A 57,671-nucleotide genomic window follows, 5' to 3' on the forward strand; every position below is an offset into this window, starting at 1 on the left:
CCTTGCGTCTGCCCCCAAAGGGGCAGACGCAAGGCCTGCCCCTACTGAAGTTGTGTTTGTTGTATTTTTAAAAATTATTAAAAAAGTATAATATAGTCTCTGGTAAACACAATAATATCCACATAAATGGCAAAAAATAACACATTCTGTGAAAGTTTTACCTCGACATGCATGAAGAAAACCTTCTAAAAGCGGTGGCATAGATGTTTTACTTTTAAGAGCACGAGATACAAAATCTCAATTATCACAACCATTTTTTTTAAATTAAAAGCTCTTAGTAAAAATGGAAAACAATCAAAACCGCGACAATCAGAACCAGAGTTCTGAGCAGCGCAACAATCCTCAGCAACAAGGCCAACCACAACGCCAAGACAGTGGCAGCAAGCAGCAAGAACAAAGGCAACAAGGTAACCAAGGACAGCAAGAGCAACGCCACCAAGGAAACCAAGGCCAAAATCAGCCCAACCAAGAACAATGGAGAGAAAGCGAGGGCGACCGCGAGCTGCGTGAGGAAAACGAACGCAATCAAAATCCCCCATCTTATACGGGGCGCTAATTTATTAGCGAAATATAGAATAGGGGTGACTTCGTAAAGTCACCCCTATTCTTATTTTAATTGCTCCTTCAATCTAAGGGTTTACCCTAAAAACTCGATACGCTACGTAAGTTTGCCCATACATATCGGTGGTCTTTATCGTAATGCGGTGTGTCCCGACCGATAATTTGGTTGGTAACTTTCCCGCCCAAATATGGGTTGAAATACTGGGTTTGTCCATCGTCCAACCCAAAACTTTGTCAAGTTTAGTACCCTTTACTTCGGCCTCTAGATAAGGACTGAGTTCGTGCATGGCTTGGTTGGCAGGGTCGCGGGTGGGGGTAAGTTGTAACGGTATCCAAGTAGGTTGCTGGTTGATTTGAAATTCGACTTTTGACCGCGCTGACCCCGCAAATACATTGACCAGTAGCGATAAGGTGTCGGATGCTGCTTGTGAGACTTCATCAGGCCAGTAAATGTTCATTTGATAGTTGGCAGGGCGACGGGCGGCTTTGAATTGGACAGAATATTTGTTGCCATCAAAAGTCACGATAGAATAGCCGTTGGGAGCGCCGTCGTTCATGGTAGCGTGCGGGATGCCTACTTCATCTTTGAGGCCGCACCACCAGCTTCCACTCACGGTAGTATTGACAAAATGATGATGTGGTACGGTGCCTTTCCAACCGTATTTTTCATCCAGAAACAATTGAATCGTAGTATGCGTATGGCCCGATACCGAAAAAGCATAGGGACGTTTTTGGATGATGTCGAAAAGGACGGTACGATTGTCACAAATTACCACTGGAATATGCATCATCAACACCACAAGCTTATTGTGAGGTACTAGAGAAAGGTAGTTTTTGACAAACGCGAGTTGCTCCTCCGTAAAATGGCCTTTGTATTTGCCATCGGGGCTGAAATATACATTTTTCAACCCAATAAAAACCACTTCTCCCTCTTCGAAAGCGTAGCTACTTGGGCCATAAAAACGCTCAAAAGTTTCGTCGCTGTATAGATTGTCGGTCGCACCTCGGTTGAAATCATGATTCCCGAAAATATTGTACCACGGAATGCCGATTTGTGAGATGCTTTGATTCATTTCGGCAAACAAATTTGGGTCGTCGGCCACAATATCACCCAAAGAAATCCCAAATCGTGCATTCGTTCCGATACACTCTTCTACTACATCGCGCGTCACATAATTGACTTCGGTGAGGCCGCGCGTTTGGGTGTCACTAAATAGCATTACCGAAAACTTTTTCTCGGGTTTTTGTGCCCAGAGAGGAAAGTCAATCGACATAGGTAAGCTACCGGTGGGCGCTACTCCGATGCTTTTGGTAGTAGGTGAGCCGTCAGGCTTATGTAAATAATAATGTTGAGGTAGATTATCGACATTGAGCGGAACACTATAGTCGGCTGGTTTGATTACAAAAAATCCTGCGTCATTGCTACTAGGTAGCACCCATTTTCCCGATTTATCGGTTTTGGCTACTTCTTTGCCGTTGGATACACACACATTAGCAATGCCTGGTTCGCCTTTATCTCTTTGTTTGTTTTTGTTGAGGTCGTGAAAAACTACCCCCGTAGCGATTTGTTGAGCAAAAACAGTGGTGGTTATAATCAGCAAAATCGAACAAATAATGTGTTTCATAATAATTGAGAAATTTACGAGTGGAATACCGTTTTTTATTTCTTCATTAACCAAATTTCTGTCACTTGAGAGCCGCGCTCACCTTCGCCACAATTCCAGACAAAAGTCACTTTCCCGTCGGCGGTGGCTTTTTGAGGAACCTCAAATTCAAAAATAGGTTGTTCGCCCGTTTGCAAGAAATCATGAACGACCGAACCGTCGTCGGTTGTGAGTTTCATGCGCGATTGGAAACGACCTGTATAAGAAATTTTGATTTTGTACGAAGCACGAGGGTCAAGCTCATCATAGGCGATTTTAAGAGGTAAGTTGTAGAGTGTTTTTACTTGCTTCATCCATACGCGCGGAGTTACTTGACCTTTAAAGCCCGTTGCTTTGATTTCGTCTACCCATTCTTCTCCTGCCAAACCGACTCCAAAACTTACGCGTGGAGAAAGCAAACTGCCGGGGTCTTTTTCCCAACTTACATCAGATACCACCCGATGCCAGCTTTCAGGCGAGCCAAAATGGTCGTAAAAACCGCCTACGCCTGGGTCGGTACGATGCAGTATTTCTTGTATTTTTTGTAATTGTTCTGAAGGCGATTTTAGCTTTTCGAGGTGGGCAATTTGGTCTAAAAGCCAGGGAGAGTCATTGAGTGGAATATCAATGTTATCTATAAAATTGCCCCGTCCACTCACTGCACCGTGTTTTTCAACCGTAAGTTGTGCGCCTATACTTTTAAAAAGAGAGTCGGCAAGATCAAAACATTTTTGGCGATAATCTGGCCAAATAGGGCTATTCCTTGCTTTTTGGAGAATTGATTTTGCTTCTTGTAAAGAGGCCGAAATATTGGTAGCAGATGCATTGCGTAGCGCATCGCGGGCTTGTTGCTCAAGTTCATTTTCATAGAGCAATCGGCGGCGGGTATAAGCATCGTAGTAAGCGCGGATTTGCCCCATCTGAAAACGTGGATTTTGAAGAAGAGAAAGGGGCGCGCTTTTTTCCATAGTTTGCCACTGTGTCAAAGTACGATAAATACCATCGTTGGTGACGAGTGGCCCTTTGAGGTTATTTTCAAGGGCAACAAGACCTTGCGCAACGGACTCTTGATAATTAGGACCGAAAAATAGCCGAGCATAGTCCCGTAAAGTCTCAATGACGGGTGTGTTGGGATTCCAATCTTGGTCGCTCCATACAAACTTATTCACATCGTCGTTGGTGCCTTCGGAGTAGCTGATACTGCCGTTTCCATATTGGTCAAGGGCATTATGAATGATTTTTTCATCGTGCGGACGCGGATTGATGCTTTCACGCCCTAGGGTCATCGAATACGCCAAATCCCAATGAGGAATGGGATATTGAGCGGTATAATTGTGGGTAATATCAGGATAATGACGTATCGGAATAGAGGGTTTGACTAAACGGCGAATCTCATGTACGGGGATTTTGACCCACGGGCCAAAAACCACGCCGCCAAACCAGGGGTAAGATTTGTTGACATGCCCAAAAAATGCATCAAACCATTTTTGGGTAGGTCTAAAAACCTGCGGCGATACCCAAATTTTGGCTTTGGGATGATATTTATGCAACACAGCCGCCACTTTTGTCAACCACGCAAACAAAACATCTGGTTCTAGTTCACCAGGATCTCCGCCTGGTACAAAAACGTGGTCGAGGCGAGAGACTGCACCAAATACCTCATGACGTTCTTGCAATTCTTTTTGGATAGAGTCTGGATGAGTGTAGTTGAGTCCCATGTTTGGATACCACATCCATACATCAAGCCCATATTCTTTACAAATACGTGCTTGTTCGGAGACCATCTGAAGAGAAGGCATGACCATGTGGCGGCTCGTGGGGTCGTCGTCGGAACGGGGTGGTACAATCTCAATACTATTGGCTCCAAAAAGAGCTAATTCGCGGATATATTGGTCAAACTGAGCCACCGTAAAAGCATCATACGCGTTGGTTTTGGGACGGTAGCCGAGCTGATGCCCTCTGATGCTATAGCGCGGGCTAGTGGCGATCGATACCTCCGTAGGAAGCAGAAGCTGTTGAGGGGTCATTTCTAGTTTGCGTAACAACCGACCTACGCCATACAAAATTCCTCGGGCATCTTTTCCTATAATCAAAACCGTTTTTTTATCCTTAATAACCACCAACTTAAAACCTTCTGCGCTGATAGTGGGTAATTGACGAACAGCTGCTTTGTAAATTTCAGGAAATGCGGATAAATCACTTTCGAGCGCAATACCGATACAGACTTGGCCTTGAGAAGGAAGTGTGGAAGTAACTGACAAGTTGAGGTTGCTTCTTTTTTTGACCTCTTGCTGGAGTATTTCAATGCTTCTTTTAGTGATTTCTTTGTCGCGAATCGGACAAAAAATCTGAGCAGACGACAAATCGAGCTTAGTGGCGTAGCTACTGAGGCTGCATATAAAAAGAAAACAGACTGCCAGATACAGTTTCGTCATTATTACTAAAGGTTTGGGTTCGGAATAGTGACTTAGGTAGTCGGATTTTACTTAAACTTGAGCGTTCGGGCTCTGATTTCAGGTATATCGTAGGCGGCATTGTCTTGTGGATAACCCACTTCTTTGGGAGAAGGCCCCACCCAAGAGGTTTTTTTGCCTGAGATAGTAATCGTGCCTGCGGGCGAAATCTCCACCACTGTATAAAGCGGGTCTTTGTAAGGAGCCGTGTATTTAATCCATTTGAAGTTTTTATCTACTTCATCACTGTATCTTACATGCCCATATTCTTCACCCAGCCATTTATAAGACATAGAATTGATGCACACATACCAGATACCATTGACAGCCTCAGCACGGTCATAGTGGATATGTCCATAAAAATTGGCGATAACTTTCGTTTTTTTGTTTTGGGCATTATGTGCTTCCAAAATACCTCTTACTTCTTCGGCATTATCGATGCCGTCTTTGCCGAGACCTTGATGCGAAAAAATCACAATAGGCCCTTTGGCTTTGGTGAGTTCGTCTTTGAGCCATGCTACCTGTGGCGGATTCATGTGTTCTTGATAGCCTTTTACATCAGGCGATTTTTTATCATTTCCGTCTAATACAATGAAATAGAAACCATTTTTTTCGAACGAATAATAAGAGGAAGACATATTGCGGCGAGCTAGGGCTTGTTGTAGGTTGTAGCCACCGTCCATTTCGTGATTGCCAATAACGTGATATTTAGGGCCAGAATAAGTATCCCAGATGTCGAAAGCGTAGGTATATTTAGGAGCTACAGTATTAAAATCGCCGAGTTCGATGATGAAATCTGGCTTGGCTGTTTTCATACTATCCATAAAAGCCGTAATACGCTCTTTGCCATCGTGCATAGTAGCGATATGAAGGTCAGTAAACATACCGATTTTTACCTTTTTCAATTTTTGGGCTAAGCTGCTGTGGCTCATACTCAAAAAGCATCCAAAAGAAACCAAAATACATTTGCTGATAAGGCTCAGATTACGGGGCATGGAGAAAAAATTTGGGTGAGTGTTCATAAAAAAGTTTTTATAAGTTGTGAGATCGACGAGCTTTTACTCAAATAGAAATAAATGTGAATGCAACTTATAAAATGTTTACTAATATTTAACAAATGTTTATATTATAGTTTTATGAAAATTTTTCTTTTGTATAAAAAATAAATAGGAACGAAGTTGATACCTACAAAAAACAAGGCATACATCAGACTAGCTAAGTTGGGGGCTATTCCGATGTTTATCAGAGAATTGACGGCGTGTTCGTTGAGGGAGTGTGTTCCAAATTTGAGCCGATAAAACAATAACGACAATATATCACCTAATACATAAGCCGCGATGGCATTGGCTCCAAAGATGATTCCAAAATGAGTGCCGTGGGTTTTGCCCAAAATATCAATCAAAAAATAAAGCGCACCTAGCAATAGCGAAGCAAAACCTGAGGTAACGAGTACAAAAGAACTTGTCCAAAGGTTTTCGTTTACCGGAAATCCCAAACCCCAGAAATAACCCGCTGCCGCAGAGAACACGCCCGCCGTCATAAGATAATTTACCTTTTCGTTGGGAGAAAAATGACTCTGTAACAATCGGCCTGCGAGCATACCCGTAATCCCTGACGCAATCGACGGGAAAGTACTTAAAATACTTTCAGGGTCCCAGGTGCCTTGCCACATTTTACCGGGCAGCCATTGGCTATCCACCCACGCTACGATGTTGACGCCGGGTTCGAGCATGACTTTGCCCACACCCGGTGTAGGAATGAGCGTGAGCGCGAGCCAATATCCGACCAAAATAGCCGCACAAATCCATGCTTGTTGTTTCCAATCGGTATTCAAAAATAAAATAGCGCAGCCCAAAAACACAAAAGCGATGCGATGTAGGGTACCTGTCCAGCGAATTTCGTCGAAATTAAAATCGGGTATGAGGTTTAGAAACATTCCTACTGCAAATATTTTGAGAGATCGAATCACAATTTTTTTGTACAACTCACCTTTTGGACTCCCGTCTGCTTTTCGTTTTTGGTAGGCAAATGAAATAGAAGCCCCTACCACAAATAAAAAAATAGGCGCTACCAAATCAGTAAAAGAGAGTCCATTCCACTTCGTATGGCGTAGTGTAAAAAAAACGTGCTCTTCACTACCCGGAAAATTGACCATGAGCATCGCCGCAATGGTAAATCCACGCAGTGCATCTAGCGAGATGAGTCGATTGGGTTGGGGAATCATTCTGAAAGAAAAGATTAGGTAAATGTTAAAAATAACCTCAAAAGCAGTGGTATTTTTAATACGGTGCCAAGTATTATAAAGGCTATCTAACACTTCAAATTATGCGCAATATTTTGTTCGTCGTCTGTATCTCTGTGACTTTGTGGATGTTGCATGCTTGCAAGACTACCGAAAGTGGTGCTTATGACCAAGCCTCTAAAATTGCGGTTTCTTGGGAGCTAGTCAGCAATTTTTCGGGGCCGACGGATGGATTTGAAGCAAAATTTTATTTAAAAAACAATAGTAACCTAACATTGGAAGAAACGGGGTGGGCATTGTTTTTTAATATGTCTCCTCGGCCTTTGGTGGCATATCCTACGGCGCAGCCTGCAAATTTGGAGCACATCAACGGCGATTGGTACAAAATGACGCCCAACAAAGGCTTTCGTTTGGCACCAGGAGATTCGATTGCGGTGGCATATCAGGGTACAGAAGGGATTATCAAAGAAACTGACGCACCTTTGGGATTGTATTTTGTGTTTTATGATAAAGAAGGAAAAGAAAGCCAAATTGTACAACTAGACCAGTGTACTGTAGTGCCTTTTGCGCGCCGCGACCAACTACTACGCGGGCCAAAAGACCAAGATTCGATTCAGACAAATTCGTTTCGCTACGCCGAAAATTTGAAGGTCAGTCTTCTACCAACAGAGCAGCTTTTGCCGGTGGTTCCTACTCCTGTCAAAACCACCAAAACAACGGGCGCATTCAGTCTTACCAGTACTACGGCGATTCATTATGAAAAAGGGCTAGAAAATGAAGCTAATTTGTTAGCACAACGCCTAAAAGAATTGACGGGGCAAGCCTTAACTACCAACAATGCTGCTCCCGCTGCTAACACTATCTCATTGCAAACTGGAAAAATCGCCGTCAATGGCAAAGAGAAAGAAGCTTATCATCTCAGCATTGACGACAAAGGTGTTTCTATTACGGGCAGTGATGCGGCAGGCGTTTTTTATGCCACACAGAGCCTGATTTCGATGATTCCTATCAGTGTTTTACAACAAAAAAATGCCCCAATTTCTTTACCTGCTCTCAAAATTGAGGATGCGCCACGCTTTCAGTTTCGGAGTATGCACCTAGACGTTAGCCGTAATTTCCAAACCAAAGAGACGATTCTCCGTACCCTTGACATCCTTTCTTTTTATAAGATTAATCACTTTTTGTTTTATACTACCGAAGATGAAGGCTGGCGTTTGGAGATAGAGTCATTGCCTGAGCTTACCAAAGTAGGAGCGCAGCGTGAGCATACGTCGAGTTATAAAACGTCGGTGTTGCATCCTGCTTATGGCTCTGGGCCAATCGCTTATGACAAAGGAAAGCATGGAAGTGGATATTATACCAAAGCGGATTTTATCGAAATTTTGAAATATGCCCATGCGCGTCATATCAAAGTGATTCCAGAAGTAAACTTTCCGGGACATGCACGGGCCGCTATCAAAGCTATGGAGGCGCGTTATGAGCGCTTGATGAAAGAAGGCAAAGAAAAAGAAGCCAATGAATATCGCTTAGCCGACCCCGACGATAAATCGGTGTATCTATCGGCACAAGCTTATAAAGACAATGTGGTAGATGTGACGCAAGAATCGGTATATCGCTTTTACGAAAAAGTAATGGACGATATGGCCAAGATGTACAAAGAGGCAGGCTTGACAATGGACGTAATTCATGCCGGAGGAGATGAAGTAGCCGAGGGCGCTTGGATGAAATCGCCTCGTGCCATTGAAATGATGAAAAAAGACCCCTCACTCAAAAATACGAGTCATTTTCAGGCTTATTTTTTCAGAAAACTATTGCCAAGGTTACAAAAACGTAACCTCACTGTACACGGCTGGGAAGAAGTCGCACTTACCAAAACCCCCGATGGTAAATACAAAGCCAATCCAGAGTTTGTAGGGCAAAACGTAATTCCTTATATCTGGAACAACGTCTTTGACCCCGATTTAGGCTATCGATTGGCCAATGCGGGCTATCCGGTGGTATTGTGTAATGTTACCAATTTTTACTTTGACTTGGCTTACAACAACGACCCCAAAGAGCCGGGGCTTTATTGGGCGGGTTTTGTGGATGCTCGCGACAATTACACCTTTGCTCCTTATGATATGTTTAAGACCACCTATACCAATTCCATGGGTAAGCCTATGGTCTTTACGAATGTGGAAAGGCTCAAACCAGAAGCACGTAAAAATATCATTGGTATTGAGGCGCAGCTATGGAGCGAAACGGTTAAAGGGCGCGATATGATGGAGTATTACACCTTGCCTAAGCTGATGGGTTTTGCCGAAAGTGCTTGGGCGGCCGAGAGGGCTTGGGAAAATATAGGCGAACGTAACGCCCGCGAAAAAGTCATCCAAACAAGTTGGAACCTATTTGCTAATACACTTGCTCAGAAAGAATTACCCCGATTGAGTTATCTCAATGGCGGTTATAATTACCGCATTCCGCTACCGGGGGCAGTCATCGACAATGGCGCGGTGATAGCCAATGTAGCTTATCCAGGTCTTATTATTAGATATACAACCGACGGCTCAGAACCGTCAGCTCAATCGCCTGTTTATCAAAGCCCTATTAAAGTAAGAGGGGCCGTAAAACTGCGGTGTTTTGATGCTGCTGGTAAAGGAAGCCGTACGGTGATGATTAATTTATAAACACATACATTAGAATGAAAATTGGGGTAGATTTAGGGGGCACCAAAATGAAAGCCGGAATCGAGTACAACGGTTCTATCATTCAGCAACATTCTACGTTGTTGCGGGAGAAGCACTCCCTATCAGCTACATTGAATCAGTTGATTGAACTCATTAAGCCATTTGCAAGTTCGGCCACGAGTATTGGGATTGGAGTACCATCGGTAGTTGATATCGAACGGGGAATTGTCTATAACGTAGCTAATATTCCGTCGTGGGAAAAGGTCGAATTGAGGGAAATTCTGGAAGAAGAATTTAATATACCCGTTTTTGTTAACAACGACGTCAATTGCTTCATTTTAGGAGAGCACCGCTATGGTGTGGCCCAAAACTTCAACTCGGTAGTAGGTATGACTATCGGAACCGGGCTAGGTTCGGGGATTATCATTGACAATCAGCTTTATGCTGGCAACAATTGTGGAGCAGGGGAGATAGGAATGCTTCCTTATCGTGACCACAATTTTGAATACTATGCTTGTAGCAATTTCTTTGATGCAGTTCATGGACTGAGTGCTTTAGACGCCAATCAAGCAGCGCTTCAGGGAGATAAAAAAGCCCTTAGTTTATGGGCTGAGTTTGGAGTTCATCTAGGATTTGCTATCAAAGCTGTGATGTATGTATATGACCCTGAGGCGATTGTGTTAGGGGGGTCTATCGCCAAAGCTTTTCCTTTTTTTGAAGCGGGAATGTATGAAGCATTAAATGATTTTGCATTTCCAGAGTCTATCAAACGCCTCAAAATCTTTCAGTCGCAGGATGATAACATCGCTTTGCTAGGAGCGGCGGCATTGGTACCACAAGAGTTTCAGACAGTAAGCGTATCTTTGAAACACTAAAAACAGACTTTCCAAGATTAAACTAAGCAAATAGTCACAATCTTGGAAAGTGTTCTGTTTGCTTACCCCAAAAGTAAATGATATAACGTATAGACTTTTAATTAGAAAAAGCCATAAGTTATATCCACCCTAGACACCTGTATTTTCAACCTTCTTCTTCATGAAAAGCAACACTTTCATCGTCATTCTTATTTTTATCATATTCTTCGTTATTTCATTTCTTAGCAATATTCTCGGGCCTATCATCCCCGATATTGTCGATAGTTTTGATTTAAGTATTGGATTGGCCGGTTTTTTGCCTTTTGCTTTTTTTGTGGCGTATGGCGTAGCTTCTATTCCTTCAGGGATTTTGGTTGAAAAATACCGTGAGAAGAAAGTGTTGTTTTGGGCATTTTTATTGGCTTTTGGAGGAGCTTTACTTTTTGCTTTGATTCCTACTTTTACGGTAGCGTTGGTGTCATTGTTTATTATTGGGATTGGGATGGCCATGCTACAAGTGGTCATCAATCCACTCTTGAGAGTGGCGGGAGGAGAAGCCAATTTTGCTTTTAATTCGGTCATGGCGCAGTTGTTTTTTGGAGGTGCTTCTTTTTTGAGCCCCATGTTATATAGCTATTTGGTGCTCAATGTACACTCTTCTGCGGTGCCCAATGCTCTGATTTCGACCCTCAATGGCATTGTACCTGCTGAATTGAAGTGGGTTTCGCTTTATTGGGTATTTGCGGTAGTAGCATTATTGATGGTGTTGATTGTGTGGTTGGTGAAGTTTCCAGAAGTGGAGCTAAAAGAAGATGAGAAAATCGATACCGACAATGCCTTCAAAGACTTGCTCAAAAACCGCTATGTATTCCTGTTTTTCATTGGTATTTTTTGCTACGTAGGTACGGAGCAAGGTATTGCTAATTGGACTTCTAAGTTTTTACAGACCTATCACAACATCGACCCCGCTACGGAAGGCGCTTCGGTAATTTCTTATTTTTGGGGTTTGCTCACAATCGGCTGCATTTTGGGGTTGATTTTGCTCAAAATCTTTGATAGCCGTCGCGTATTGATACTATTTACTGTAGGGGCGATTGTGTCGGTTTTGGCAGGGTTGTTTGGTTCCGTGGAAGTGGCTTTGTATGCCTTCCCGTTGAGTGGTTTTTGTGCTTCAGTGATGTGGTCGATTATTGTTTCATTGGCGCTCAATTCTGTACCATATCATCACGGAACTTTCTCTGGTATTCTTTGCAGTGGGATTGCGGGCGGAGCTATTGTACCTTTGATTATTGGCGGTTTGGCGGAGTTAGTAGGATTGCGTTTGGCAATGCTTTTTTTGATGGTTACTTTAGGATATATTTTAAGTATTGGGCTATGGGCCAAACCACTCGTTACCAATGCCACTATCAAAAATTGGAAAGAGTTGTTTGCGTAGCAAACAATATTTTCTTTCTTTAAAAATACATCCCGCTGTATGTACAAGATTATACTTCTCATCGACTTTGCCGAAGAATACAGCAAGGGCTTGCTGAAGGGGATTTCGAAGTATTCCAAAGAGCATGGTCCGTGGATTTTTTGTCGAATGCCACTTTTTCAACGCGAAACTATCGGGATAGATGGCATACTTGAATGGGCGTTGGAATGGGAGGCCGATGGTATTATTGGACAGCTTTATAATGATCCCAAAATCTCTAAAATCGTGGAAGCGGGAATTCCCGTAATTGCCCAAGATTTTAAGGAGCGTTTCAAAGAAATTCCTAACATCACCGGCGACCACGTGGAAGCAGGGCGAATGGGAGCAGAATATTTTTTGCGAAAAGGATTCAAAAACTTTGCTTTTTACGGCTTTCGCGACATTGTTTGGTCACGTGAGCGCGCCGAAGGTTTTGAAGAACGGGTCAAAAAAGCGGGTTATCAGGTGCATTATTTTGAGCATATCATGGCACGGTCGAGTGAACTATGGTATTACAAACCGAGCCCATTGAGTCAATGGCTTAAATCATTGCCGAAGCCGATTGCACTCATGACCTGCGACGACAACCAAGGACAACATATCACCGAGGCTTGTCGCCAATCCAACATTCGTATTCCAGAGCAAGTGGCGGTATTGGGGGTGGACAACGACGAAATGATTTGCGAGTTTTCGGACCCGCCGCTGTCAAGTATTGGGCAAGATACCGAAAAAGGGGGCTATGATGCTGCCAAGCTTTTGCACCACATGATTGAGCATGGGACGTCAGAGTTTTATGATATTTATGTAAAACCTACGCAAGTAATTACGCGCCAATCGACCGATATCTATGCTACCAACGACCATTACATCGCGTCTTCTTTGAAGTTTATTCATCAAAACATTGACAAAAATCTTCAAGTTGAAGATGTCGTAAAACAAGTGCCTTTGTCGCGACGAGCTTTGGAGCAGCGCTTTCAGCTGATTACGGGCTATCCTATTTATAAATACATCTTTAACCTACGTATCGAAAAATTTACCCAAAAACTCCTCGAAACCGACATGACTGTTTTTGAGATTGCACTTGACATGGGTCTTACTGATAGTAAAAATATCGCACGGCAGTTTCGGCAAATCAAAGGTTGTACACCTATCGAATATCGAAACCAGTATTTGGCAGGGAAGTGAGGGCAAGATTGTAGGATTCTATGGCTATCTTTGAAGATTCACTGACTCAAAAACCAATTTATGAACAAGTTAATCTTACCTTTTGTATTCGTACTTATTGCGTCTGTGTTGGTAAGCTACAAAGCTGACGACTCGGCTATTGATGGCAAAGCTTTTGCCAAACATATCAAAGTGCTCGCCTCCGATGCTTTTGAAGGACGTAAGCCTTTTAGTCCCGGAGAAGCCAAGACCATCGAATATCTCAAAACAGAGTTTGAAAAACTAGGGTTAAAACCTGGTAATGGCAAGAGTTATTTTCAGGATGTGCCTATGGTTGATATTGCTTCTACTCCTGCTGGGCCACTCATTATGAAAGGAAAAGACGGCGAAATATCGCTCAATTACCTTACTGATTATGTGGCTGCTACACGTCGTGTGCAAGACCAAGTAAAAATAGAAAATTCTGAAATGGTATTTGCGGGTTATGGCATCGTAGCTCCCGAATATGGTTGGAACGACTATGCGGGTTTGGATGTGAAAGGTAAAACCGTAGTTGTCTTGGTCAACGACCCCGGAATCGTAGATGATAAGCTTTTCAAAGGCAATACCATGACCTACTACGGGCGTTGGACTTACAAATTTGAGGAAGCGGCCCGCCAAGGAGCCACGGGAGTGTTGATTGTACATGACACAGGGCCAGCAAGTTATGGCTGGTCGGTAGTGCGTAGCGGTTGGTCAAAATCAAAGCTGTATTTGCAAGCCGAAGACGACAATCGCTCACGGGCTGCTATGGAAGGCTGGATGACGCTTGAGTCGGCCAAAAAACTATTTAAGTTGGCGGGGGTGTCGCCCGATATTATGCACAAAGCCAGTCAAGAAGGCTTTAAACCTGTACCGTTGAATGTAAAAACTTCATTGGTAATTAACAATACTTTCAAAAAATCTATCTCACACAATGTGATTGCGCTTCTTCCGGGTACAAGCCGCGCCAACGAATACGTGTTTTATACTGCTCATTGGGATCATCTTGGCAAAGGAGAGCCTATCAATGGTGATTCTATTTATAATGGCGCTGCCGACGATGCTTCGGGCACGGCTGCTTTGATGGAAATCGCTACGGCTTTTACCAAACTCAAAAAGAAACCCGCACGCTCAATTGTGTTTTTGGTAGTAACCGCCGAAGAGCAGGGACTCCTTGGTTCGGAGTATTATTGTACGCATCCGGTATTTCCACTAGACAAAACCATTGCCGACATCAATATGGATGTTTTACAGCCTTTTGGCCGTACCAAAGACGTGATTGTGGTGGGCAAGGGCCAATCAGATTTGGATGATTATATAGAAGCTGCTGCCAAAAAACAAGACCGTTTTACCCGTGGTGAGCCTAATCCCTCAGGTGGGTGGTATTTTCGCTCCGACCACTTCAATTTTGCCAAAGTAGGTGTGCCCTCTTTGTACATCGAAAACGGAGTCATTTCTCGTCAACATGGAGAAGACTGGGGAAAACAACAAAAGGAAGAATTTAATCTTTATCGCTATCATATGCCAACCGACGAATACAATGATAAGTGGGATTTGTCGGGGATTGTAGAAGACATGAAACTCCTCTACGAAGTTGGGTATCGTGTGGGTAATGAGAGTACTTATCCAGGGTGGAAAAGTGGCTCCGAATTTAAAGCTGCTCGTGACAAAATGTTGAAAAAATAATGATAAAAAACCTATTGCCTTCGCTATTGAGTATTGTATGTATTGCTCTAACGCAAGTTGGAATGGCACAGTCAACCACGTCGAAAGAATTTCCTGCCGAAATAGTAGATTTTAAACCTTATGACAACAATCCTCTATTTGGAGGAACGGGTAAGGCCGATACTTGGGACGAAAAAATCAGAGAACGGGGCTATATCTTGCGCGAGGGCAATACCTACCATCTTTGGTACACTGGTTATAAAAAAGAAAAAAACGCCGTGATGAAGTTGGGATACGCGACTTCCACAGATGGTATCACATGGACACGCTATGCTGCTAATCCTATCCATGATTTGGATTGGGTGGAAGATATGTCGGTCGTGAAGGTAAAAGGAACTTACTATATGTTTGCTGAAGGCAAAAACGATGTGGCGCATTTGCTTACTTCTACCGACCGTATTCATTGGCAAGAAAAAGGTCCTCTTGATGTGCGTCAGACCAACGGTAGCCCCATTTCGAAAGGAGCTTATGGAACGCCAGCGATATGGGTAGAAAACGGTACATGGTATTTGTATTATGAACGGGGAGATTTGGGAATATGGTTGGCGACCTCCAAAGACCTCAAAACTTGGACAAACGTACAAGACGAGCCTGTCATAAAAATGGGACCTGAAACCTATGACCAATATGCCGTAGCCATGAATCAGATTATCAAATACAAAGGTTTGTATTATGGATACTATCACGCATCGGCGTATAAAGATTGGCGTGAATGGTCGACCAATGTGGCGGTGTCTAAAGACTTGATTCATTGGAAAAAATACGAGAAAAACCCCATCATCGGCAACGATAAATCAAGCGGAATTTTGGTACATGATGGCAAACAATACCGTCTTTATACCCTCCACCCCGAAATGAACCTTTATTTTCCTAATCCCAAATAACACAGATCTTTCCTTCCTTTAATTATGAAACCCTTTTCTTTCTTCTTAATTGCGTTCATTTTCTTTTCGTTCTTTTCCAAATCCGATTGGGTATGGCTTTTTGACGGTACTTCTACCGACCAATGGATTTCGGCTAAAGCCGACCAATTTCCGAAGGAAGGCTGGGCGGTAAAAAATAAAGAGCTGGTAGTCAATCAGAAAAAGAACCCAAACGACCCAAAAGTAGTGCGCGGTGGTGATATCATCACCAAAAAAACATATTCGCAATTTGACTTAGAATTTGAATTTCAATTGACGCCTGGGGCAAATACTGGTCTGAAGTATTTTGTGAAAAAATACCCTAATGGTTCGATTTTGGGTTGTGAATATCAATTGATTGACGATACGGGCAACAAAGACATCGCAAATGACGCCAACGACAAACGCCGCACGGCGGGGCTATATGAACTTTTTGAGCCTAGTTCGAGGCAACTCAAGCCGATAGGCCAATGGAACAAAGGTCGGATTTTGGCCAAAGACAATAAAGTGACACATTGGCTCAACGGGGTGAAAGTCGTAGAATATACCATCGGTAGCTCAGCTTTTAAACAAGCCAAAGCAGCGAGCAAATTTAAAGACGTAGAAGATTTTGGAACTGCTCCTGGGTATATTTTACTGCAAGACCACGGAGATGAAGCGGCTTTCCGTAGCATCCGAATTAGAGAGTTTTAAGGGGTATCTTTATTTAAAAAGAGGAGAAAAAGAACGGTTCTACCTTCTTGATAACAAGGGTTCTTGCCTCTTGTGGAGGAGATTTTTAATGTAATCTTTCCACGAGTTATTTCACTAGCCTGAAGTAAAACCTGTGTTTTTCCTTAAACCATGAGCATTTTTAAGAAATAAACTAAACCAGAAATCAGTACAATCAAACCTTATCAGAAAACAAAGTACTTATGACTCAATCGAAAAATTACAAGTGGATTGTGGTAGGCTTGCTGTGGGTAGTGGCCTTGCTAAATTATTTGGATAGGCAGATGTTGTCTACCCTTAAGCCTGTGATGCAAATTGATATTGCTGAGTTACAAACGGCAGAAAATTTTGGCCGTTTGATGGCTATTTTCTTATGGATTTATGGATTTATGAGTCCTATTGCGGGTTTGATTGCGGATAAAACCAACAAAAAATGGTTGATTGTCATAAGCTTATTTATATGGTCGGGTGTGACGCTCATCATGGGCTATGCCCAAACTTTTGACCAATTATACTGGCTGCGAGCCATCATGGGAGTGAGTGAAGCCTTTTATATTCCAGCCGGACTATCTCTTATTGCTGATTTTCACACCTCCAAAACTCGCTCTCTTGCCGTGGGAGTTCATCTCTCGGGCTTGTATGTGGGCCAAGCATTAGGTGGTTTTGGCGCTACCATTGCTCAACAATTCTCGTGGAATGGTACCTTTTTATTTTTTGGATTGGTAGGGATGATTTATTCTTTTGTGTTGGTTTTCTTTTTGGATGTCCCAAAAAAAGAAGTTGTCAATACTACTTCTTCCCAGTCAGTAGGTTCTAGTGTGCCGATTTTTCAGGTGTTCAGTATTTTATTATCCAATGTTTCGTTTTGGATTATCTTGTTGATTTTCACTGTTCCGAGCCTTCCAGGATGGGGTGTGAAAAACTGGTTGCCTACGCTTTATTCCGAAAGTCTTGGCATCGAAATGGCTAAAGCGGGGCCGATTGCGACCATTACCAATGCCATGTCGTCGTTGGTAGGGGTGATTATCGGGGGGATTATTTCAGATAAATGGCTCGAAAAAAACATGCGCGGGCGGGTGTTTGTGAGTGCTTTGGGGCTAGGTCTTACCATTCCTGCTCTATTCTTGATTGCTTATGGTAGCTCATTGTTCCATATTGTATTGGCTACATTTTGTTTTGGTTTTGGGTTCGGAATGTTTGATACCAACAACATGCCTATTCTTTGCCAATTTGTAGATTCAAAATACCGTTCTACTGCCTACGGAACCATGAACCTCATGGGGATTTCGGCGGGGGCAATAGTCACTACTTTTTTGGGTAAATCTGTGGATGACGGCAATCTCAAACAAGATTTTGCCATTATGGCACTGGTAGTATTAGGAGCATTGATAATTCAGCTTTTGTTTTTACGACCTAAGGTTAAAAATTATTCGGATGTGTGATGATTTATTCATGCGAAGATTTTTGTGTTTAGAGATCCCTTTTCTATCTATCTCTATCCCCAAATTATAGTTTGGAGCGGTAATAGTAGGGGCAGGCCTCGCGTCTGCCCCTTTTTTTTGTGTTTGAAAATTAACGTTGGCAGCGTTTTGAACGCTGCCAACGTTAATTTTCACCCGTTGTTAAACATAAAAAGAGGCTACCAATCGGTAGCCTCTTTGGGTTAAGGAAGGGAAGAGTCGGTCAAATGCTAGGGATTGGTGGTCAATATCGCCGATTTTTGGGCAGATAAAAGGCCATCAGCTCCTACAATTTCTGCAAAAAATACGCGCGTACTTTTCTTGGTTTCTTGGGCCGTGATAGGCACGGCAAGTACATAATTGCGTAAGACAGGGTCATATTTTTGGGTGCCTGCTGGAACGGTGGCTATCAGGGTTTGTGCACCTGTTGCGGTGGCAGCCCAATACACTTTAAATTCTTTTACGGGGACTTCTGAAGTATATTCAATGTTGAAATTGGTCGTACTGCCAGCATTGGTGGTAAGACCCGTCACTACTGAAGTATTGGACGTAATAGTACGGGTAGTACCAATCCATACCACCGAAATCTGGGGTACTTTTCCTTTACTCGTGGTGAGTTCACTAATCAGGTCGGGTTCTTTGTAGCATCCTGCCAGCAAAAAGCCTGAGAGTGCTAACATGACAAACAAAATATTTTTTTTCATCTCTATTTACAGTTTAGAAAGTCAAACAAAAAAGGGTATTCGTTTATTTTTACTTAGTGTATATCCACATCCCAACGCTTGGCTGCTTGAGATTGGCTTCGGCGTTTTTAGCATTACGAGTAAGTTCCGACGAAGGATATTTCATGCGTTGGATACGGCGACCTGCCAAATCGGGGTTGATATTGAGTGGCATCGGAAAATCGAGATAGTTGTACTTTCTTACATCAGTCCAGATATCACCTATCAAAAACATCGCTTTGTATTTTTCGCGCATGATATGCAAAAGCGTAAGCTTAGAAGCTCCCACATTAACGCTTTCAGCGGCCAGATAAGTGGCGATGTTGGCGGCACTTACGCCTAGTTTTTGCATATTGGCACGCGCTATTTCTAAGTAAGCATTGTAAGCATCTGCGGTGCTACCTGTCGAAGAAATAGTGCCGTTGGCAGCCAGAAAACGAGCTTCTGCTTCGATGGCTTTTACTTCGGCATAGGTCATCATTACGATAGGAGAGTTGATGTTTGAATGCCAAGCTCTGGTAGTGAAATCTACGGTAGAGCCTGCCCCTGACCCCGGTACTACGCCCGAATAAGCGGTTTGTCCTGTTTTGAGAGTAACAACGATAGGAAGACGAGGATCAACCACGTTTTGAACTTTACCATTCATCAAATCTACAAAAGTGCTACCGTACGTTACCGAGAGGTTAGAAGTGCTATTGGCCAAGGCTACACGACTATACCAAGGGCTGAGGTTTTTGGAATTATAGGCAAACTGAAAATCGTCGGCGTTGCTTTTCATCGCATTTTGGAGGGCGGTCAAAGCGGTTTGTGCGGCGGTTTGGGCGTTTTGTCCCGATAAGTGCATGGCATAACGCGCCTTCAACGAATAGGCCAAACGTGTCCATTTAGAAGCATCACCGCCATAAATCATGTCATCGGTAGTAGGTTTTGTACCCGAATTTTTAGCCAATTCTACGATACTTTCATCCAATAGCTTTTGAATGGTCGTATAGATTGCCTGTTGATTATCGTAACTAGGCGAAAAGTTGCGTTGGTCAGCTTGGGTATAAGGAATGTTTTCCCAGTTGGTGGTCGCAATTCCCAAATTATAAGCCAACAGTACCTTTGCGATACCAACATAGACAGGGATGTCGCTTGATTGTCCTTTCTGAATAATGGTATTCAACTGCGGAATCACGTACAAATATAAGTTAGACCAGCCCGAGGCGTTTTCGGCTTCATAATAAGCATCGGTTCCGTTGGTGCCAAGGTTGCTACCGAGTTGTTGGGCATATTGGCAGGCCACATAGGCTTGTTGGTAGCTAGCTTCGCTTGTATAAAACTGAGCCGTTGGCAATAACTCCTGCACAGTAGCATCAGCTTTGAGGGTAGGGTCTACGTTGACATCTAAGAAACTCTGGCAGCCCGACAGCAACGTCATTCCTAATGCCACTAGAAGTGTATATAAATAGTGTATCTTTTTCATCCTAAATAAAAATTAATGATGGTGCTGAGATTTTAAAAATTGGCGTTTACTCCAAAAATAAAGCTACGGGTAGCAGGGTTGTTACGACCTACGAAACCGATGATGTTGGTTCCCGAACCAAATGACAACGCTTCAGGGTCATAACCACGGAATGGTGTATTGAGAAACAAATTGGTCGCCGTAAAGTTGAATCTAACCCCATTTTTGAATACCGATTTGCCAATGAGGCTTTTAGGTAAAGCATAGCCAACGTTTACGTTACGAAGCCGAATCCAAGAAGCATCTTGGATATTTAGATGCGACCAACCGTTGAAACGGGTAGAAGTAGACGGGTTGTAAAGCAAATCGTCGAGATACACTGCGCGGGTATTAGGGACATAGGTAGATTTGCCGTCGGCTCCTTTTTGCTCTACTACGCCATTAAATACGACTTGTTCGTAGCGACGCTCAGTAAATTTGAGAGAACCACTGCGGAGGGCGTTGCGTTCGCCTAAGTCAATCACATCGCCGCCGTGACGCCATTCGAGCAAGGCCGATACACTTAAGCCTTTATAGGTAAAAGTATTGGTAAGACCTCCAATCCAGTCGGGTAGGGCGTTACCGTATTGAGTGAGTGTGGTGCTTGTGACGGGGAAGCCTGTAGTGGCATTGATGAGGATTTGACCATCCGGGGCACGTTGATAATCATAGCCCCACAAGTCACCTACCTTGCTACCTTGGCGTACGCGTAGGCTTCCTACTACGTTGTCATAATAAGAAATCTCTTGAAGTTCGGCGGGCATTTCAATCACTTTGCCTGAGAGTTTCGACCAGTTGACAGAGGCATCCCATGTAAAATCCTTGGTATTGACGAGTTTAGCCGTAGCCAAAAGTTCTATGCCTTGGTTACGAATCAGGCCAATGTTGGTATAATAAAACGAATAACCTGAGACGTTGGAAACCGGAGCTCTTACGATTTGGTCTTTGCTATCCATGGTAAAATAGGTAGCATCGAGCATGAGACGATTGCGGAAAAACCGTAGCTCAGTACCGAATTCGATAGAGGTTGTACGCTCAGGTTTGAGGTTAGGGTCGGCGGTGGTAGTCCGGCGGAAATAACCCGGCACGCTGTTGCCGTAAGGGAAGTTGTCCGTAATTTCAAAGTAATTACCTGTTACGTAAGGGTCAGTACCTTTCCCAACTTGTGCCCACGATGCCCGTAGTTTACCGTAAGATAGTATATTGTTTTTGGGTAAATTTTCGGTAAAAATATAACCTGCGCTAAAAGATGGATAGAAAAACGAATTGCTTGCTTGGGGCAAAGTTGAGACGATGTCGTTTCGACCCGTGGCATTGAGGTAAAGAACGTCTTTGTAGTTGAGTTTGGCATCTGCAAAGAAGCTCACGATTCGGAAATGAGCTGGCGAATAAAAACGCTTCTGCTGATTGCGATAGCTCTCGACGGTATTGTTAAAAGGAGCTTTCCAACCTTCCCCTCTGATGTAGTAGCTGTCGGGGCGCTTGCTATCTACCACCGAGTTGCCGACCATCAAAGAACCATTCCAATTGCTATTAAAATCTTTGCGAGCAGTAAGATAGAGGTTAGAGTTTAGCTCCCGAAAGTTCAAAGATTCATTGACCAAAAATCCTTTTACTTGGATACCTACGTCGAAAGTACTATCTACTTGACGACTACGGGTTTCGTGGAAAGTGTCGTACGTAAGTTGGTATTTGGCTGAGAGCCAATCATTCACTTTATAGTTTAGGGAAATATCGCCAATATAACGATTGACCTTATCGATACGAGGGCTTTTTTCTACCAAATAACGAGGGTTGTCGGTGAAGCCGGGTAAGATGTTCTTTTGGGTGCCATCAGGATTTAGATAATCATTAACATCATAAGTGTTTGGCCAGTAACTCAAAGCACTAAAGATAGATTTGTCACCAGCTGGGGGACGTTTTCCGCCCGAATTGACGTAATTCAACGAAGCTGATACGGTGAAGTTTTTGGTAAGATTATAGCTACCTGCCACTTTGGCAGAAGTGCGTCCAAAATCAGTATTGGGTACGATACCCGTTTGATAGCTACGTCCTAGCGACACATAGATATTGCCTTTTGTATTACCTTTAGTGAGGGTAATATTGTTATTGTTGCTCAACCCCGTCCGATAAAACCCTCTAAAGTTATCATAGATTTGATCGGTAGTATTGTTAGGATCTAATACTGGCCCGAAAGACTGATAAGGTGTACGACCTGGTCCTAGCGGAATAAACTCACCCAAACGTCCTTGTAAAAAAGTGGTTTGAATCGCGGGCGATTTTCCCAATACGTCTGCTCCAATCGAAGAAGAAACCGAAATATTGAGCTTTCCAGATTTGCCACGTTTGGTAGTGATTACAATCGCACCGTTGGAGGCGCGTAGCCCATAAAGAGCAGTAGCCGAGGGGCCTTTTAAGATAGAGATATTCTCGATATCATCGGGGTTGATGTCGGCAGCGCGGTTGGTATTGGCAAATTGCTCAGCCGCTCCTGGTGAGTTGGTACCTGCACTAGGCAGGGGATTGCCAGCACTTGTGGTATTCGAGATAATGATGCCGTCAATCACAAAAAGAGGTTGGTTGTCGGCACTACCACTCAAAGAAGTGACGCCCCTTAAAATGATGTTTACACCTGAACCAGGCGCTCCACCCGAACCCGTAATAACGGCTCCTGCTACTTTTCCCTGTAATGCTCCTACGAGGTTTTGGCTTCCAGAGTTTTTGATTTCTTCTGCTTTTACAGATTGAATGGCGTAGCCAAGCGCTCTTTTTTCTTGAGTTTGCCCCAAAGCCGTTACCACTATTTCACCAAGGACATTTGCGCCAGGTACCATCACAATGTTGATAGTAGATTGGTCTTGTACGGTTATGGTTTGACTCTCCATTCCTACAAAACTAAAAATCAGCTCAGAGCCTTTGGTGGTAGAGATGCTATACTCTCCGTCGGCATTGGTGGTAGCTCCTATGGTTTTGCCTTTGACGACCACACTCACGCCCGGAAGGACAGTCCCATCCTCAGCGGATGTTACTTTGCCTTTGATAGTTAGGTTTTGCGCAATCCCTTCTAGCGAAAGGAGAAAACAAAGCAAAAAGCTTAGGTTTCGTAAACGTTGTTTCATGGTTTATGTGAATATTTGAAGTTATAATGTCGTAAAAGTAAGAATTTTGTCAAGACATGTGCATATTACTTAGAATAATCCCCCAATATATTCACCCAATTCAAGGGAGAAAATGACAAAAAACAGTAAAAATTAATAAGTTTTGTCCCCTATTTCTGAAATAGGAGATTGCAAGGAATTAAAAAAAGGGGGAAATAGATTTACCAAATTAGGGGAGGTTTTCTAAACTTGGAAAGTCTACTTTTTGGATGTTTAAGACATTCCAAGTTTCAGGCTTGGTAGATTGTTAAACTTGGAATGTCTGTTTTTTTTGTAGAATAAGACATTCCAAGTTCGAGGCTTGGTAGATTGTTAGACATAGAAAGTCTATAAAAAAATGCAACCTCCACAAGTTGTATTTACTTGGTGGAGGCTGCATGGAGAGGATACTTTTTAATTTATTGTTTCAATAACCACACGTCCGAAATTTTGGACTGCTTGCGCCAATTGAGGTGTGATTCTTCTGGTTCGTCAAATGTCACGTGAAGCTTGCCATCTTGCGTGAGCGAGAGAGGTACAATCCACTCTTTCACTGTTTCTGTGTCGCGGTTATACACTATCGGCTGCAAACGATGCCCATCTACTCGGAGTAATGCCTCTCCTGAGCCAACCACTCTGATGTTGTATCGTGCGCCGGGTTGAAGATTGTCATAGACGAGTTCGGGGCATTTTTGAAACAATTGAGAAGAAAGCCTTGCTCTACTGAAACCATTATCCCACCAAGCTACATCGGTGGCGTCGTCCGAAAACGTCCGTACACGTGTTCCTTTGGCTACACTCGATACATCGTCATAAAAACTTCCTTGGCCGGGATTTTCCCATGTGCTGATGATTTTAAGGCGCGCCAACTTCTCGTCGTCAGAAGTTATACTGTTGATTTTTTTGAATTCATCGGCCAGCCACCAACGATTGTTGAGAGGATAATCTACAAAATCAAGTACACAGCCGCGCTCATAGCCTTTGGCTTTGTGTTTTTCAACGCTGGTTTGAAGGCCAATGGAAGCGTACAAATCCGCACAAAGTTGCTCAATTTTTTGGCGAAGGTCGGGGGCAATATTCACCGCATCGGCTTTATTGACGGTAGCCAATGCAGCTTCCATTGTTTTGGAAATATCATTTTTGGAAATATTATTCAAAATCGCATTGGCTTGTTTTTCAAGAGATTGCTCATAAATCAACCGCCGACGCGTGTACGTGTCATAGTAAGCACGGAGGAGGAGCATTTGCCAACGCCAGTTGTTTTTGAGTGCTGGGTGGCTAGTTTCTAAATTTTTCCAGAAAGAGAAAGTAGTTTCGACTCCGCCGTTTTGGACAAGCGAACCTTTCCAGTTGTTTTCCAAAGCGGCTATACCGTCGGCTGCGGCTTCTGAGATATTTTTCCCAAAAAAGAAATTGGTATAATCGGTCAAAATCTCTCTGACTTCTAGCTGAGGATTCCAGCCTCTCATACTCCAAATGGCCTTGTTGATATCATCATGGCAACCGTCAGAATAGGACACAAAACCATCGGTAAAAGGCGCATACGTTTGATGAATTTCGGCAAAAGCATAAGGACGAGGATTGATAGCTTCGCGGCCTAGGGTGAGGGCGTAGGCTTGGTCCCAGCCTCGTACCGGAAATTCACAACGGACATTGTGGGTAATATCGGGATATTGGCGATGTTGGTATTTTTTAGGTAAACGAAAGCGTGTTTCGGGCATCGGAGGGCTACTTGGGCCAGATACCACCCCCTGAAGCCAATCGGGGTTGTTGTCGGCAAGATATTTATAAAAATAGTCGGTTTGTTCGACGCTGAATCCTTGTAACGAAATCCAGATTTTGGCTTTGGGATGGTATTTGACCAAGATTTGGTGCATGTCTTTCAAAAAAGGCAATACTTCACGGGGGTGATTGTCGCCGGGGTCACCACCAGGTACAAAAATATGGTCGAGGCGAGGACATTTACGGTAAAACTCTTCATGAAGGCGCAGCTCAGCGGCGCGTTTGTCGTGGTCGGTCAGTTCAAACGTGACGGGCGTCCACACCCAATAATCCATGTCGTAGCGTTGGCAAAGTTCCCCCATTTTGATACGCATTTCAGAAGCAGGAATTTTAAAATGAGGATTGGGTTTATCATCTTCGTGAAAAGGAATTCCTTCGACGGCGTTGGTTCCAAAAATGGCCAATTCCCTAAAATATTGGTCGTATTGGGCCACGCTCCAAGCATCGTAAGAGTTGGCAGTATGTCGGTATCCCAACTGATGCCCTCGGATAGGGTAAGTAGGCGCGGTAGCGATATCTAATTTGGTTTCTAATTGTGCCGTGCCAGCTAGCCACTGTAGTTTACGCAATACCCAACCCGTTCCAAACAACACCCCACGAGCATCGGCACCAATGATCCACAGCGTACTTTCTTTGGGGGTGATTTCACTGACGATGCGGAAACCTTCGGCTTTGTATTCTGCTCCGTTTTTGTCGTTTTTTGCAGGAATTGTTTTTCCCAACAACTCACGGTCGCTAGAGAGGACAAAAGCGATGGTTAAAGTATTGGTTTTGGGCCAAGCTGTACTGGTTTTGAGGGTAAGATTGGTGCGTTTAGCCACTTCTTCTATAAGCATCTGCGGAGCCGTTTCTTTCATAGGAGAAAGCACCGATGGAGATACCAATAGTGTAGCATTTTTAAGGCTAATGGGCTGGGCTATAGCTGCTAGGGTACTACATAATAGCACACCCAAAAAGGAGAGATTCAGTTTATAAAACATAAATTGGAAAGGATTGGTAAACCTTGGCAGCGTTTTGAACGCTGCCAACGTTGGTTTATCTTAATGAATCATAAAACTATTGTCTAAGTTGTAGCCTTTGACTCTCACGACGGGTTGGTAAACGTATTGGTGAACGCTGCCAACGTTGGTTTATCTTAATGAATCATAAAGCTATTGTCTAAGTTATAGTTTTTGACTCTCACAACGGGTTGGTAAACGTATTGGTAAACGATGGCAGCGTTCAAAACGCTGCCATCGTTAGTTTATCTTAAGGAATTACAAAACTATTGTCTAAGTTATAGCCTTTGACTCTTACAATGGGTTGGGAACCTGCTTCTTTTTTAGCACATTTTACAGTTACTGTTTTGGTTTCTCCGGGTAAAAGTGATACGTAGTTGTCGCTCCAGAAAATGGGCAAAATAGCGGCTCCTTTGGCCTGTTTGGCTAATTCTAGTTCAATAAAAAACGCCACTTTGTCCGAAGGATTAGAGAGTTTGACACTTATTTCATACTCGTCTTTTTGCTCTTTCACTGTTTTATCGGCTTGCACTTTCACTTTGGCAAGCGTATTTAAAGCGGTGAAATCTGCATATTGTTTTTGAGGTGTATAAAACCAAAAATATTGTTTCCAATCTAGTTCGTCGGTTTGAGTAGGGAGCCAATAAAAATTATCCGCTATTACTTCGCCTGCGTTGTTTTTGAATTTTAGAGCTAAAAAATACACCTGTTTTTGGCCTTGTAAAGCTAGTAATTGAAGCCATTTTTGGACAGTATTTTCGGCCAAATCAAATGATTGTTTTTGTTCAAAAATCACTTTGGAGTTTTGGTCTAACAGTTTTATCTCAGCCTCATAACCTTTGAGAGCAGCACGGGTGTCGTTGCTTACATGGATACTACGATGATAGTAATCATACATGATATTGATAGGCTGTGCGGCTTTTTTTGTACCATAATAAGCCCCCGTAGGCATCAGATAATAATCGTACAATTGCCAATAAAATTCAGGCCAGGGCGAATTGAGCATCCACTGTACTACGCCTGTCGCTACGGGGCGATTGATGACGTGCGCTTCAAACATCGGGCGGATAGCTTCGTAGTTCATCAACTGTGCCTTCATCGCCAACTCTTCCAAATTGGCAGGTGTGCCGTATTTGTTGTTGAGGGCTTTGAGGTATACGCCCATGGTATTGAAATCCTTCCGACCTGAGTGATAGTTCCACATCGAATTGTCGGGCGGCCACAAATCGGCCTCGGGAATCATCTTTTTGATACTTTCAATAGGCGGGATTTGAGGGCCAGGGCCTACTTCAGAATTGAAACCATAAGCACCACCCAATTTTTTGTCTTCATACCAATATACAGGGGGTACATATTCGTAGGGACCGTTCATCTTCATGCCCGACGAGCCTGTGAGGGTACTGACAAACGCTCCCGACGAAACCAAAAATTGGCGAGTAGGGTCGTATTTTTGGAGGGTTTCTTGGTATCTTTTTTCCAACGAAGGTTTGGGCATGGCATCGCTTCCTCCTGCCCAAGTGAAAATACTAGGGTGATTGCGAAGCCACTTAACTTGGTCGCGGAAGTAGTTAGATAGTAACGTTTCTTCTTCGGGAGTGAGTTTTACAGCGTACAAATCTACCCCTTCGTTGATAGGAAGGTTTTCATCGCCGGGTTTGATTTTTAATTCCATACCCAGATAATCGGGCCACTCCCACTGACAGCTCCAGCCCACCATAAGCAGGATACCATTTTCGTCGCAGAGATCATAAATATGATGATTGTTGCCCCAAATTCCTTCAAAACGAAGTGAATTTAGGTTCATTTCTTTGACGTACCTGATTTGGGCGGCATCTTTTTCGGGCATATATCTCAAAAACAAATCATCGACCCAGCCACCGCTTTTGATAAGCACATCGCGGCCATTGACTTTATAGCCTCTGACGCCTTTGTCGTTGAGGTAAGTTTCGATTTTGCGTACTCCAAATTTCGTGGTTTGCGTATCTTGGGTAGTACCTTGGTCGGTTACTTCTAATTGTAATTGATAAAGTGCGGGCTCTCCCAAGCCGTTTGGCCACCAAAGGCGCGGATTTTTGAGGTTGAGTTGAGCAAATTCTTCGGGTGTAAATTTCACTTCTTGGCGCTGATGCGGTGCAAGTTGTATTGTTTTTTTGAAGCTAATCTCTTCGATTTTTCCCGAAATTTCCACCGATTTGGCTTCATCGCCGTGATTTTCGACTTCAGTAGTAATCGTAAGGGACGCTTTTGTGAGGTCTTTGGTGTCTACGTCAGGTGCTACAAAAGGTGCATGAAGAGAAACTTTTCCGGAGCGTTTGAGGCGAATATCGCGGTAAATCCCCATAAAATGATCGGGTGGAGTAGGAGCCCAGTCCACGTATCCCATGTAAAAGTCACGTACTTTGGGCGGGAAAATTTCCACCAACAAGGTGTTTTCTCCACTTTTGGCGGCTTTTGTAATGTCTAACTCAAATTGACGAAATGCCCCAAAAAGGGTATCTTGTGTAGCAATTGGCTGACCATTTACCCAAAAATTAGCGCGATAGTTGATACCTTCTATCAGTAGTTGAATTTGTTCTTTTTGAGCTTCAAAACTTTCTAAGGTGAACGTATTGCGAAACCACCAAGTATTTTCGAAGCGGGCACGTGGTATTTTTTCGAGGTTTTTACCTACAAATACATCCTTGTATTCACCTGCGTCTACAAGGGCTCCTAAAACAGTGGTAGGCAAAGTAGCTTTGTACCATTTTTCGCCCGAGCCGATAGTTTCAGATAAAGTTTTGGCATCGCCCGTTACTTCTTTGGAAGACGCAATCATCCATCCTTCGCGTAGGGGATGGTCTTCGATTTTGAGTTTTGAGCCGCAGCTCGAAAGCGCAGCTACTATTAGTATAAAAAAAGAAAGTTTTAAAGTCGTATTAATCATAATTGATGGTGTAGGTGTGACCCCAAGTAAGAAATATATTCGTGGCTAAATCAGTCAAGCCTCGCTTTGTATTTTTTTGATTGCTTTTGCAAATGCCTCCATGTCTTCTTTGTCTCCTAGCATAGCATGTTGTAAAATCCAAACGGCCTCTTCACTACAAGCTCGCTCTGCTACGGGGCAGTATACCTGCGTATAATCTACATCGTCTGGAATGGCATAACACATGAAGTTTTTGTTTTGGAACAAAGGTTGCTTGTATAAAGGATGAGGATAGCCTCTAAAACAAGGAACTCCCTCGGCGGCAAGTCGTTCTACAAATTCAATTTTGCTCAGGTTGTTAAAATACGTTTTATCATATTTGAAGATATAAATATGATAACAATGAACGGTCTCACCTAGTCCGCGTTGGAGAGGCGTGATACCTTCTATTTGGGTAAGCAATTGGTTGAGATAAAGTCCATTCTCGTTTCTAGTGAGAGTTTGAGCTTCTAGGCGTTTGAGTTGCGCCGAAAGCAGTACGGCCTGCATTTGCGTAATTCGATAGTTGCAGCCGGGATTGTAATGGTCGTACCATTGTCCACCTTCGATGCGCCCCACATTGCGAAGGGAGTGCATCATAGCATAAAGCTCGTCATCGTCGGTGACTACGATACCACCTTCGCCGGCGGTGAGGTTTTTGGAAGACTGAAAACTAAAGCTTCCTACATCGCCAATCGAACCTAGCTTTTTGCCTTTGTATTCGGCACCGTGGGCGTGAGCGGCATCTTCTATGACTCTCAGACTATGACGTTTGGCAATATCCATGATAGCGTCCATATCACAGGCTTGCCCCCCAAAATGCACCGGAATAATGGCCTTCGTGCGAGGAGTGATAGCTGCTTCTATGGCCGCAGGAGAGATGTTGTATGTGTCGGGGTCTAAGTCCACAAACACCGGTACGCAGTTAGCTTCAATGACGGTAGATGCAGTAGCAATAAACGTATAAGGTGGTACGATAACCTCATCGCCGGGCTTTACCCCACAGGCAATGAGTGCCAATCGCAAGGATACTGAGCCATTGACACAGCTAATGGCATATTTGCTTCCGCAATAAGCGGCAAATTCTTTCTCAAAGGTTTCGACTAAATCACCACAATCGGGGTTGCCCCATTTGCCGCTTCTTACTACTTCGGCTACAGCTTCCACTTCGGTCTCGTCGAATATGGGCCAAGAAAAGGTCTTTTTTACGGTTTTTTCTACTGTTTCCACAATGTATTGCTCTAATGTTTGATAAAAGTATGTAGCTATTTGGCTGTATGCTTTAGGCAATAAGCAATAGGCTTTCTTTTAGATGGTAGTCTCTCATCAGCGAGCCTAAATCATACAAATCTATGAAACGTATATCGAAAATAAATACTAAAAAATAATACTGAATTTTTTGGTATTTGGGCTATTGGAAGTGCCCATAGACTCCATGTCATGATAGGGAAATAAGCTAAAATTATTCCCCTAATTCCCCTAAAACAGTGCTCGAAGTAGCCCATTTTTGAATTAGATGGGTATATCAAAAAGATAAGACTAAACCTTTAATTTATCCTTTTTAAGAATGAAAAACAAACAACTCTATTTATCCATGCTCATGGTAGGGATGTCATTGGCGACCGCTTGGGCTATTCGAGGGCAATTTGGGCACGAATATGGTGCTGCCTGGGCCGGTGCCGTGGGGGCCCTTAGTATATTGGTCATTGCCAAACGGCCTGATTGGTACGCCAAAGTATTTGCAGCTACCTTGGCAGGAGCTTTGGGTTGGGGGTTGACGGGCTTGGCAAGTTACGGTATTTTGGTTGGGTATGGCCGTGGCAATGATTTTGTCAATGTGTATTATGGCCTATTGAGCTTGTTTGTGGTAGGGGGTTTGTATGGATATGTGGGAGGAGGTTTGTTTGGCTTGGCTTTGGCAAACTCATCTGCTAAACCGATTAAGTGGCATCAGTTGATAGTGGAGATGACGGTCGGTGCTATTTTATTCTATTTTTTCATGATTGAGGAATTTGGCTGGCTCATGACTCCACCTCGTTCGGAGATGTGGGCGGCTTGTTTTGGGGCAGCCGTCGCCCTTACTTGGTACATGATTCGCGAAAAGCAAATGTCTGCCCTGCGAGTGGCTGTTTTTTCGGGCTTAGGCGGTGGTTTTGGTTTTGCCTTTGGCAACTTCTTGCAAGTGCTAGGTGGGCTTACCGGTATTAAATTTAATTTTTGGAATGTAATGGAGTACTCATTAGGTTTCTTTGGAGGGTTAGGGATGGCTTATGGCACTTTTACTTCACAGTGGGAAAAAACTGAAGCTACCCAGCCCAAGTCCAAAGTATGGTTTCCGCTACTCATGGTAGCTTTGGTGATTCCATTTACGGTATGGGAGCAGTCGTTTGGAACGGAGCGTTTGCAAGGAATTTTTACTAATCTCAATCTTACTCCTGATAGCCCCGTTATTGGAGGAGTACAGTTCGTATCTCTTGGATTGGTGTTGTTATTTACGGCTTTTTGGTGGATACGTTATTATCAGGCCAAGCCCAATCCTATTGCTTATAGTGCCAACGAAGTCTATGGCTTGTTTTTAGGGCATTGGGGGTTGTATGTGGTATATAGTTTGTTAGTAACGGGGGCTTTTATGAGTGGATACCGCATAGAGCAATATCTCTATATCGTGAATTGGGTAATTGTTGCCTTTGTGATTCGAAAAATAGAACCAGAGTTTAGCCCTCGCCTGATTGTAGGCAATAAGTGGGTGCGTAATTTTGGGTTAGTCCTAGGAGTGATAGCTTTGTTGACGTTGATACTCATCAATTCGCACGGAGAACTTAAGCATGCCCACAAACGCTTTGGCGCACCTCCTGTAGAGGAAGAAAAAAAATAAATAATGATGCAAGGTTGTTTGTAAAATAATATGCCTATTTAGATTGTATTTTTTTTTGTGTATCTTAGAGAAACGACTCCTAATTCAGGGGTCGTTTTTTGATTTTTGATTTTTGGGATGTTAAATAATATGACTGATATTGCTTATTTAGGCTTTATTATTAGTAAAATAGTGTACAAGAAATAGTGTTACTTTCCAGTAATAAATTTGTTTTTAGAACCAAAAATTGATTAATTGCTTTCCTACTTTAAAAGGAAATTTTTGAAAATGATAAAACAAATTTGTTTATTGATATTGTGCTTTATTGGAAGTCATGGTGGGGCAAAGGCTCAACATTCAGAGAAAGACACTACAGCTATCAAAGGCGTTATTATTGATTTTTTTGAACTATTTTCCCAAGACGACTTAAAGTATTTGGAGAGAAATTGTACTTCTGATTTTGAGTTATACGAAGTAGGGACCCGTTGGACAAATGATACCCTAATCAATCTAATCAACAAAAGAAAAACCCACAAAAAGACTTGGGAGCGGGCAAATGAGTTTAATTTTATAAGTTTCAAAGTCCAAAAAAATATCGCTTGGGTAGGGTATTATAACACTGCTCACTTGACCAACATTACAACTCAACAAAAAAGAAAAGTGAGATGGCTTGAGAGTGCGATACTAGTCAAGAAAAAAAGAAAATGGTGGCTTGTGCAAATGCATTCTACAGTCATTGATAAATGAGCTATATATCGTAATAGAAGTTTTGAAACTCAAAGCAAATGTCTCGATAAATAAAAAATACCCAAAATTTAAAAAAACATTTTGCCTACTAATGGTGTTTTTTGATTTAATTTAAGTTAAAATTTTTTCCTAAATTAAATCTATCCATTTCTATGCACAAAACTACCTTACTATTGGTAGCCAAGCTGGCAATTTGCGCAAATCTATGGCTGCTGAGTGTAGCTGCTTTTGCTCAAAATAAAATCAGCGGCACCATCAAAACAGAAAACGGAAGCCCTATACCTGGGGTAAATGTAGTGGTGAAAGGAACCACTACCGGAACTACTAGTGGTACTGACGGTACTTATACCCTCTCTCTACGCCAAACCAATGTCACCCTCGTGTTTTCGTCGATTGGATTTCAGGCCAAAGAGGTGGCCGTAGGCAACAGCAGCGTCATTGATGTGACCCTCGTAGAAGATGTCTCCAACCTACAGGAAGTGGTAGTGACGGGCTTGGCGACTAGTATCAAACGCTCCAACCTAGCCAATGCCATAGGAACGATTTCGGCAAAGGAGCTTATGGGAACCACCCAAATCCAGACAGTTGATAATGCCTTTTATGGAAAGCTGGCAGGGGTCAATATGAATACCAACGGTGGTGCGCCTGGTGGTGGGGTCTCGATTCAGTTGCGCGGGGTTTCGTCGTTGGTGGGCGCTTCCCAGCCACTTTACATTATTGATGGGGTATATGCCAACAACAACGTTAACCGTTCGGGACGTGCTTCAGTAACTGGAGCGGGTGCCGAAACCCAAGATGACGCCGCCAACCGTATTTCGGACCTTAACCCCAATGACATCGAAAACGTGGAGGTACTTAAAGGACCTTCTGCTGCGGCGATTTATGGAACTCGTGCCAACGCGGGTGTTATCATCATCACTACCAAAAGAGGAAGTGCGGGCAAGACCAAAGTTTCTTTTGCGCAGGATTACGGATTTGCTACGCCTCAAAAACTCTTGGGGGTGGATAGCTGGTCGGAAGCAAAAATCAATACTTTCTTTGCCGCAGCACGCCGACCCGTCGAACTTGAGCGTTTTCGGGCAGCCAATGGCCAAACGTGGGATTATGAAAAGTATTTTTACGGCAACACGGCCCCCCTTTCCAATACTCGCTTGGGAATTTCTGGAGGAACCGACAAAACCAAATTTTTTATCTCGGGAAGCTATACTGACGAAAAAGGAATCATCCGTCGTACTGGTTTTAAGCGCTACTCGTTTAGAGCTAACATCGACCATAAACTGACCCAAGATATTACGTTGTCGGTCGGTTCAAACTATATCAATTCTAATACCGATCGCGGGTTTACGGGAAACCAGAATAATTCAGGCGCAAGTATAGGTTACAACATGTCGTATGTGCCCAATTATTTCAATTTGTTTGCCGATGAAAGTGGGCGTTATCCCGACAACCCTTATTTTTCTGAAAACCCGGTAGCCGTGACTGAAAGAGGTATCAATAATACTAATGTCAACCGTTTTATTCAATCGTTTAATTTGACGGCCAATCTCTATAAATCTGAGAAATCGTTGTTAAAATTTGTAGGTCAAGGGGGCGTAGATTATACCCAAAATACTACCCAAATCTATTTGCCTGAAGATTTGCAATACCAGCGTGCCCAAGGTAATCCTGGTGATGCAATGTGGGGCAAAACAGAAAATGTGAACATGAATCTACAAGCGGCATTGGTATACAACTGGAATATCGGCAAAGTGAATCTAACGTCACAGACAGGCGCAGTGAGGCTCAAATTCCGTGAGGATCGCCTTCTCAACCGTTCGCGTGGATTGGCGGGAGGACAAACTAACTTACGTCAAGGTACGGTACAAGAAATTTTTGACCAACGTTTTCAGACCGTCAATGACGTAGGAGCTTTTATCCAACAAGAAGCCAACTGGGACGACAAAATCATCGCTACGGCGGGGGTTCGTTGGGATAAATCAACTCTCATTGGCAATGCCAATAAGTTTTGGGCGTTTCCTAAAGCATCTTTGGCCGTCAATCTTGCCAATTTTGATTTTATTAGAAGTAGTAATCTTGCTTCAATATTTTCTCAAATCAAACCTCGTGTAGCTTACGGAGAAACTGCCGGTGTGCCAGGTTTTGGAACTACTTTTACGCCACTCAATTCGGCTAATATCGGTGGATTGCTAGGTTCAGTAGTGACTACTGCCGCAGGCAATGCCGCTATTGAGCCTGAGCGGGCAGGTGAGCTTGAGTTTGGATTAGATTTAGGACTATTCAACAATCGTATCCAACTGGAAGCGACTTACTATGACAAACAAACTCGTAGCAATATTCAAAACCTTCAATTGTCGCCTTCCGTGGGCATAAGCACGATTCCTAGTAATTTGGCGCAGCTTCAAAACCGTGGCCTTGAATTTTCGTTGGGAGCTAGTCCTGTACAAAAAGAGAACTTCCGCTGGTTTTCGCGCTTGATGTGGTGGAAAAATGACCTTCTTATGACTCGTCTAGGCATCCCGGCTTATAATTTAGGAGCTTTTGGCGTATCGCTCGGTACGTTTTTGTATCAAGAAGGGTTTTCACCTACTACCATCGTCGGCACTCGTCCTGCGCGTGACGCCAATGACACGCCATTGACCGAAGGGGTACGCACAGGTGCTTTTATATTGGGCGACAACCAACCCGATTTTCAGATGTCTTGGATGAACGAATTTACAGTTTTCAAGAGCTTTGATGTCAATATGCTTTGGCATTGGAAAAAAGGTGGTGATAATATCAACCTTTCGCAGTTTTTGATGGACTCAGGTGGAACTACTCCTGACTGGGACGACGACGATAACGGTGATGGGGTCCCCAATGGTCGTCAGCGAGGGCTAGCGCCTTATAATGGGGCCGACCGCTGGGTACAAGACGCGTCTTATGTGCGTTTGCGAGAGGTGGCAGTGTACTATAGCGTTCCGACCAACTCATTGGGTAAATGGTTTAACAACAAAATTTCGCGCGTGCGCTTGGGAGTATCAGCTCAGAATCCGCTCACTTTCTCCAATTATTTTGGATATGACCCAGAGACTTCCACTTTTGGGGTACAAGCTGTAGGCTCGGGTGTGGATATTGCTCCTTATCCTACACAGCGTCGCTTTTTTGGTCATTTAGTTGTAGAATTTTAAGCTCGAACATCATGAAAAAATTAAGTTTATATACGCCAATATTAATAGCGCTAATGCTCATGAGCTCTTGTAGCTTTTTTGAACTTAGTGCCCCCAACGACCCCAACAACCCTTCTTTGGGAAGTGTGTCTCAAAATGCTTCACGTAATCAAGTTCAAAGCCTAGTAACAGGCCTAGAATCGCGCCACCGTGATTATGTATTTACGGTTACGATGCTCTTTGGAAGTATGGGACGAGAACTTTGGTATCTCAATGCCTCCGACCCACGTTGGCAAACTGACTGGCTCGGTATGAACAACCGCCAAGCCACGGTCAACATGTTTGGATATTTGGCGTCCTATCAAAACCCCTATTTTGCAATTAGACAAGCACAAACGGTGATTGATGCGGTTCAAAATACCAATACTTTTACCGAACAGGAAAAAAATGCGGTTTCAGGATTTGCCAAAACAATCATGGCTTATCAATACTTACTGGTAGCGATGGGGCAATACGAAAATGGGATTCGGATTGATGTAAAAGATGTCCAAAACCCAGGACCTTTCTTGCCTTTGGCGGAATCTTTGACCCAAATCAAACGTGTGTTGGATGAAGGTAATACCGAATTAGGAAATGCTGGAACGGGTAATTTCCCATTGCGTCTTACCAGTGGTTTCACCGCTAACAATTTCAATACAATTGCGGCTTTGCGACAGCTCAATCGTGGTCTTGCCGCACGTTTGGCGGTGTATCGTCAGCAGTGGCAAGAGGCGGTAGAGGCACTCAATGGCTCTTTTTATAGCCTTACGGGTAGCCTTGACTTAGGCCCCGCGCATACCTACGGGGCACCTCCTGATGCCTTCAATCCGTTGTTTTTTGTGCAAAATGCCAACGTAACCACTATGATGGTGGTTCATCCTTCTGTATTGAGAGATACGATTGCGGGAGATGCGCGTGTACGTAATAAGTTTTTCCTTCGTACAGCACCCGTTTCAGTGACCTCCGACGGAACTCCTTTATCAGGTCAATACCAAGACCGTCGCTTTGCTTCCAATACAAGCGAGGTGAAGTTTTTGCGTAATGAAGAATTGGTCCTGATTGCCGCCGAAGCCAATGCTCAACTAGGCAATACGCAAGCTGCTCTTGCGGCTATCAATCGCATTCGTATTGCGGCGGGTATTGGAAACTACGCAGGAGCTACCACCAAAGAAGCGTTGATTGATGAGATTTTGTTTCAGCGTCGCTATTCGCTCTGGGCTGAGCCTTGGGGACACCGTTGGGTGGATTTGCGTCGTTATGACCGTCTCAATGCCCAAAACGTAGATATTTCACTCGACCGAGGGACTATTTTTAAACAACTCGCTCGTCCTCAGGCAGAAATTAACTGGGATGAATACGTGAAAACACGCTAAATCTGAGTTTTACTTTGATAAAATCCTCGCTACTTACAGTGGCGAGGATTTTTTTGTAGGGTTAAGTCATGGGCTTTCTTTTGGATTAAGTATAATCAACCATAAGCTTGTCTTTTGACATGGATTATTCATCTAAACCCTAAAAACATGATTAAGAAAAATGTTTTGTCAATAATGTTGCTATTGGCTGTTTTCAATGGCTTAAAGGCGCAGTCGAGCAAGGTATATGATAACCTAACTGTGCCGAGCAAAATCTTGAAAAGCGACCGAAAATACGCTATTTATTTACCTCCAGGCTATGAAACTTCACAGCGTAGCTATCCTGTGTTGTATTTATTGCACGGGGCTGGCGATGACCAAACAGGCTGGGTCCAATTTGGGGAGGTGCAGCATATTGCTGATAAAGCCTTTGAAGAAGGCAAAGCTACTCCGATGATTATCGTGATGCCCGATGCCAATACAGGGCAGCGCGGCTATGCCAACGATGTTAGAAATGAGTGGCGTTATGAAGATTTCTTTTTTCAAGAACTCATGCCTTACGTAGAAAAAACTTACCGTATCAAAACCGAAAAACGCTTTAGAGCAGTGGCAGGCTTGTCGATGGGCGGAGGCGGGTCGTTTACCTATGCTTTACATCATCCTGAGTTGTTTTCATCGGCCTGCCCGTTGAGTGCAGCTACTGGCCCTATGGCGCTTGAAGATACCAAAGCACAATTAAAACGCGCCAACCCTGATGCAAACTATACTGACGCCGAAATAGAAGCTTACTTTAAACGGCAAAGTGTACTCGAACTCATTAAAAATATGCCCGATGACCAAAAGAAAGCGGTTAGGTGGTATATCGACTGCGGAGATGATGATTTTTTGTACGAAGGAAATTCTTTGGTTCATATCGCGATGCGTAAAAAAGAAATCCCTCACGAATTTCGCATCTACGACGGTGGGCATACGTGGACTTATTGGCGACGTGCACTTCCTACGGTGCTGTCTTTTATTTCGGATGCTTTTCACCAATATTAAATTTAAAATATTGGTCATACAATCATATTGAGAATTAGTGGGGTTAGATGTAAATTTAAGGTCTTAACCCCCTAACTCTTGAGATATGAATTACTCCAAAATTTTCCTTTCTACCCTTTTGTTTCTACTCGGCTCTTTTGGACACTGGTACATTATGTATTGGCAGTTCAAATCTCCTAAATGGATTACTTCTTTTTACCCTTATTTGTTAGCCCTAGCTTGTACTTTTCTCTGGATTAAAGCCTCCGAATATGGTGTTCAAGGGTTTAATGGTTCAATGTGGTCTAATCGCTTTTTATTTTTTGTGACGGGCGTCATTGTGGGTTCTATCCTGTATCCGATTCATTTTGGGCAAACATTCACTCTGAAAGTAGTGATTCAACTTGTACTTGCGCTGTTGATTATCGTAGTATCAATTTGGTAGCTTGGCTTTTCCCCTGAAGAAATTTATTCCTCAGGGGAGTTCCGCCTTAATATTGAAAATGAAGTGTATTAGGCTCGTTGTGATAAGTGGTGGTTTTTGAAATAGGTATCCCTTTTTCGTTGTATTGATACCCAAAGGTCGTAATATTCTGCGCTCCCGTCGCGGCCGAGGTAGTAACTGCTTTGGCGGGGTTGTTGATATGAAACAACGCGGAAGGGACGTATGGATAAAAAGCCACAAGATTTAGTGGATTGTAATTGTTGTCAAAACCGCTATAATCTATTTTTTCATATAACTCATACTGGTTTTTGAGAAACAAAAAATAATCCACGTGGGTACAGTTGCTTTTTGAATCATACGTATACACCCATTTTGTTTTAGAAGGGCTGTCGGGCTGTTGATGGGCTTCGGGAGTTACTTCTTCTCTTTCACTTACCTGGCCTTTTATCGTGAATTTTAGATAAGTAGTTGAAATCAATCTTCCTCCCGAGAAGCTTTCAATACGCTCTAGAATACCGTTTTTGTAATGATAATCATGAAAACCACGGTTGGAGTTTACACGGATAAGCTGCCCTGCGGTGTTGTATTCGAAAGTATTTTCGATGCGCTGCACTTGCGTTGGGTCTGATATGACATATTGCCACTGCGAGATATACTGAGTAATACGACCGGCAGCGTCGTATTTGAACTCCTGAAATTCGGTCTCATTTCTGAAAGCTTTTTGGAGCTTGGGAGGAATCGAGAGGGGCTCCTCAGGAGTAGATTCGCCGTGTGTATGACGACAAGCGTTTAAAAATAAAAGCATCGCCGTAGCAATGGCAAAGGAAAGCAACGAAGGAGTTTTCATATGTATTGGCTGTATTTTGAATGCACAAAGTTTATCAGAATAGAATACACAAGAAAAAGCGAGATTTATGAAATGTTGGAAATACAAGCCGAAGTGTCGAAATAGTCGTATAGAGGTAATAGAAGAAAAAATGTAAAACTAATTTTTATAACTAAAAAAATAGTTTTACATTTAGGAACCAGAAATCAACATTGTCTTATTTTTTCTAAACCTATTTCTTCAAACACCATGTACAGCTATTTATTGAGCCTTATCGCCTTGTTTTCTGCCCCACAACAAACAACCCAAGTCAACAATACCGTGGGAATTTATGGGAGCTGCCGAGACAATACCACCAAAGATTTTCTAAAAAACAGTGCCGTATATGCGGGTTTCAAAACAGGAAAACAACTATTGGGGCAATGCGACGCCACTGGCAAGTGGGATTTCAGAATACCCGATTCGACCCAATACCTTTCGTTTGAGGTAAAGGGTTATCATACGGTTACTTATCCGATTCATTTTGTTGGGAAAGTTTCAAGTGCGGCCAAATTCCCTTTATTTGTAGAAATGAGCGAAAAAGACTCTTTGCCTTTAGCAGTTCCTACATGGCATATATACCGATTTGCGATAGTAGATAGTTTGGACTTAGAGCATCGGTGGGATATAGTTAATACAACTAGATATGGAATGTTTTACACCAATAAAAATTACTACAAACGCTCTTCCGTAATCACCTTGTCCCATGAGGAAGGAAAATATGTATATAAAGCCTTTACAAAAACGGGAAAAGTAGTGATGAAACGAGAGTTTACGATTTTGGCAGGGATTAATTTTTTGGAAATGACTATTCAAGATAATGAAGTAAAGGAAGATATTGTCGAACTTGATGAGTCGCGAGTTAATTCACTTAAACCTAAATCGTTGTATTTTAAACAGAGTAGTCATGACCTCACGGAGCAAACTCGAATGGAATTGGATTCGGTGGCGGGGTTTTTAACAAACGAGAAGGATAGGAAGGCGCTCATCACGGGCTATACTGATGGCGTGGGAGAGCGGTCAAAAAATATGATTTTGTCGGAATATCGCGCCAAAAGAGTCAAGAGCTATTTGTTAGAAAAAGGAGTTTCACCGCAGCAACTTGAAATAGAATGGAAAAGTTCGTCCGAAACGGCTACTTCTAATGATAGTGAAGAAGTCAAAAGTAAAAATCGACGTGTTAAGATTACATTTTTGTAAAAAATGGACAGATGAAAAATTGGATTCTAACAGTTGGGTTGTGGGGCGGACTAGTGGCGCATGTTTCTGCTCAGTCGTATATAATGGTAAAGTTGGCACCCAAACAAGGGCTATTTTTTTATGAACGTACTAAGTTTCTGTACCCAAATCGACAGTTTCATCATCATTTCTCAAGTGAAAATGCCTTCAAAACAGAAACCGTAGTAGTGAGTGACAAATCGCCAAGTGTGCTGATTTTTCAACAAGAACCCGCCGATATGATTCCTCTTTTCTTGTTTCCGCAAGATACGCTTACTGTGAGGGTATCTATGCAAGGAAAGCTGATGTTTGAAGGTAAAAGGGCCAAAGAATGGGAAATGATGAAGAATCTAGTGAAACAGCAGTCTTTTACGGAGCCTTATTTCATGAATGTAAACTTTAGACACTGGAAAGATGCCGAGATGTATTTGGATTCGGTCAAAAGAGATAGTAAAGTTCAAATAGCGCAGTTGAGGCAGGAGGGTGGGTTTTCAAAAGAATTTATGAATTATCTCCAAAAAGAACGGAGTTATCAATGGATGGCGTCGTGGTTGAGGCACCGAAACAGGTCGTTTCGAGAGCTACCTTTGTCAAAGGAATTGACCCAACTAAAATCCGAACTTATCGCCGATTCACTGAATGTAGGCTCCATGTTTAGGATTCCTGCGCTGTATGGGCTTGTGGAATTGGAATGTGGGTGTTATAAAAAAGATACTTTTGCCGAAGGTGAAGAGTTTGCGGCTTTGTTTAAGTATGTCCGTACGCACTATAAGGGCAACTTAAGGACTCAACTTTTACTAGTTTTGTTGTATGAGCAAATTGCGATTACGCCACATTATGCCTCCAACAAAGCTTTTTATCAGCCTTACTTGGAGGAGTTTTATGCTTCAAATACTGATTCAGATTATGCAGATTACATAAAACTACGCCTAGAAGAAGCAAATTCTCCTAGGCGTAGATAGTGACTTTGGGTAAAATATTAGAAGTCAGCAAATTGGCCGTACATTTCTTTGAGTTTGGGGTCGCGCTCGGCATTGCGAATGTCTTTACGCATGGCTTTTACGCCTTCAATATCCGTCAGAAGGCCCAATACTTGATAGGCACCAAAACGAACAAAATAAGCGGGGGCGTTGCGAGCCGTGGTTTCGAGCATGGGAAGGGCACGGCGCTGCACCTGCGTATTGGAACGAATGAGATATTTACCAAATACCTGCAAGAAATTATATACTTCGGCGGCTTTAAGACGGTTCATTTTTTGGATAAACCAGTCATATTGCTCAGGCTTGCCCAATCCTGCATAATAATTGGCCACGGCGGTTATGATTTCGCTGTTGGGGGCATTTTCAAAACGAGCTGCGACGTCGGCAGCATCATCAGGCTTGCCAATAAGGTAAGCATCAAGTGCAGCTGATACCACCTGATAAGAACTGTCGTTGAGGGCTTCGCGGAAAAGAGGGTCGTTGGTATTGTCGCCAAAGGAGGCAAGCGTGATAATAGCTTCCATACGTACCCGAGGATGAGGATCAACGCGGGCTTTACTTTGAAGAGTTCGCTCTACTTCATTAAACTGTAATCCGTCATATTCGGAAAAGTTAGAAACAGCCAACTGCCTGATTTTCCAGAACTTGTCGCTCATTGCGCGCATCATCAGATTGCGTACCGTAGAGTCAATCATTTGCCCTTCAAGGCGAGTGAGGGCTTCGTAGCGAGCCAAATATTTATCACAGTTATTGTATTGAAAAATCCACTCAGCCTTGCTTTTTTCGTAATCAACCTCTCCTAAAATTTGTTTTTCAACATCAAAATCGACTAAATCGGGTGGTTGTGGGGCCGGAAATTCAAAGGTTTGTTTGGCCTGATTGACTACAATATCGTGACTCTTTTTTTGCCCATTGACCCATACATCTACCTTAAGAGGTAAGCGATAAATAGGGGTATAGGTAGAATCTTGTAGTTGGTTTATTTTGAGATTGATCTTGCCATTAGCCCAAGTTTTCTCTACTTTGAGATTGGCATGACCTGATGATAAAAACCATTGATTAAAAAACCAGTTGAGGTCTTCGCCCGTTACTTCTTCAAAAGCTTCGCGAAGGTCATTGATTTCGGCAGTTCCAAAACCGTACTTTATGAGATAATTGCGAGAAGCCGTAAAAAATGCTTCATCACCCACATATTTGCGAAGCATGTGCAGCACGCGTCCTCCTTTGGCATAAGAGTGGCTGTCAAACATATCTTCAGAATCAGTATAATGATACCGAATCAAAGGTTCCTGTTTTTGTTCGGCTTCACCCAAATATTGCTGTAGCTCGCCCTGTGCCCACAAATCAGCTTCTTCAGTACCCTTTTTGTGTTCGTTCCAAAGGTATTCGGAGTAGTTGGCAAAGGCTTCATTGAGGGGCAAATGTACCCATGATTCGCAGGTAACCAAGTTGCCAAACCAGTGATGCATCAGTTCGTGGGCAATCACATTGTCGGAATTGCCGTCGAGGAGCGCACGGCTATCAGTTTGTACATTTTCGGCGTGTACGGTGATAGAAGTATTTTCCATGGCACCTGCTACAAAATCTCGAACCGCTACTTGCGCGTATTTATCCCACTGATATTCGACCCCAAATTTTTCCTCAAAAAAAGCAATCATTTCTTTGGTGCGGCCAAAAATCGCTTTGGCATGAGGGCCATATTCAGGCTCTACATAGTAGCTTAGTTCTAGGCCATTAGGAAGCGTTTCTTTTTCAACGGCGAAATTTCCTACTATAAATGCCGCCAAATAAGGTGCGTGTGGGAGTTTTTGTACCCAGCGGTCGGTGCGGGTACTGTCTGGATTGACGGTAGAAGAAATTAGCTTTCCATTCGAAATTGTTTTAAAGCGATTTTCTACCGTCAACCGAAAATCTTGGGTCATTTTCTCATTAGGGCTATCCACCATCGGAAGCCAACAAGAATTGTATTCGGTCTCGCCTTGTGTCCAGATTTGTTGAGGTTTTCCTTCGTCGAGGCCATCGGCATTGATAAAATAAAGCCCCTTGTCGCCTTTAGGCCCTCTCAGATTATCAGGAAGTTCGTTGGGCTTGGCTACATAATCAATCAAAACATGTAAGGTATCGAAACGGCTGTATTTACGTCGAAGTTTGATTGTAAGGAGGCGTTTGTCGTAGGTATATTCGAGAGGGTCTGAAATAAACTCTCGAACCATTTGTCCGGTAGTAGAATCGCGACGGGCGAGGGTATCAAGGTGAAATATTCCTTTAATTTCTAGTCCTTTAGCGTCGAGCTCGAGGGTGCTTTGGGGATAAAAATAAGGTTTAAATGTAATAATAGCAGAGCCAAGCGCATGTTGACGAAGCCAGTCAAAACGCATTTCTAATTGGGTATGTAAAATATCATTTTTGAGAGCTCTAGTGGGGCGATAAGGACCTTTTTTTGGTGCCCAAGTAGGAGCTTTGCGAGTAGTGTCGGCAGGAGAACTACCTCTGGCAAACGCCCCAAAGGTGAAGCATATAAATAAAGAAAGTATAGCGAGATTTTTTGACATTAGATAAATCCTTTGTTCTTACGACGTTGATAATCAAAAAAGTAATCCATAAAACGCACAATCCGTGCCGTAATACAGGAAAATAACGCAAAGTTCGGAAACCTATTGGGAAGAGCGAAATAAAATTCATAAAAAAAGCCTGCTGATATTCAGCAGGCTTTTAAGTATGAGGAGGATTTATACCAATTCGGCTTCTTCCACTAAGTTGTGTTTTACCAAATATTCCGCAATCTGAACGGCGTTGGTGGCAGCTCCTTTACGGAGATTATCGGCCACAATCCAGAGATTGAGGGTTTTGGGCTGTGACTCGTCGCGGCGGATACGCCCCACAAATGTCTCGTCTTTACCGTGGGCGGTCAGAGGCATGGGGTATATTTTATTTTTTGGGTCATCTTGAATCACCACGCCTTCGGCTTGGCCCAAGATTTCGTAGACTTCATTGAGGTCAAACTCATTTTCAAATTCTATATTGACTGCCTCTGAGTGACCGCCGATAGTAGGGATGCGCACAGTAGTAGCAGTAACGGCGATATTATCGTCCATCATGATTTTCTTGGTCTCATTGGTCATCTTCATTTCTTCTTTGGTATAACCATTGTCCAAGAAAACATCAATGTGAGGCAATACGTTGAGGTCGATAGGGTGAGGGTATACTTTTTCTACGCTAGTATCCCCTTTACGCTCTGCAAATAGTTGATCTACTGCGGCTTTCCCTGTTCCGGTCACGGATTGGTAAGTCGAAACCACCACACGCTTGATACCATAACGCTTGTGTAAAGGGTTCAGTACTACCACCATCTGGATAGTTGAGCAGTTGGGGTTAGCAATGATTTTGTCTTCTTTAGTTAACGTAAAAGCGTTGATTTCAGGTACTACCAATTTTTTGGTAGGGTCCATCCGCCAAGCCGATGAGTTGTCGACTACCGTAATGCCCGCTTCGGCAAATTTAGGAGCGAGTGCCAAGGAGGTTCCCCCACCTGCCGAAAAAATAGCGATAGCTGGCTTTGCTGCAATGGCATCTTCAAAGCTAACAATGGTGTACTGCTTACCCTTGAACGTGACCTGTTTACCTACGGATCTTTCTGATGCAACCGGAATGAGTTCTGTTACGGGGAAGTTGCGTTCTTCGAGTACTTTGAGGATTTCGCTGCCTACCAAACCGGTAGCGCCTACTACTGCGATTTTCATGATGGTTTTGGCCTCCAGCCCCCGACGGGAGAGTGCTTTTAGAGTGATTAGAGATGCTCCCATCGGGGGTGGGGGCAAAAAAAAATCGTCACCGTGAAGGTTAAGAATCTGGACAAACACGCTGGCTAGGTGGGGTCAATTTCCCATCTGGCTCCGCGTGTCTATTTAGATTTCTTTGTGTTCACAGTGACGATAAAAATGTGGGTGCAAATTAAATTCAAACTTTAAAATTAAGCAAGAAAAAGAATGCCTTTTTTACAATAAAAGCCTTGATTGTTTGCCAAAATGGTAAAAAGACCTTTGAAAAATTGAAAATTATGTTCTCCACGTCCATATTTTGGTAGGAGTAATACAGTAATCCATGCGTATGTCGAAAGGGTTGAGGTCGTCGATACGAGCAATAGGCTCAAAAAGCGAAACCCCGACCTTTAAGACCTTAGGGTGGCATTGAGCCAAAAAACGATCATAAAATCCTTTGCCATATCCTACTCGATAGCCTTGTAAGTCAAATGCCAACAGTGGTAGCAGTACAAGGTCGATATTACGGATATTGTATCTAAGGCTATGATGAGGGTCGGGTTCCAGAATTCCCCATTGGTTCATGACAAGGGTCATATCAGGTAGCCATTGATAATGCTCCATTTCGGGGGTATCGGGTATCGTCCGTGGAACAGCTATTTGGGTTTTGAGGTATTTTTCTTGGAGTGTATAAATAATAGGGAAAGTATCGACTTCATTGAGCCGTTTGATTGGCAGATAAGCGTGTACAGCTTTGAGTTGTTCTACTGCAAAATGGGTAAAAAAAAGCTGCGCAATCGCCTTGCTTCCCTCCAACACCTCAGAGTGAGCCAAGGCTTGGCGACGTTCAGAAAAAAGGCGGCGCAGCTCTTGTTTTGTCATAATTTTACTTGATTCCGCCCATCCAGTCTTTTAATGGGCGTTGAAGAATGAGTATAATTCCTCCTACAACAATACAAAACCAAACGATACTCATAAACATCTGAGGCATTTGTTGGACGTTTTCTTCGTCAAAACCGCCAGCAAATAGACCCGCAAACAAATTCCCCAAGGCAGCCGCTACAAACCAAATCCCCATGAGTTGGCTCAGGTATTTTTTAGGAGCTAATTTAGTATAAGCGCTCAAACCCACAGGACTGAGACAAAGCTCCCCTAAGGTATGAAATAAGTAAGTGAAAATCAGTACAAAAGCAGAGGCTTTTACTCCCGTAAGGGCTACTTTGGCGCCCCATACCATGAGATAGTAGCCAAAGCCTAGTAAAAACAAGCCTATCGCAAATTTGACCAGCAAAGGAGGGTTGAGTTTTTTCTTTTCTAGAAATACCCATATACTACCTAATATAGGGGCAAATACTAAGATATAAAAAGGATTGAAGTTTTGGAACCAACTAGAAGGCATCCCAAAAGGAAGTTCAGAGTAACGGTCGGCAAATATTTGAAGTGATGACCCTTGCTGTTCGAATCCTGCCCAAAACAATACCGCACCCCAAAACAAAATGAAAAGTATTACAATGCGTTTCATTTCAATTTTAGAAAGATTGGAAGCAAAGAGTAAATTAGCAAAATAAATAATTACAACTGCTACCGCAATGATTCCCATCGAAGTAGCTACGCCAGATTTACTATTCCAAGTAAAAGTACCGTTGAATTGTAAAACAAGAACAAACACTAATAGCGCGGCAATTAGTATCCACGATAAAGGATTGGTTTTTTTGGCTTCTTTTTTCTCTTCTGCTAATTTGGGCGTCATACCTTTTTCTTTAAGGTAAGGCTGCGCAAAAATACGATAGACCAGCAACCCTAAAAACATCGCCACTGCTGCTGCTCCAAAGCCATAATGCCAGCCTACTTTTTGTCCCAAATAACCCACAATCGTAATGCCTAGAAAAGAGCCAAGATTGATACCCATATAAAAAATGGAAAAGGCTGCGTCTCTGATAGCACCTCCTTCAGGGTATAATTCACTTACGATAGAGCTGATGTTGGGTTTGAGAAGTCCAGTACCGATTGCTACTAAGGCTAGACCTGCAAAAAACACAGCCTCTCCCGCCGGAAAGGCCAACACGATATGTCCCAACATAATAGCGATACCACCATACCAAATGGCTTTACGCTGTCCTAGTACATTGTCGGCTAGCCACCCGCCTGGTAATGACAATAAATAAACCGAAAAAGTATATAATCCGTAAATCGCACCTCCTTCTCCTTCGTTGAGCCCCATGCCGCCATTGGTTTTATCTAGTAAAAACAGCAGAAGAATAGCTCGCATGCCATAGTAGGAAAAACGCTCCCACATTTCGGTAAAAAATAAAACAAATAGACCCTTGGGGTGGCCAAATAAAGTCTTTTCAGTCATAGAGAAGGTTGGTTTAGTTGTGTTGAAAAGGATAATTAGGCATAGTCACTTAGATGATTTTATCAACCTATGACTATGCCTACATAACGCAAATGTAAAAAAAAAGCCTAATTATTTGTACGTTACCCAAATCTGCTTCTTATTTCCATCCTCCTCCCAATGCCCGATAGATATTAATAACGGCATTGTACTGTCGGCGCCTTACGTCTATAAGTTCTATTTTGGATTGTAGGGCATTTTTACGGTTCAAAATCACCTCCAAATAAGTCGCTCTACCAGTTGTGAATAGCTCTGAAGCCGTTTGAATGGATAAATCTAATACCCTAGCCTCCGAATTTTTGAGACGATAAATTTTTTCAAGGTTATTGATTTGCACCATCTGATTATATACTTCGAAATATCCATTCAAGAGCGTTTTTTGGTAATTGTACAAGGCTTCTATTTGAATAGCACGGGCGGTTTTGAGGTCTGCTTTGAGGGCGCTTTTATTGAAGAGCGGTGCCGCCAGACCTCCCAAAATATTATAAGCAATAGACTGAGGCGAAATCAAGAACTTAGGATTGAATGATTGTAAACCCAAAGTAGCTGCGATATTGAGCGAAGGATAAAACGAGGCCTTGGCTACAAAAACATCTGCCTTGGTAGCTGCTAGCTCGTATTCTGCTTGTTTGATATCGGGGCGATTTTTCAATAAATCGCCTGGAATCCCCACCAATATTTGATTGGGAAGTGATTTCGAAAAAAGAGATTTATTTTTAAGAATCGGCTGTGGGTAGCGCCCCATCAAAAAATTAATCCTATTTTCGATTTCCGTAATTCGCTGCAAAATTTCCGCTTCAAGCGCTTTAGAGTTGAGAAGCTGTGCCTCAAACTGATTAACGGCGAGTTCGGTAGCGCGTCCAGCGTCTTTCTGAACCTTGATGAGGGTTAGCTCATTGTCTTGCAGATTGATGGTTTCCCGAACAATATCAAGTTCACTTTCAAACCCTAGTAGCTCATAATAGGCAATCGCAATATCAGCAATTAGATTAGTAACTATAAAGTTGCGTCCCTCGACCGTGGCCAAATAGCGCGACAAAGACGATTCTTTAATTGCTTTTAGTTTCCCCCAAACGTCAATTTCCCATGAGCTCTGGAGACCTATATTGAAATCGGGTAGGTATTGAGGGATTTTTTGTTCATCGCTAATGTTGTTAGAAAAATTGGTGTCAAAATTTCCGACACCGTCCATGGTGTATTTTCCAAAGCGTCGTTGACCCGCCGAGCCACCTCCTGTAACAAAGGGCTGCGTGAGTCCTTTTGCGCGCTCAATTTGGGCACGTCCCATTTCAATCCGTTGGGATGTTATTAGTAAGTCCAAGTTGTTTTTGAGGGCTTCCTCAATCAAACTCACTAATGTTGTATCCGAAAAATAATCTCTCCATAAAATATCTGCCGAATTTACGTCACTTTTAGTGATATTATAGGCTTCGGGTACAGTGGGTAAAATAGGTAATTGTTCTGGTGTTTTTAGGGTTTTACAGCCTGTAAAAAAGAGGCCAATAGTCAGAACAAGTAAGGTGGGGATTTTATATGTTAGGTTACGCATCAACTTCTTGATTTAAATATACTGCTTTCTTTTTCTTTGGATTTGAAAAACGTTCTGAGAGGGTAGCAAAAATGACATATAGCCCAGGGATGATAATAACCCCGAAAACAGTTCCAAAGAGCATCCCGCCTGCAGCGGCAGTACCGATGGTTTTGTTGCCAATAGCACCTGCTCCTGACGCCATCATCAATGGAATCAAACCCGCAATAAATGCAAAAGAAGTCATCAGGATAGGGCGCAAACGAGATGCTGCCCCTTCGATAGCCGCTTGCAGTGGAGTATAGCCTTCGCTGCGTTTTAGGATGGCAAACTCTACAATCAAGATTGCATTTTTCCCTAACAGACCAATCAGCATCACGAGTGCGACTTGGGCGTAAATGTTGTTTTGTAATCCCAAAACTGCCAAAAAGAAAAAGGCACCAAATACCCCTGTTGGAAGCGATAAAAGTACAGGTAGTGGTAGCAAAAAGCTCTCATATTGAGCCGCTAGCAGCAAATAAACAAATATCAAACAAATGATGAAAATATAAATGGCTTGGTCGCCCGAGAGAATTTCGTCGCGGGTCATGCCTGACCATTCGTAGGTATAGCCTTTCGGAAGTTTTTGAGCGGCTACTTCCTGAATAGCTCGGATAGCATCACTACTACTAAAGCCAGGGGCTGCTTCTCCGTTGATCATAGCAGCCGTAAACATATTGTAACGCGTAAGCTGCTCAGGCCCAAATACGCGTTCGGTTCTTACAAAGGCTGAGTACGGCACCATTTCGCCTTCGGTATTTTTGACGTACAGTTTGAGAATATCTTCGGGTTGCATCCGATATTCGGGCGAGGCTTGTACCATCACTTTGTACATTTGACCAAAACGAATGAAGTTTGTAGCATAAAAACTACCAATCAATGATTGGAGGTTGTTCATGGCATTGTCGATAGAGACACCTTTTTGGGCGGCTTTTTCGTTGTCAACGTGGATTAAGTATTGCGGAAAACTCGCATCGTAACTCGTAAATGCATTGACTACTTCGGGGCGTTTGTTGAGTTCTTCAATAAAAGATTTAGTTACTTTTTCCATCGCCTGTAGGTTGCCGCTCCCTGTGCGGTCTTGGATACGAAACTCAAAACCACTGGCGTTTCCGTAACCAGGTACAGCAGGAGGTGGGAAAAACTGAATGTCGGCGTCTTTGATGTGTTTGGTTTTTTCGGTCAACAAAGCAATGACGTCATCTACGGATTCTTTACGGCTTTCCCAAGGTTTGAGGTTCATCATTCCCATTCCAAAGGAAGCCCCCGCTCCGTCGGTCATCAAACTAAAGCCAGACAGAGTAGAAATAGATTCCACAGCGTCGAGTTTGAGGCTTACTTTCTCGATTTCGTCTACTACGGTTTCTGTACGTTCGAGGGTTGCCCCCGAAGGAGTAGTGATGTTGGCATAGATTGTACCTTGATCTTCTGTAGGGATAAAACCCGACGGCAAAATCGTACTGGTCCCCCAGGTAGCAGCGATAAAGAAGACCAACATACCAAAAGTAATTACGCGGCGATTGGCAATGGCGTTGATGAGTGATTTGTAGCGGTCAGAGACCCCATTGTACCAGTTGTTGAATCCGTCAAAAAAACGTGTGAGTAAAGTGGCTTTTTGTCCGTGGTGGCTTTTGAGCATAATCGCACACAGCGCAGGCGTAAGCGTGAGAGCGTTGACGCCCGAAATCACAATTGAAATAGCCATTGTAATGGAGAATTGACGGTAGAACACCCCCGCAGGCCCGTCCATGAAAGCAACTGGAACAAATACCGCCGTCATAACAAGGGTAATTGCTACAATTGCTCCGCTGATTTCGTCCATGGCTTCTATGGTAGCTTCTTTGGCTTTGAGCCCTTTTTCTTCCATTTTGGCATGTACAGCTTCTACGACCACGATGGCGTTGTCTACCACGATTCCAATCGCCAATACCAATGCAAACAATGTAAGGAGATTAATAGAAAACCCAAACATTTGCATAAAGAAGAAAGTCCCAATGAGCGAGACAGGTACGGCCAATGCTGGAATGAGGGTAGAACGAAAATCTTGTAAGAAAATAAATACCACCAGTGCTACTAATATGAAGGCTTCGATGAGGGTTTTGATTACTTCATGAATAGAGGCATCTAAAAAGCGCGAAACATCGTAGCTAATGGTGTATTTCATACCGGGAGGAAACGACTTCTGTAATTCTGTCATTTTCTCTTTGATGTTAGCAATCACTTGACTGGCGTTTGAACCAGGACGCTGCTTGAGCAAAATAGCCGCAGATGGTCGGCCGTTTTCTTTGGAAAGGACGTTATAATTGAGCGATCCAAATTCTATATCTGCTATATCTTTGAGTCGTAAAATGTCGCCGCTTGGATTGGCCTTGATGATGATATTTTCGTATTCTTCTTGTGAGGTGAATTTCCCAGTATAGCGAAGTACATATTGCAACGATTGGGATTTTCGGCCTGAGCTTTCTCCGATTTTTCCGGGAGCGGCTTCTACGTTTTGATTGCGAAGTGCCAAGATAACATCATCGGCAGAAACATTATAAACCGTCATACGGTCAGGTTTGAGCCATACCCGCATGGAGTATTCACGCTGCCCCATGATATTGGCAAAACCTACCCCATCAACACGTTTTAATTCGGCCACTACGTTGATGTCGGCGAAGTTGTACAAAAACTCTTCATTGGCGGTAGTATCTTCGCTCAAGAGGTTGATGTACATTAGCATACTATTTACTTCCTTTTCGGTCGATACCCCCGCTTTGATTACTTCTTCTGGCAATTCGTCAAGAACGGTTGCAACCCGCGTCTGAACGTTGACAGAGGCTAAATCAGGGTCAGTTCCTACTTTAAAATACACTTGAATGATACTGGTACCGTCATTGCCTGATACGGAAGTCATATAGGTCATACCGGGTACGCCATTGATAGCACGCTCAAGGGGCGTGACTACAGCCTTAGAACAGGCTTCGGCGTTGGCTCCGGTGTATTTGGTAGTTACTGTAACTGCTGGCGGAGCGATGTCAGGATACTGCGTGACGGGGAGTTGTGTCATCGCAAGTACTCCCAGCAACGTAATAATAACTGATATAACAATCGATAGGACGGGCCTATTGATAAATAAGGTAAACATAATTTGTACGTGTTAGTGTGGGACAATAAGTATAACACAAAGACTATTGTTGCGTCAGTTGCGGAAGGATTTTCTCCAACGATTGCATCTCGGGTTTGACTTCCATGCCAACGCGCATGTCTTGAATTCCCTCATAGATGATTTTATCGTCTGGGTTGATTCCCGACTCTAGCACATACAAATGGGGCATCCGAAGTTTAGGAACGAAGCTTCGCATTTGGACTTTGTTTTGATTGTCCACTACATACACATAGATTTTATCTTGAATCTCAAACGTAGATTTTTGGGGGATAACGAGTGCATTTTTTACTTTACGTAGCACCCTTACTTTACCACTAGAACCATGTTTAAGAATACGCTCAGGGTTGGGAAAACGCGCCCGGAATGCGATACTTCCAGTGGCGTTGTCAAATTCTCCTTCTATGGTTTCGACATATCCTTTGTAGGGGTGTTCTTCACTGTTGGCCAAAATCAATGATACCTGATTCTTATTATCAGGCTGCTTGTTGTTTGCCGCAAATTCGAGATACTCTTTTTCTGAGACATTAAAATAAGCGTAGACTTCTTGGTTATCAGAAATCGTCGTCAGCAGGGTACCTTCATCAATAAGACTTCCTATTTTGTTGGGGATACGGTTGATAATGCCATCAAAGGGTGCTTTGATTTCTGAAAAAGACAGTTTGAGATGAGCACTTTGTTCTTGTGATTCAGCCTCTTCGATGCGTGCTTTAAGAGCATCAAGTTTAGCTTTAGCCATGTCGTATTCAGTTTTTGATACAACATTTTTATCCACGAGTTTTTTTACGTTTTGCAAATCAAGCTCGGCGGTTTTGGCTTCTGCAATAGTACTTTTTAGGACGGCTGTTGCCCGAAGTAAGTCGCCTTTATATTCTTGGTTGCTGATCCTAAATAGCACTTGGCCTTTTTTTACAGTTTTTCCTTCATCTACATGGATACTTTCGATATAGCCTTTTACCCGAGCACGAATCTCAACGTTTTTGACAGAGTTGATATCGGAGACGTAGTCTGTATGGTAGACTGTATCGATCGTAATAGGTTTGATAACGGGGTATTTTTCTTGGGTGTTTTGGGCGTTTTCCTGTGGATTAGAACATGCCATAATACACAACCCAACAATCGTGTAACATACGAATGGTTTTCTCATAGAGACAATAATGGTTGATTGATCAAAAGTGGATTAAGTTAAAGAACGAAAAAAACGATTTTTCAGGCACTGAAGGTAAAGTGCCTGTAAGTCATACAAAAAGAAGCCGTTTTGACAAAAAACGAATACTAGGCCTTGTTCGGGGGGGGGGAATGAGGCTCTATGTAATGCGGTATAAAGCTATTGATATAGTGGCCAAAGTGAGAGGTGAAATCCTTTATTTCACCGGTGTGGATAAATCTAAGTTCTGATTGTGGCCAAACAATACCAATACTAAATTCTTCTAAAAAATTATTTTCGCTGTCACTTTCTGGAAAATTACTCCCTAAGATATTGGCTGCCACCCACTCTAGCATACTTGCTGCTTCGGATAAATCCTTGGTTTGGTGGTAAAATTTTAGGGTGCTGCCTAAGCTCAAATCTTCGATAGGGTCAATAGACACATTTACCATTTGCAGGAGCAAAATCCAACAAATAAGTCTTCGAAAGTAATATTTGATGCTAAGTGGTTCCATGTGTTAGGGCAAATATAAAAAATATTGGATTTTTTTTGCTAACATAATGTTAAAAAAATCCAAATTTTTTAAGATATAAAATCTATGGGATATACTCTATTTAATATTAAAGGGGCTGATTTTTGTCTTGGAATTAGTCAATTCTGATGAAAGTCATTCTATTTTAGAGTTCTTGTTGGTAGTTTGGAGAAAGGTTGAAAAAATCCTATTCAATTTGCAAAAAACGCCGCTGGTTATTTTTATAATTCAAAATACGTTCTATTTTTGTAAGACCTACATGAGCCTATCACTTCATCAAAACAATCCAAAATCATGACTACTATATTAGAACCCTCTTTGGCCTTGGCCGAAGAGCAAAAGAACAGACTAGGACTAAGTGCCGTACAAAAAATCTTTTTTAATTTACCGCCTGCGGCATTGATTGAGCAGAGCCTTCTAAATGCAGAAGGTTATCTGGCCGATACAGGTGCCTTGATGGTAGATACAGGCGTTTTTACGGGCAGGTCACCCCAAGACCGCTTTATCGTTTCTGATGATAAAACAGTGCAATCTGTCTGGTGGAGTGATATAAATATCCCTTTTGATGCCCAAAAATTTGACGCACTTCATCAAAAAATGTTAGACTATTTGGTCGACAAGAAGGTATACGTACGTCATGGATATGCTTGTGCTCATGCTGATTATCGAATCAATATTACGGTTGTTAACACGTGGGCTTGGCACAATTTGTTTTGCCATAATATGTTTCTAAGGCCTAGTGTGGAGGAATTGGCAAAGTTTGAAACTGAATTTACGATTATCAATATTCCTGAATTTAAGGCAATACCTCATGTGGACGGGACAAGAAGTGAAAATTTTGCCATTTTGAATCTATCTAAAAATATCATCTTGATTGGAGGTACGGGCTATGCAGGAGAAATGAAAAAAGGTATATTTTCTGTATTGAACTATAAGCTACCACACGAACGCGGCACGCTTTCGATGCATTGCTCGGCTAATGTGGGTAAAGAAGGGGATACGGCTTTATTTTTTGGATTATCCGGAACAGGCAAGACCACATTATCGGCAGATGCTAGTCGCGCCCTTATTGGCGATGATGAACATGGTTGGGCGGATGATGCCATATTTAATTTTGAAGGCGGATGCTATGCCAAAGTAGTGGACTTGAGTCGAGAAAAAGAACCCGAAATCTATGATGCAATTCGTTTTGGGACCATTGTAGAAAACACCCGTTTTTTGAAAGGAACGCGTACCATTAATTATGCCGACAGATCCGTAACCCAAAATACGCGCACGGCTTACCCCATTGATTTTATACCCAATATCATGCGTCCATCGAAGGGTGATATGCCCCAAAATATATTCTTTTTGGCGGCGGATGCTTTTGGGGTATTACCGCCTATTGCTCGGCTTACTACGGGTCAGGCTATGTATCATTTTATTTCAGGTTATACAGCCAAAGTAGCTGGCACTGAGATGGGTGTTAAGGAGCCCCAAGCTACCTTTTCAGCTTGTTTTGGTGCGGCATTTTTGCCGTTACATCCTACTCGCTATGCAGATTTATTAGGTCAAAAAATCAACAAATACCAAGTGAAAGTATGGCTTATCAATACGGGATGGTCAGGTGGAGGCTATGGAGTAGGGGCAAGGATGAAGTTGGCATATACTAGAGCAATGATTGCGGCAGCTTTGAAAGGTGAACTAGATGAAGTGGAATTTGTCAAACATCCTATTTTTCAGATGGAAATTCCTACCTCTTGTCCGGGGGTACCTGATGGGTTATTGAACCCCCGCGATACTTGGGAAAGTGCCGAAGCATATGATCATGCAGCACTCCATTTAGCGGAGCTATTTAGAGAAAACTTTATGAAATTTGAAGACTTTGCAAGTCCTCAAATATTGGCAGGAGGGCCTATAGGATCTAAATAAGTGCCTTTGTCTTGCTTATTCAAAAGCCTACTACCCATTGTAGTAGGCTTTTTTGTGAAAGTCCAAATGTGATAACTTTTAGCTTAAAGCTTCCGAGAAGTAGGATAGTTAGTTGTTTATGGTACAAGAATTGCTGTTTAACTTTGTGAGTTTTTGAAAGAATTTTAAATCATAATTTCCCTTAATAATGTTTGTTAAAGCTATCAAGCGTGTCAGTGCTTTTACTAGACCTATTCATATCATTACTAGACTATATCAACAATCGGAAGTACTTCCTGGGGCGGCTACCATGTTTTTTGTCAACGAAGACGGATATGCAGTAACTTGTAAACACGTCGCGGAGATTATCGTCAATGCAACTATGGGTATCACTCAGCAAAATTATAATCAATTTAGAGGACAATCTCATAAGTATTTAAAGGATACCCACAATACCTATCATATACAACGCCTAGAACAGCAATTCAATTTGGAGTTAGGGACTATCGTCAATCAAAAGGTTAATTTCATCAATTCTTTTAGTAATTTATCGCAAATTGATGTCACTTATCACCCCAAATATGACCTCGCACTTTTACATTTTCAGAGCGATGGCCCTTATTTTTATACTCATTATGCAGAGTTTTTGGCTGATAAACAAGAGTATGAGGTAGGGCGTAGTTTGTGTCGTTTGGGTTTCCCTTTTTCAGAATTTAGAAACTTCCGTTATAACGCCAATATAGACGATATCGAATGGACGCCTGATGCCCCGCATATTACCCCCGCTTTTCCAATAGACGGTATTCTGACTCGTTTTATAGGAGACGAAACGGGTTATCCTTATGCTTTAGAAATGAGTACGCCTGGATTGGTAGGTCAGAGCGGAGGACCTTTGTTTGATACTCACGGGATTATTTATGGAATGCAGCAGTCGACCCGTCATTTGCACTTGGGGTTTGATATGATTAATCAAGATGTATGGATTGGAACTCACCGAGCCAAAGTCTCAAATCACCCTTTCTTGCATGTAGGAGTGTGTATCAGTGCCGAAATTATCAAAGACTTTTTAAGACAACAAAATGTGAAATTTTACCAAAGAAGACCAGAATAAAAATGGGGTAATTTGAAAATGTGTCAATCATTGCAGCGAATCGCTTCAGAATGATTCTGGCAAGTGGTTGACAATTAAGGTTTTGGTGAGATTTTAAGCCCTCAAGTTGCTACATTTTCAAATTATTTAATTGTTCTCGCAGTCCCGATATTTATTTCAAACCATAATTTCCTCTTAGCAAATACTCAAAAAATCGGCTAGGTAGGAAGCGTTTGAGCCAGAGCGAAAACTTTTGGAGAAAAGGCCCTGCAATGTAATGAATCTGGGGAGTAGAGCTATTAATCGCTTTTTCGATGATTTTGGCGATATAAATAGGGTCTTCGGCAGTGCTTACCTCATGATTGACGATTGTATTCATATGAGCTACCAATTGCCGATAGGGAGAAGAAGGCAAAGGCTTGGCTACAAGACGATTGGAGTTGATATTGGTACGGACATCACCCGGTAAAACACTGCATGCTCGAATCCCGAAAGGTTTGAGTTCGATACTCAATGTTTCGGTCAAAATCTCGACAGCTGCTTTGCTTGCGCTATAGATTCC

General features: G+C 42.8%; 39 protein-coding genes (1 of these 39 running past the window's edge). 19 read left to right on the forward strand and 20 right to left on the reverse strand.

Features of this window, described 5'->3' with window-relative positions; genetic code table 11:
• Nucleotides 1–283 precede the first annotated feature (283 nt).
• On the forward strand, nt 284–556 hold the full coding sequence (locus P1X15_RS10425; RefSeq protein WP_277338073.1) for a hypothetical protein: 273 nt from the start codon (nt 284–286) through the stop codon (nt 554–556).
• 73 nt (nt 557–629) lie between these two features.
• Here the strand turns inward: P1X15_RS10425 and P1X15_RS10430 are convergent, their stop codons facing one another.
• The 4 genes from P1X15_RS10430 to P1X15_RS10445 all read right to left on the reverse strand — a co-directional run bounded on the left by P1X15_RS10430 (nt 630) and on the right by P1X15_RS10445 (nt 6,881).
• Nucleotides 630–2,186 (reverse strand): calcineurin-like phosphoesterase family protein, encoded by a 1,557-nt coding sequence (locus P1X15_RS10430; RefSeq protein ID WP_277338074.1) that lies wholly within the window; start codon nt 2,184–2,186, stop codon nt 630–632.
• Nucleotides 2,187–2,221: 35 nt separating this feature from the next.
• The gene (locus tag P1X15_RS10435; protein ID WP_277338075.1) at nt 2,222–4,639 is read right to left on the reverse strand and encodes an alpha-glucuronidase family glycosyl hydrolase; all 2,418 of its coding nucleotides are present in this window, start codon (nt 4,637–4,639) and stop codon (nt 2,222–2,224) included.
• 47 nt (nt 4,640–4,686) lie between these two features.
• Entirely contained in the window at nt 4,687–5,652 is a 966-nt protein-coding gene (locus P1X15_RS10440) for a metallophosphoesterase (RefSeq protein WP_277338076.1), read from the reverse strand.
• Nucleotides 5,653–5,783: 131 nt separating this feature from the next.
• A complete protein-coding gene (locus P1X15_RS10445; RefSeq protein ID WP_277338077.1) occupies nt 5,784–6,881 on the reverse strand; it encodes an acyltransferase family protein in 1,098 nt (365 codons plus the stop codon).
• Nucleotides 6,882–6,982: 101 nt separating this feature from the next.
• Between P1X15_RS10445 and P1X15_RS10450 the strand changes: the two genes are divergently transcribed.
• The 8 genes from P1X15_RS10450 to P1X15_RS10485 all read left to right on the forward strand — a co-directional run bounded on the left by P1X15_RS10450 (nt 6,983) and on the right by P1X15_RS10485 (nt 17,837).
• Nucleotides 6,983–9,565: a family 20 glycosylhydrolase gene (locus tag P1X15_RS10450; RefSeq protein WP_277338078.1), complete on the forward strand. Its 2,583-nt coding sequence runs from the start codon at nt 6,983–6,985 to the stop codon at nt 9,563–9,565.
• Between the two features lie 14 nt (nt 9,566–9,579).
• A complete protein-coding gene (locus P1X15_RS10455) occupies nt 9,580–10,440 on the forward strand; it encodes an ROK family protein (RefSeq protein WP_277338079.1) in 861 nt (286 codons plus the stop codon).
• A 160-nt stretch (nt 10,441–10,600) separates the two neighbouring features.
• The gene (locus P1X15_RS10460; RefSeq protein WP_277338080.1) at nt 10,601–11,854 is read left to right on the forward strand and encodes a sugar MFS transporter; all 1,254 of its coding nucleotides are present in this window, start codon (nt 10,601–10,603) and stop codon (nt 11,852–11,854) included.
• Between the two features lie 39 nt (nt 11,855–11,893).
• On the forward strand, nt 11,894–13,057 hold the full coding sequence (locus P1X15_RS10465; RefSeq protein WP_277338081.1) for a DNA-binding transcriptional regulator: 1,164 nt from the start codon (nt 11,894–11,896) through the stop codon (nt 13,055–13,057).
• A gap of 60 nt (nt 13,058–13,117) precedes the next feature.
• Nucleotides 13,118–14,743 (forward strand): M28 family metallopeptidase, encoded by a 1,626-nt coding sequence (locus P1X15_RS10470; protein WP_277338082.1) that lies wholly within the window; start codon nt 13,118–13,120, stop codon nt 14,741–14,743.
• Nucleotides 14,743–15,666 carry a glycosylase gene (locus P1X15_RS10475; RefSeq protein ID WP_277338083.1) on the forward strand — a complete coding sequence of 308 codons (924 nt, stop codon included), beginning with the start codon at nt 14,743–14,745 and terminating at the stop codon, nt 15,664–15,666. Before P1X15_RS10470 ends, P1X15_RS10475 begins: the two co-directional genes overlap by 1 nt.
• Nucleotides 15,667–15,690: 24 nt before the next feature.
• The gene (locus tag P1X15_RS10480; RefSeq protein WP_277338084.1) at nt 15,691–16,377 is read left to right on the forward strand and encodes a DUF1080 domain-containing protein; all 687 of its coding nucleotides are present in this window, start codon (nt 15,691–15,693) and stop codon (nt 16,375–16,377) included.
• A 221-nt stretch (nt 16,378–16,598) separates the two neighbouring features.
• Complete coding sequence (locus P1X15_RS10485; protein ID WP_277338085.1) at nt 16,599–17,837, forward strand: MFS transporter; 1,239 nt, start codon at nt 16,599–16,601, stop codon at nt 17,835–17,837.
• Between the two features lie 248 nt (nt 17,838–18,085).
• Here P1X15_RS10485 and P1X15_RS10490 read toward each other — a convergent pair whose 3' ends face one another.
• From P1X15_RS10490 to P1X15_RS10515, 6 genes are all read right to left on the reverse strand, one after another.
• Nucleotides 18,086–18,559, reverse strand: coding sequence for a hypothetical protein (locus tag P1X15_RS10490; protein ID WP_277338086.1), 474 nt, complete (start codon nt 18,557–18,559; stop codon nt 18,086–18,088).
• A gap of 49 nt (nt 18,560–18,608) precedes the next feature.
• Entirely contained in the window at nt 18,609–20,042 is a 1,434-nt protein-coding gene (locus P1X15_RS10495) for a SusD/RagB family nutrient-binding outer membrane lipoprotein (protein WP_277338087.1), read from the reverse strand.
• A gap of 32 nt (nt 20,043–20,074) precedes the next feature.
• Nucleotides 20,075–23,179 (reverse strand): SusC/RagA family TonB-linked outer membrane protein, encoded by a 3,105-nt coding sequence (locus tag P1X15_RS10500; protein WP_277338088.1) that lies wholly within the window; start codon nt 23,177–23,179, stop codon nt 20,075–20,077.
• A 437-nt stretch (nt 23,180–23,616) separates the two neighbouring features.
• Nucleotides 23,617–25,959, reverse strand: coding sequence for a hypothetical protein (locus tag P1X15_RS10505; protein WP_277338089.1), 2,343 nt, complete (start codon nt 25,957–25,959; stop codon nt 23,617–23,619).
• A gap of 268 nt (nt 25,960–26,227) precedes the next feature.
• Complete coding sequence (locus P1X15_RS10510; RefSeq protein WP_277338090.1) at nt 26,228–28,900, reverse strand: glycosyl hydrolase 2 galactose-binding domain-containing protein; 2,673 nt, start codon at nt 28,898–28,900, stop codon at nt 26,228–26,230.
• Between the two features lie 54 nt (nt 28,901–28,954).
• Complete coding sequence (locus tag P1X15_RS10515) at nt 28,955–30,148, reverse strand: DegT/DnrJ/EryC1/StrS aminotransferase family protein (protein ID WP_277338091.1); 1,194 nt, start codon at nt 30,146–30,148, stop codon at nt 28,955–28,957.
• A gap of 337 nt (nt 30,149–30,485) precedes the next feature.
• On the opposite strand from P1X15_RS10515, the gene P1X15_RS10520 reads away from it, so the two are divergent.
• From P1X15_RS10520 to P1X15_RS10545, 6 genes are all read left to right on the forward strand, one after another.
• Nucleotides 30,486–31,793, forward strand: coding sequence for a hypothetical protein (locus P1X15_RS10520; protein ID WP_277338092.1), 1,308 nt, complete (start codon nt 30,486–30,488; stop codon nt 31,791–31,793).
• A 267-nt stretch (nt 31,794–32,060) separates the two neighbouring features.
• Nucleotides 32,061–32,519, forward strand: a complete 459-nt coding sequence (locus P1X15_RS10525; protein ID WP_277338093.1) for a hypothetical protein — start codon at nt 32,061–32,063, stop codon at nt 32,517–32,519.
• Between the two features lie 152 nt (nt 32,520–32,671).
• On the forward strand, nt 32,672–35,686 hold the full coding sequence (locus tag P1X15_RS10530; protein ID WP_277338094.1) for a SusC/RagA family TonB-linked outer membrane protein: 3,015 nt from the start codon (nt 32,672–32,674) through the stop codon (nt 35,684–35,686).
• 11 nt (nt 35,687–35,697) lie between these two features.
• Nucleotides 35,698–37,077 (forward strand): RagB/SusD family nutrient uptake outer membrane protein, encoded by a 1,380-nt coding sequence (locus tag P1X15_RS10535; RefSeq protein ID WP_277338095.1) that lies wholly within the window; start codon nt 35,698–35,700, stop codon nt 37,075–37,077.
• A 147-nt stretch (nt 37,078–37,224) separates the two neighbouring features.
• A complete protein-coding gene (locus tag P1X15_RS10540; protein ID WP_277338096.1) occupies nt 37,225–38,097 on the forward strand; it encodes an esterase family protein in 873 nt (290 codons plus the stop codon).
• Between the two features lie 85 nt (nt 38,098–38,182).
• Complete coding sequence (locus P1X15_RS10545; protein WP_277338097.1) at nt 38,183–38,521, forward strand: hypothetical protein; 339 nt, start codon at nt 38,183–38,185, stop codon at nt 38,519–38,521.
• A gap of 46 nt (nt 38,522–38,567) precedes the next feature.
• Here P1X15_RS10545 and P1X15_RS10550 read toward each other — a convergent pair whose 3' ends face one another.
• Entirely contained in the window at nt 38,568–39,368 is an 801-nt protein-coding gene (locus P1X15_RS10550; RefSeq protein WP_277338098.1) for a hypothetical protein, read from the reverse strand.
• Between the two features lie 228 nt (nt 39,369–39,596).
• Here P1X15_RS10550 and P1X15_RS10555 point away from each other — a divergent pair, with 228 nt between their 5' ends.
• Both P1X15_RS10555 and P1X15_RS10560 read left to right on the forward strand, forming a co-directional pair.
• The gene (locus P1X15_RS10555; RefSeq protein WP_277338099.1) at nt 39,597–40,586 is read left to right on the forward strand and encodes an OmpA family protein; all 990 of its coding nucleotides are present in this window, start codon (nt 39,597–39,599) and stop codon (nt 40,584–40,586) included.
• 11 nt (nt 40,587–40,597) lie between these two features.
• Entirely contained in the window at nt 40,598–41,566 is a 969-nt protein-coding gene (locus tag P1X15_RS10560; protein WP_277338100.1) for a hypothetical protein, read from the forward strand.
• Between the two features lie 17 nt (nt 41,567–41,583).
• Here the strand turns inward: P1X15_RS10560 and P1X15_RS10565 are convergent, their stop codons facing one another.
• The 8 genes from P1X15_RS10565 to P1X15_RS10600 form a co-directional block, all read right to left on the reverse strand.
• A complete protein-coding gene (locus P1X15_RS10565) occupies nt 41,584–44,136 on the reverse strand; it encodes a M1 family metallopeptidase (RefSeq protein ID WP_277338101.1) in 2,553 nt (850 codons plus the stop codon).
• A 177-nt stretch (nt 44,137–44,313) separates the two neighbouring features.
• Complete coding sequence (locus tag P1X15_RS10570; protein WP_277338540.1) at nt 44,314–45,324, reverse strand: aspartate-semialdehyde dehydrogenase; 1,011 nt, start codon at nt 45,322–45,324, stop codon at nt 44,314–44,316.
• 315 nt (nt 45,325–45,639) lie between these two features.
• Nucleotides 45,640–46,224: a 5-formyltetrahydrofolate cyclo-ligase gene (locus tag P1X15_RS10575; RefSeq protein WP_277338102.1), complete on the reverse strand. Its 585-nt coding sequence runs from the start codon at nt 46,222–46,224 to the stop codon at nt 45,640–45,642.
• Between the two features lie 4 nt (nt 46,225–46,228).
• Nucleotides 46,229–47,698 carry a peptide MFS transporter gene (locus P1X15_RS10580; RefSeq protein ID WP_277338103.1) on the reverse strand — a complete coding sequence of 490 codons (1,470 nt, stop codon included), beginning with the start codon at nt 47,696–47,698 and terminating at the stop codon, nt 46,229–46,231.
• A 139-nt stretch (nt 47,699–47,837) separates the two neighbouring features.
• Nucleotides 47,838–49,286, reverse strand: coding sequence for an efflux transporter outer membrane subunit (locus P1X15_RS10585; RefSeq protein ID WP_277338104.1), 1,449 nt, complete (start codon nt 49,284–49,286; stop codon nt 47,838–47,840).
• Nucleotides 49,279–52,431 (reverse strand): efflux RND transporter permease subunit, encoded by a 3,153-nt coding sequence (locus P1X15_RS10590; protein ID WP_277338105.1) that lies wholly within the window; start codon nt 52,429–52,431, stop codon nt 49,279–49,281. Before P1X15_RS10590 ends, P1X15_RS10585 begins: the two co-directional genes overlap by 8 nt.
• A gap of 43 nt (nt 52,432–52,474) precedes the next feature.
• A complete protein-coding gene (locus tag P1X15_RS10595) occupies nt 52,475–53,596 on the reverse strand; it encodes an efflux RND transporter periplasmic adaptor subunit (RefSeq protein WP_277338106.1) in 1,122 nt (373 codons plus the stop codon).
• A gap of 128 nt (nt 53,597–53,724) precedes the next feature.
• Complete coding sequence (locus P1X15_RS10600; protein WP_277338107.1) at nt 53,725–54,111, reverse strand: hypothetical protein; 387 nt, start codon at nt 54,109–54,111, stop codon at nt 53,725–53,727.
• 312 nt (nt 54,112–54,423) lie between these two features.
• Here P1X15_RS10600 and pckA point away from each other — a divergent pair, with 312 nt between their 5' ends.
• Both pckA and P1X15_RS10610 read left to right on the forward strand, forming a co-directional pair.
• Entirely contained in the window at nt 54,424–56,040 is a 1,617-nt protein-coding gene (gene pckA / locus P1X15_RS10605; RefSeq protein WP_277338108.1) for a phosphoenolpyruvate carboxykinase (ATP), read from the forward strand.
• A 187-nt stretch (nt 56,041–56,227) separates the two neighbouring features.
• The gene (locus tag P1X15_RS10610) at nt 56,228–57,130 is read left to right on the forward strand and encodes a trypsin-like peptidase domain-containing protein (protein ID WP_277338109.1); all 903 of its coding nucleotides are present in this window, start codon (nt 56,228–56,230) and stop codon (nt 57,128–57,130) included.
• 151 nt (nt 57,131–57,281) lie between these two features.
• Here P1X15_RS10610 and P1X15_RS10615 read toward each other — a convergent pair whose 3' ends face one another.
• Nucleotides 57,282–57,671, reverse strand: partial view of an SDR family NAD(P)-dependent oxidoreductase gene (locus P1X15_RS10615; RefSeq protein ID WP_277338110.1) — the 3' end only. It continues 414 nt past the right edge of the window; the window shows 390 of its 804 coding nt (coding positions 415–804); its start codon lies off the right edge, out of view — the gene reads right to left on this strand; the stop codon is at nt 57,282–57,284.

Source organism: Runella sp. MFBS21 (assembly GCF_029433105.1).
Lineage (GTDB): Bacteria > Bacteroidota > Bacteroidia > Cytophagales > Spirosomataceae > Runella.

Bases quoted from the DNA above. Each gene is read 5' to 3' on its own strand.
- P1X15_RS10570 (WP_277338540.1), bottom strand. From the start codon at position 45,324: ATGAAAATCGCAGTAGTAGGCGCTACCGGTTTGGTAGGCAGCGAAATC.
- P1X15_RS10510 (WP_277338090.1), bottom strand. From the start codon at position 28,900: ATGATTAATACGACTTTAAAACTTTCTTTTTTTATACTAATAGTAGCT.
- pckA (WP_277338108.1), top strand. From the start codon at position 54,424: ATGACTACTATATTAGAACCCTCTTTGGCCTTGGCCGAAGAGCAAAAG.
- P1X15_RS10485 (WP_277338085.1), top strand. From the start codon at position 16,599: ATGACTCAATCGAAAAATTACAAGTGGATTGTGGTAGGCTTGCTGTGG.
- P1X15_RS10580 (WP_277338103.1), bottom strand. From the start codon at position 47,698: ATGACTGAAAAGACTTTATTTGGCCACCCCAAGGGTCTATTTGTTTTA.
- P1X15_RS10610 (WP_277338109.1), top strand. From the start codon at position 56,228: ATGTTTGTTAAAGCTATCAAGCGTGTCAGTGCTTTTACTAGACCTATT.
- P1X15_RS10430 (WP_277338074.1), bottom strand. From the start codon at position 2,186: ATGAAACACATTATTTGTTCGATTTTGCTGATTATAACCACCACTGTT.
- P1X15_RS10455 (WP_277338079.1), top strand. From the start codon at position 9,580: ATGAAAATTGGGGTAGATTTAGGGGGCACCAAAATGAAAGCCGGAATC.
- P1X15_RS10440 (WP_277338076.1), bottom strand. From the start codon at position 5,652: ATGCCCCGTAATCTGAGCCTTATCAGCAAATGTATTTTGGTTTCTTTT.
- P1X15_RS10470 (WP_277338082.1), top strand. From the start codon at position 13,118: ATGAACAAGTTAATCTTACCTTTTGTATTCGTACTTATTGCGTCTGTG.
- P1X15_RS10450 (WP_277338078.1), top strand. From the start codon at position 6,983: ATGCGCAATATTTTGTTCGTCGTCTGTATCTCTGTGACTTTGTGGATG.
- P1X15_RS10600 (WP_277338107.1), bottom strand. From the start codon at position 54,111: ATGGAACCACTTAGCATCAAATATTACTTTCGAAGACTTATTTGTTGG.
- P1X15_RS10525 (WP_277338093.1), top strand. From the start codon at position 32,061: ATGATAAAACAAATTTGTTTATTGATATTGTGCTTTATTGGAAGTCAT.
- P1X15_RS10425 (WP_277338073.1), top strand. From the start codon at position 284: ATGGAAAACAATCAAAACCGCGACAATCAGAACCAGAGTTCTGAGCAG.
- P1X15_RS10445 (WP_277338077.1), bottom strand. From the start codon at position 6,881: ATGATTCCCCAACCCAATCGACTCATCTCGCTAGATGCACTGCGTGGA.
- P1X15_RS10565 (WP_277338101.1), bottom strand. From the start codon at position 44,136: ATGTCAAAAAATCTCGCTATACTTTCTTTATTTATATGCTTCACCTTT.
- P1X15_RS10475 (WP_277338083.1), top strand. From the start codon at position 14,743: ATGATAAAAAACCTATTGCCTTCGCTATTGAGTATTGTATGTATTGCT.
- P1X15_RS10500 (WP_277338088.1), bottom strand. From the start codon at position 23,179: ATGAAACAACGTTTACGAAACCTAAGCTTTTTGCTTTGTTTTCTCCTT.
- P1X15_RS10520 (WP_277338092.1), top strand. From the start codon at position 30,486: ATGAAAAACAAACAACTCTATTTATCCATGCTCATGGTAGGGATGTCA.
- P1X15_RS10435 (WP_277338075.1), bottom strand. From the start codon at position 4,639: ATGACGAAACTGTATCTGGCAGTCTGTTTTCTTTTTATATGCAGCCTC.
- P1X15_RS10505 (WP_277338089.1), bottom strand. From the start codon at position 25,959: ATGTTTTATAAACTGAATCTCTCCTTTTTGGGTGTGCTATTATGTAGT.
- P1X15_RS10595 (WP_277338106.1), bottom strand. From the start codon at position 53,596: ATGAGAAAACCATTCGTATGTTACACGATTGTTGGGTTGTGTATTATG.
- P1X15_RS10465 (WP_277338081.1), top strand. From the start codon at position 11,894: ATGTACAAGATTATACTTCTCATCGACTTTGCCGAAGAATACAGCAAG.
- P1X15_RS10480 (WP_277338084.1), top strand. From the start codon at position 15,691: ATGAAACCCTTTTCTTTCTTCTTAATTGCGTTCATTTTCTTTTCGTTC.
- P1X15_RS10540 (WP_277338096.1), top strand. From the start codon at position 37,225: ATGATTAAGAAAAATGTTTTGTCAATAATGTTGCTATTGGCTGTTTTC.
- P1X15_RS10575 (WP_277338102.1), bottom strand. From the start codon at position 46,224: ATGACAAAACAAGAGCTGCGCCGCCTTTTTTCTGAACGTCGCCAAGCC.
- P1X15_RS10555 (WP_277338099.1), top strand. From the start codon at position 39,597: ATGTACAGCTATTTATTGAGCCTTATCGCCTTGTTTTCTGCCCCACAA.
- P1X15_RS10490 (WP_277338086.1), bottom strand. From the start codon at position 18,559: ATGAAAAAAAATATTTTGTTTGTCATGTTAGCACTCTCAGGCTTTTTG.
- P1X15_RS10460 (WP_277338080.1), top strand. From the start codon at position 10,601: ATGAAAAGCAACACTTTCATCGTCATTCTTATTTTTATCATATTCTTC.
- P1X15_RS10545 (WP_277338097.1), top strand. From the start codon at position 38,183: ATGAATTACTCCAAAATTTTCCTTTCTACCCTTTTGTTTCTACTCGGC.
- P1X15_RS10585 (WP_277338104.1), bottom strand. From the start codon at position 49,286: ATGCGTAACCTAACATATAAAATCCCCACCTTACTTGTTCTGACTATT.
- P1X15_RS10590 (WP_277338105.1), bottom strand. From the start codon at position 52,431: ATGTTTACCTTATTTATCAATAGGCCCGTCCTATCGATTGTTATATCA.
- P1X15_RS10535 (WP_277338095.1), top strand. From the start codon at position 35,698: ATGAAAAAATTAAGTTTATATACGCCAATATTAATAGCGCTAATGCTC.
- P1X15_RS10530 (WP_277338094.1), top strand. From the start codon at position 32,672: ATGCACAAAACTACCTTACTATTGGTAGCCAAGCTGGCAATTTGCGCA.
- P1X15_RS10560 (WP_277338100.1), top strand. From the start codon at position 40,598: ATGAAAAATTGGATTCTAACAGTTGGGTTGTGGGGCGGACTAGTGGCG.
- P1X15_RS10495 (WP_277338087.1), bottom strand. From the start codon at position 20,042: ATGAAAAAGATACACTATTTATATACACTTCTAGTGGCATTAGGAATG.
- P1X15_RS10550 (WP_277338098.1), bottom strand. From the start codon at position 39,368: ATGAAAACTCCTTCGTTGCTTTCCTTTGCCATTGCTACGGCGATGCTT.